Origin of the sequence: Anaeromicrobium sp. (genome assembly GCF_025210435.1) — a bacterium.
Taxonomy (GTDB): domain Bacteria; phylum Bacillota; class Clostridia; order Peptostreptococcales; family Thermotaleaceae; genus Anaeromicrobium.
The window spans coordinates 1-46,202 of sequence record NZ_JAOART010000042.1; the positions used below are offsets into that span (position 1 = coordinate 1).

The 46,202-nt window shown below is 32.3% G+C and carries 47 protein-coding genes, 1 tRNA gene, 1 rRNA gene and 1 other RNA gene; 38 read left to right on the forward strand and 12 right to left on the reverse strand.

What is annotated here, in order from left to right; all coding sequences use genetic code 11:
• Positions 1-250: 250 nt before the first annotated feature.
• Together N4A57_RS04805 and N4A57_RS04810 are read left to right on the forward strand one after the other, a co-directional pair.
• Entirely contained in the window at positions 251-1,258 is a 1,008-nt protein-coding gene (locus N4A57_RS04805; RefSeq protein WP_293656466.1) for a tyrosine-type recombinase/integrase, read from the forward strand.
• Positions 1,251-1,631 (forward strand): DUF6262 family protein, encoded by a 381-nt coding sequence (locus tag N4A57_RS04810; protein WP_293656467.1) that lies wholly within the window; start codon positions 1,251-1,253, stop codon positions 1,629-1,631. The genes N4A57_RS04805 and N4A57_RS04810 overlap by 8 nt, the downstream gene beginning before the upstream one ends.
• 269 nt (positions 1,632-1,900) lie before the next feature.
• Here N4A57_RS04810 and N4A57_RS04815 read toward each other — a convergent pair whose 3' ends face one another.
• Positions 1,901-3,691, reverse strand: a complete 1,791-nt coding sequence (locus N4A57_RS04815) for a DUF4365 domain-containing protein (protein WP_293656468.1) — start codon at positions 3,689-3,691, stop codon at positions 1,901-1,903.
• Between the two features lie 142 nt (positions 3,692-3,833).
• Positions 3,834-5,012 (reverse strand): YecA family protein, encoded by a 1,179-nt coding sequence (locus tag N4A57_RS04820; protein WP_293656470.1) that lies wholly within the window; start codon positions 5,010-5,012, stop codon positions 3,834-3,836.
• Between the two features lie 986 nt (positions 5,013-5,998).
• On the opposite strand from N4A57_RS04820, the gene N4A57_RS04825 reads away from it, so the two are divergent.
• The 22 genes from N4A57_RS04825 (at position 5,999) to N4A57_RS04930 (ending at position 20,929) form a co-directional block, all read left to right on the forward strand.
• Positions 5,999-6,505: a hypothetical protein gene (locus tag N4A57_RS04825; protein ID WP_293656472.1), complete on the forward strand. Its 507-nt coding sequence runs from the start codon at positions 5,999-6,001 to the stop codon at positions 6,503-6,505.
• A gap of 68 nt (positions 6,506-6,573) precedes the next feature.
• Positions 6,574-7,011, forward strand: coding sequence for a phage tail terminator family protein (locus N4A57_RS04830; RefSeq protein WP_293656473.1), 438 nt, complete (start codon positions 6,574-6,576; stop codon positions 7,009-7,011).
• Complete coding sequence (locus tag N4A57_RS04835; protein ID WP_293656474.1) at positions 7,012-8,121, forward strand: phage tail sheath C-terminal domain-containing protein; 1,110 nt, start codon at positions 7,012-7,014, stop codon at positions 8,119-8,121.
• Between the two features lie 13 nt (positions 8,122-8,134).
• Positions 8,135-8,578, forward strand: a complete 444-nt coding sequence (locus N4A57_RS04840; RefSeq protein WP_293656476.1) for a phage tail tube protein — start codon at positions 8,135-8,137, stop codon at positions 8,576-8,578.
• 19 nt (positions 8,579-8,597) lie between these two features.
• Positions 8,598-8,993, forward strand: coding sequence for a phage tail assembly chaperone (locus N4A57_RS04845; RefSeq protein ID WP_293656478.1), 396 nt, complete (start codon positions 8,598-8,600; stop codon positions 8,991-8,993).
• 222 nt (positions 8,994-9,215) lie between these two features.
• Positions 9,216-10,979, forward strand: coding sequence for a hypothetical protein (locus N4A57_RS04850; RefSeq protein WP_293656479.1), 1,764 nt, complete (start codon positions 9,216-9,218; stop codon positions 10,977-10,979).
• 13 nt (positions 10,980-10,992) lie between these two features.
• Positions 10,993-11,415 carry a hypothetical protein gene (locus N4A57_RS04855; RefSeq protein WP_293656481.1) on the forward strand — a complete coding sequence of 141 codons (423 nt, stop codon included), beginning with the start codon at positions 10,993-10,995 and terminating at the stop codon, positions 11,413-11,415.
• Between the two features lie 4 nt (positions 11,416-11,419).
• Positions 11,420-12,388 carry an XkdQ/YqbQ family protein gene (locus N4A57_RS04860; RefSeq protein ID WP_293656483.1) on the forward strand — a complete coding sequence of 323 codons (969 nt, stop codon included), beginning with the start codon at positions 11,420-11,422 and terminating at the stop codon, positions 12,386-12,388.
• On the forward strand, positions 12,388-12,780 hold the full coding sequence (locus tag N4A57_RS04865; RefSeq protein WP_293656484.1) for a DUF2577 family protein: 393 nt from the start codon (positions 12,388-12,390) through the stop codon (positions 12,778-12,780). The genes N4A57_RS04860 and N4A57_RS04865 overlap by 1 nt, the downstream gene beginning before the upstream one ends.
• Positions 12,780-13,223, forward strand: a complete 444-nt coding sequence (locus tag N4A57_RS04870) for a DUF2634 domain-containing protein (RefSeq protein WP_293656486.1) — start codon at positions 12,780-12,782, stop codon at positions 13,221-13,223. The genes N4A57_RS04865 and N4A57_RS04870 overlap by 1 nt, the downstream gene beginning before the upstream one ends.
• On the forward strand, positions 13,220-14,299 hold the full coding sequence (locus N4A57_RS04875; protein WP_293656488.1) for a baseplate J/gp47 family protein: 1,080 nt from the start codon (positions 13,220-13,222) through the stop codon (positions 14,297-14,299). The genes N4A57_RS04870 and N4A57_RS04875 overlap by 4 nt, the downstream gene beginning before the upstream one ends.
• On the forward strand, positions 14,271-14,834 hold the full coding sequence (locus tag N4A57_RS04880; protein WP_293656490.1) for a putative phage tail protein: 564 nt from the start codon (positions 14,271-14,273) through the stop codon (positions 14,832-14,834). Before N4A57_RS04875 ends, N4A57_RS04880 begins: the two co-directional genes overlap by 29 nt.
• Entirely contained in the window at positions 14,824-16,260 is a 1,437-nt protein-coding gene (locus N4A57_RS04885; protein WP_293656491.1) for a hypothetical protein, read from the forward strand. Before N4A57_RS04880 ends, N4A57_RS04885 begins: the two co-directional genes overlap by 11 nt.
• Positions 16,260-16,607 carry a hypothetical protein gene (locus N4A57_RS04890; protein ID WP_293656493.1) on the forward strand — a complete coding sequence of 116 codons (348 nt, stop codon included), beginning with the start codon at positions 16,260-16,262 and terminating at the stop codon, positions 16,605-16,607. The genes N4A57_RS04885 and N4A57_RS04890 overlap by 1 nt, the downstream gene beginning before the upstream one ends.
• A 3-nt stretch (positions 16,608-16,610) precedes the next feature.
• Complete coding sequence (locus N4A57_RS04895) at positions 16,611-16,754, forward strand: hypothetical protein (protein WP_293656495.1); 144 nt, start codon at positions 16,611-16,613, stop codon at positions 16,752-16,754.
• A complete protein-coding gene (locus tag N4A57_RS04900; protein WP_293656497.1) occupies positions 16,751-16,930 on the forward strand; it encodes a hypothetical protein in 180 nt (59 codons plus the stop codon). The genes N4A57_RS04895 and N4A57_RS04900 overlap by 4 nt, the downstream gene beginning before the upstream one ends.
• Before the next feature lie 59 nt (positions 16,931-16,989).
• A complete protein-coding gene (locus N4A57_RS04905; RefSeq protein ID WP_293656498.1) occupies positions 16,990-18,075 on the forward strand; it encodes a baseplate J/gp47 family protein in 1,086 nt (361 codons plus the stop codon).
• The gene (locus tag N4A57_RS04910; protein ID WP_293656500.1) at positions 18,068-18,622 is read left to right on the forward strand and encodes a putative phage tail protein; all 555 of its coding nucleotides are present in this window, start codon (positions 18,068-18,070) and stop codon (positions 18,620-18,622) included. Before N4A57_RS04905 ends, N4A57_RS04910 begins: the two co-directional genes overlap by 8 nt.
• A complete protein-coding gene (locus N4A57_RS04915) occupies positions 18,615-19,931 on the forward strand; it encodes a hypothetical protein (protein WP_293656501.1) in 1,317 nt (438 codons plus the stop codon). Before N4A57_RS04910 ends, N4A57_RS04915 begins: the two co-directional genes overlap by 8 nt.
• A 37-nt stretch (positions 19,932-19,968) precedes the next feature.
• Positions 19,969-20,364, forward strand: coding sequence for a YcbK family protein (locus tag N4A57_RS04920; protein WP_293656502.1), 396 nt, complete (start codon positions 19,969-19,971; stop codon positions 20,362-20,364).
• A 13-nt stretch (positions 20,365-20,377) separates the two neighbouring features.
• Positions 20,378-20,584, forward strand: coding sequence for a BhlA/UviB family holin-like peptide (locus N4A57_RS04925; protein ID WP_293656504.1), 207 nt, complete (start codon positions 20,378-20,380; stop codon positions 20,582-20,584).
• A 3-nt stretch (positions 20,585-20,587) separates the two neighbouring features.
• Positions 20,588-20,929 carry a hypothetical protein gene (locus N4A57_RS04930; protein WP_293656506.1) on the forward strand — a complete coding sequence of 114 codons (342 nt, stop codon included), beginning with the start codon at positions 20,588-20,590 and terminating at the stop codon, positions 20,927-20,929.
• Here N4A57_RS04930 and N4A57_RS04935 read toward each other — a convergent pair.
• A complete protein-coding gene (locus tag N4A57_RS04935; protein ID WP_293656508.1) occupies positions 20,926-23,298 on the reverse strand; it encodes an ATP-binding protein in 2,373 nt (790 codons plus the stop codon). The genes N4A57_RS04930 and N4A57_RS04935 overlap by 4 nt on opposite strands.
• 266 nt (positions 23,299-23,564) lie before the next feature.
• Between N4A57_RS04935 and N4A57_RS04940 the strand changes: the two genes are divergently transcribed.
• Positions 23,565-24,914, forward strand: a complete 1,350-nt coding sequence (locus N4A57_RS04940; RefSeq protein WP_293656510.1) for an MATE family efflux transporter — start codon at positions 23,565-23,567, stop codon at positions 24,912-24,914.
• 36 nt (positions 24,915-24,950) lie between these two features.
• Here the strand turns inward: N4A57_RS04940 and N4A57_RS04945 are convergent, their stop codons facing one another.
• The 5 genes from N4A57_RS04945 to N4A57_RS04965 all read right to left on the reverse strand — a co-directional run bounded on the left by N4A57_RS04945 (position 24,951) and on the right by N4A57_RS04965 (position 29,853).
• A complete protein-coding gene (locus N4A57_RS04945) occupies positions 24,951-25,229 on the reverse strand; it encodes a 2Fe-2S iron-sulfur cluster-binding protein (RefSeq protein WP_293656512.1) in 279 nt (92 codons plus the stop codon).
• Positions 25,230-25,329: 100 nt separating this feature from the next.
• Positions 25,330-27,078 (reverse strand): NADH-dependent [FeFe] hydrogenase, group A6, encoded by a 1,749-nt coding sequence (locus N4A57_RS04950; protein WP_293656513.1) that lies wholly within the window; start codon positions 27,076-27,078, stop codon positions 25,330-25,332.
• Between the two features lie 19 nt (positions 27,079-27,097).
• Positions 27,098-28,891 (reverse strand): NADH-quinone oxidoreductase subunit NuoF, encoded by a 1,794-nt coding sequence (gene nuoF / locus N4A57_RS04955; RefSeq protein ID WP_293656515.1) that lies wholly within the window; start codon positions 28,889-28,891, stop codon positions 27,098-27,100.
• A 48-nt stretch (positions 28,892-28,939) separates the two neighbouring features.
• Positions 28,940-29,332 carry a (2Fe-2S) ferredoxin domain-containing protein gene (locus N4A57_RS04960; RefSeq protein WP_293656516.1) on the reverse strand — a complete coding sequence of 131 codons (393 nt, stop codon included), beginning with the start codon at positions 29,330-29,332 and terminating at the stop codon, positions 28,940-28,942.
• Positions 29,333-29,334: 2 nt separating this feature from the next.
• The gene (locus N4A57_RS04965; protein WP_293656517.1) at positions 29,335-29,853 is read right to left on the reverse strand and encodes an NADH-quinone oxidoreductase subunit NuoE family protein; all 519 of its coding nucleotides are present in this window, start codon (positions 29,851-29,853) and stop codon (positions 29,335-29,337) included.
• Between the two features lie 273 nt (positions 29,854-30,126).
• On the opposite strand from N4A57_RS04965, the gene N4A57_RS04970 reads away from it, so the two are divergent.
• The 3 genes from N4A57_RS04970 (at position 30,127) to dnaX (ending at position 32,500) form a co-directional block, all read left to right on the forward strand.
• Positions 30,127-30,214: transfer RNA gene (locus N4A57_RS04970), tRNA-Ser, on the forward strand.
• A gap of 22 nt (positions 30,215-30,236) precedes the next feature.
• An RNA gene (gene ffs, locus N4A57_RS04975) (signal recognition particle sRNA large type) lies at positions 30,237-30,500 on the forward strand.
• A 365-nt stretch (positions 30,501-30,865) separates the two neighbouring features.
• Entirely contained in the window at positions 30,866-32,500 is a 1,635-nt protein-coding gene (gene dnaX, locus N4A57_RS04980) for a DNA polymerase III subunit gamma/tau (protein ID WP_293656518.1), read from the forward strand.
• Positions 32,501-32,508: 8 nt separating this feature from the next.
• Here the strand turns inward: dnaX and N4A57_RS04985 are convergent, their stop codons facing one another.
• The 3 genes from N4A57_RS04985 to N4A57_RS04995 form a co-directional block, all read right to left on the reverse strand.
• Entirely contained in the window at positions 32,509-34,323 is a 1,815-nt protein-coding gene (locus tag N4A57_RS04985; protein ID WP_293656519.1) for a sensor histidine kinase, read from the reverse strand.
• A 1-nt stretch (position 34,324) separates the two neighbouring features.
• Positions 34,325-35,002, reverse strand: coding sequence for a response regulator transcription factor (locus N4A57_RS04990; RefSeq protein WP_293656520.1), 678 nt, complete (start codon positions 35,000-35,002; stop codon positions 34,325-34,327).
• A gap of 108 nt (positions 35,003-35,110) precedes the next feature.
• Positions 35,111-35,920, reverse strand: coding sequence for a hypothetical protein (locus N4A57_RS04995; RefSeq protein ID WP_293656521.1), 810 nt, complete (start codon positions 35,918-35,920; stop codon positions 35,111-35,113).
• 220 nt (positions 35,921-36,140) lie between these two features.
• Here N4A57_RS04995 and N4A57_RS05000 point away from each other — a divergent pair, with 220 nt between their 5' ends.
• From N4A57_RS05000 to N4A57_RS05030, 7 genes are all read left to right on the forward strand, one after another.
• Positions 36,141-36,488, forward strand: coding sequence for a YbaB/EbfC family nucleoid-associated protein (locus tag N4A57_RS05000; protein WP_293656522.1), 348 nt, complete (start codon positions 36,141-36,143; stop codon positions 36,486-36,488).
• Between the two features lie 46 nt (positions 36,489-36,534).
• On the forward strand, positions 36,535-37,134 hold the full coding sequence (gene recR / locus N4A57_RS05005; protein ID WP_293656524.1) for a recombination mediator RecR: 600 nt from the start codon (positions 36,535-36,537) through the stop codon (positions 37,132-37,134).
• A 136-nt stretch (positions 37,135-37,270) separates the two neighbouring features.
• Complete coding sequence (locus N4A57_RS05010) at positions 37,271-37,576, forward strand: DUF2508 family protein (protein WP_293656525.1); 306 nt, start codon at positions 37,271-37,273, stop codon at positions 37,574-37,576.
• Between the two features lie 241 nt (positions 37,577-37,817).
• Entirely contained in the window at positions 37,818-38,084 is a 267-nt protein-coding gene (locus N4A57_RS05015) for a pro-sigmaK processing inhibitor BofA family protein (protein WP_293656526.1), read from the forward strand.
• 165 nt (positions 38,085-38,249) lie between these two features.
• Positions 38,250-41,783: a pyruvate:ferredoxin (flavodoxin) oxidoreductase gene (gene nifJ, locus N4A57_RS05020; protein ID WP_293656528.1), complete on the forward strand. Its 3,534-nt coding sequence runs from the start codon at positions 38,250-38,252 to the stop codon at positions 41,781-41,783.
• A 124-nt stretch (positions 41,784-41,907) separates the two neighbouring features.
• Positions 41,908-43,320, forward strand: a complete 1,413-nt coding sequence (locus N4A57_RS05025) for a phospholipase D family protein (protein WP_293656530.1) — start codon at positions 41,908-41,910, stop codon at positions 43,318-43,320.
• Between the two features lie 324 nt (positions 43,321-43,644).
• Entirely contained in the window at positions 43,645-44,004 is a 360-nt protein-coding gene (locus N4A57_RS05030; protein WP_293656532.1) for a methyl-accepting chemotaxis protein, read from the forward strand.
• 46 nt (positions 44,005-44,050) lie between these two features.
• On the opposite strand, the gene N4A57_RS05035 is transcribed toward N4A57_RS05030, so the two are convergent.
• A complete protein-coding gene (locus N4A57_RS05035) occupies positions 44,051-44,218 on the reverse strand; it encodes a (2Fe-2S)-binding protein (protein ID WP_293656533.1) in 168 nt (55 codons plus the stop codon).
• Positions 44,219-44,406: 188 nt separating this feature from the next.
• Between N4A57_RS05035 and N4A57_RS05040 the strand changes: the two genes are divergently transcribed.
• From N4A57_RS05040 to N4A57_RS05050, 3 genes are all read left to right on the forward strand, one after another.
• Positions 44,407-45,000 carry a 50S ribosomal protein L25 gene (locus N4A57_RS05040; RefSeq protein ID WP_293656535.1) on the forward strand — a complete coding sequence of 198 codons (594 nt, stop codon included), beginning with the start codon at positions 44,407-44,409 and terminating at the stop codon, positions 44,998-45,000.
• A 103-nt stretch (positions 45,001-45,103) separates the two neighbouring features.
• Entirely contained in the window at positions 45,104-45,727 is a 624-nt protein-coding gene (locus tag N4A57_RS05045) for a 50S ribosomal protein L25 (protein WP_293656536.1), read from the forward strand.
• 352 nt (positions 45,728-46,079) lie between these two features.
• A 16S ribosomal RNA gene (locus tag N4A57_RS05050) occupies positions 46,080-46,202 on the forward strand; the annotation flags it as partial.

Below are 46,202 nucleotides of genomic sequence, written 5' to 3' on the forward strand. Positions count from 1 at the left end.
ATAGGAGTTGTATAGATTTATGATATGCTGCCAATTAATTTTAGTTGATTCCTTTGCCATAACTAGGACCTCCTTACTTTCTCCTATAATTGTAACAAAGGAATCTTAATATATATATCCGTCAAATCTTTTACGCTTACAGAATGATATTGCTCCTATAAAAAATGTTAGGATTTTAATACTTCCAAGTGATAAACCTAAAGTTCCTAAAAAGTCTAATGACCAAATAGATTATGTTCCTGACCTTGTATTGGAACAACTATTTGAAAATATAAATAATTTACACAAAGAAGTTGTTCCAATAGTATATACTATGTTTAAAACTGGATTAAGAATTTCAGATGTTTTAGGCTTAAAACAAGATTGTTTAGTTAAGTTGAATAATAAATTTTGGATAGAAACAAACATAGCAAAGACTTATGTAGAAGGACATAGAATACCTATTGATGATGAACTTGCTAATATATTAGCAATATTAATTGATGACGCTAAAAAATATAGTAATCAAGACAATAATCCAGAGAATTATATATTTGTAAGATACAAAGGTTCTCGAAAAGGTAAACCTTATGGTCAATCATGGATTCAACGCAATCTCAATCTTTTAGCAATAGACAATAATATAACTGATGAATTAGGAAATAGGTATCATTTTAAAAATCATTCCTTTAGACATACTTATGCTATTAAAATGCTTAATGGTGGTGCTGATATACTTACAGTTCAAGAATTACTCGCTCACGCATCACCCGAAATGACTATGAGGTATGCTAAATTACTTGATAATACTAAAAGAAAAACTTTTGACAAAGTAGTAAAACAAGGTATATTTAGTTTTGCTGAAAGTGATAAATTAAAGGAAGAAAATGATGGAGAAATACCATCTGACATTATAGATATGTTATATACAAATCATAAGTTAAATGCTCTTGATACACCTTATGGTACTTGTATGCAAAGAAAAAATGGTAAGTGTAATTTTGCCAAACACCCACCTTGCTTAACTTGTAATGGTGGAAATCCTTGTAAGGATTTATGTGTAGGAGCATTTGAGGGAGATGTTAGCAAATACCAGATATTAATTAATTCAACTAAAACTATGATAGAAAATGCTAAAATGTATAATAGAACTGAAATGGTAAACGAAAATGAAGAATTACTTAAATTATACGAAGATATTTATTCTAAAATATCACAAGGAAGTATGATTTATAGTAGATTAGATAAGTTAAAGAAAATAGGTGATACAAATGAGTAATTACAACCGCAGTGAACAATTAAATGAGTTACATAGTAGGCGTAAGGCTATAACTCAAGAAAAGGTAGATAAAGCAATACAACGCTTAATAAAGGCACAAAAGCCAATTAATTTTAATAGTGTTGCTAATGAAAGTGGTGTTACGAAATCAACACTTTATAACAATCCAGATATAAAAGAAAGAATTCAAGGACTTAGACTACAACAATCTAAAGTTCCTACCCCATCACAAGTAAAAAGAGAAATGGATGAAAATAATAAAGATGCAATAATAGCAAGTCTTAAAAGGAAAATTAAGAAATTAGGGGAAGAAAATAAAAAATTAAAAGATCAACTTAAAATAAGTTATGCTGATATTTATAAAAAAATATAAGTTTATAAATTAGTGATCAACCTTATAATTCAATATGTATAACGATATCTATTAAAGAAACTATTATTAAGCATATGTAAATTGCAAAGATACTTATATCTATATTTCATGTTAATTTATTATAGGCAATAATCTAATTTAGTTTAGATTATTGCCTATTTATTTAGTTGTAAATATGATTCCACGCTATAACTAAAGATTCATATAATATGAATAATGGGAAGTTTGGTGCGTTCAGACTGCTTATATATCATGATAGATTACTTTACTTATTCAGCTTTACTTTTCCAAAATTTATAGATTGGATATTCTTTGAAGTTCTCTTGTTCCATAGGATCCAAACAATCAAAGTGCAACTCAGCTGCAACTTGATTATCAAGCAATAAGTAAGCTCCGACAAGCATCTCTTCTCGTGTTGCACTGTTTTCCGTGATTGCAAACAGAGCCTTTATTTCTTCAATATTAAATTTACGCTCTCTCTTGATAATTTGCAGTAAATTTAACTTTTTAATTTCATAGGTAAGCATTGTGTCATCAGTACTTATCAACCATTCAGCAAATGCTTTCGCAGTATTAAGTATTTCTTTTCTTCCGCTTTCATCATAAGCATACAATAAATTAAGCAAAACGAAATTAGCCCTTTCGGATATATGCTGATTATCCTTAATGCACTGATATGAGGGTAACAGCACATCAAACCTCATATTTGATACTTTAAGATAGTCTTCTTTTTTTAAGATTGCATATTGCGAAATTGGTTGCATATTTCCATTTCCGTCTTCATATTTAACATTGTAATTCGTTCTAAAAAAGTCAAGTATCTGATAGGTACCGGCTTCCTCACAAGGAAAAAAAGATAACATCAATGTTATATTTGAAATTTGTAGTTTCATCACATTCGGCAAATCCGGATTCAAGCCGCTAACAGGTTCTTTTTCAACAAATGCTTTAATTAAATCATCAAAGTTCCGTTTTTCCTTTGCAGTCATTTTTGCAAGAATCAAATCTTCTTTAACATTTAAGATATCAAGAACTTGTTGCATTTTCTCATAGTATTCAAGATTCTTTTTCTGTTGCTCGATATCAAAATTGACAAGTTCATCATAAGTTGGTGCTATAGGAAAAGTAGTATTTTCTACGACAAAGCACTTTGCTTCAAGGACATTCAGCATAAATCCTAAGTCGTTAATTATTGTTCTTAATGTGTCAGTGGTTTTATAGCTGATTTTACAACTTCTGTGTTCTTCCGATATTTCGAGGGTTAAACTCTTACCAAACTTAAAAGTATCTTTGCCTTTCGACCTTACCCTAAAATAACTGTTATAAAACAACTTGCCATTTGCGAACACTTGATTCTGAATTTCCTGTGTGGTGTTTAAATCATACGGCAGCATTTCAATCGGCTGTGGGATTGAACATCCTTTTATATTGGCATATATATACACATCGTTTTCAAAGAGTGCTTTTTGCGGATCATTTCTGTCATATCCATAACCCGAAACAGTCAGAGATATGCCTTTCAATACCCCTTGTTCCTGTAAATCATCCAGAGACAATAATTCTGCACTTTTAAAACTCGCTTGCTTTGAACTGTGTTCATAAAAGTTTAAAAATATTGTAGCTTTGTGATTATTATCTGTTGGAAACTCTTTAAGTTCAATAGTCTTAGTCTGTTGACTTTTTGCTTCTGCTAGAATAACTCTCAATTTTATCGGTAATAAATCCGCATAATAGATTTTATTTATCAAGCCATTATTACCTATGTATACAACAAAGAAAATCACTCCACCATCATAAAGGTAATTTTTTAAGTCAGCTACTTCAACTGGAAACGATATCTTATCTCGTGAAAAATCATTACTTTCTTTGCCTTTTACTTGAACAGCAACACGACCTTTCAACTCCCTCTTTTTCTTGCTTTTGTCATTATATATATATACATTACCGTCCCAAGTAGGTTCTTTGTCATTATCTGCAATAAATGGGGTGAGATAATCTGATATAGTAATGCTACTTTTTACCGCATTAACTGCCAATATCTCAATTGCGTTATTATCCATCTTATAACCTCCTTTGATACCTATCTGCTTTTGAGAATTCTACTATCAAAATCTTAATTATAATTGAATACTCCAATGTCCATAAACTTCCTTTTATTAGCCTAAATGGAAGTATATCCCTCTGCTTTTTATGCCTATACAGCTAAGGTTTAGGTGTGTAAGGAATAAAGAAATCAAATGGTATATTGGATGTATCTATTTTTATATCTTGTTTCTTGCTAGCTTTTGATATGTTTTGTAGGTGGAACTTAACTGCCATCAATAGTTTAATACTTTGTGGGTCTGCAACTGTAAACTGTACCCCATACTGTCCCATTTCAGACCAACTATCCCATAAAGCCGGACTTATTATCAGATTTTGCGAGTACAGGGGTATAAATACATTTATGTAATACTGAATAAGTCCTATCGGAAAGTTCCTTATCTGTTCAAGGTATTCACCATATACATTTAAATCTGATTTTAAAGCACTTACTAGAAAATATGATTTGTTTTCTACAGGAAAGGTCGTAAAAAAAACAAACCGCATTCTCTTGGTCTTACTATCAATTGATTTTATCTTTTTACCCATTAGATCAAACGGAGGCGCTACTGCCATATAATTTGCAAACTGTACTCTGAAGGGTAGTTCTATTGCTACTGTCTCTAATCCTGAATAGTCTTTCTGCGCTAGTGCTGTATCAAAGTAGTCTCGATAATACTGTAAATCTTCTAGTTTCAGATTAGTATTTCTATACTTTTTAACTGAAGACGGGTCTTTTGTTAACTGGGGAATACCTGCAAACATATGAGATTGAAACTTCTTTGACACTATTTCAGTATACAATTCAAAAGCGAAGGTCTTATAAGCAAAAAGAAAAAGTTGCTCTTCATCCAAAGTATCAAGTGTATACTGAAATTTTTCTATTTTGGCAAATATTGAATCATCATGTGTTTCACAAAAACAGGTAGCTACGGTGGCATCCTTTATCAATATTTTATCTAATAAATAGAAAGGTTCTCGTTTACCCTCTTTTATTTCCAGCATTTCAGGATTTTTAGTGAAGTCTTGCATATACACTTTCTTATTGACTTCTAATTTATTTAGGATTCTATTCTCCTGCATAGCATGTGCTTTTATTATATCTTTTCCCTTGGCTGTACACCCCTTAACTAAACATGTCCTTATTCGGCTCTTTCTCATAGCTTTCCCCATGTAGTTTAAAAGTTCACCCTCAGTATGAAACCCTCTAGGCTTTTTCGTTTTACAGCAATTTTTATATAGATAACCACTCCCACATGGGCATGGTTCTTTTCCATTAAAAATAAAGCTTTTGAACACTGATTTATCACCTCTCAATAATCCAAATTATTTGTTGATATTCTTACCTATTTTGGTACTACATTTGACTTTAAAGCTAGGACTCAATTTAATCATTCTCTTTTTTATAGATTTAGATTTCATTTGTAATCCTTTAAACTAATTATTAGCTATTAAAAAGATTAATTCCCACGATACTTTTAAAGATAAAGATTTTTACTGTATAAAAGCTATTATATTAAACTACCTATTATAGACATTATTAATAGCATTGATTTCAATAATATAGGTAAATTATACCATGAAAGTTAGTTAAAGGAGTAGTCAAGAGAAGTAGAACTTTTTGAAGTGATTTTAGGCTAGTTGCAACAAACCACAAATTTATTTAGATTAAAAATATGTTTGCGATTTGTTTATTTAGAAATAGATTGTATAATCGTAGTTTATACAAAAAAACAATGATAGCAACATATTATATATATACAATATGTTGCTATCATTGTTTTTTATGAATTTTTTAAAGTTTAGTCTTGATAAAATATAAATACTACCACCCTTATTATTTATTGTGAAAACTTGCCTATAAGGGAAAATATATTGAAAATTTTTGGAACCCTGGAACGTCACAACATCCTATGCTACTCAAACATGACTCATGAACCTATCTACGAAGATTCACACTTTTGCTTGTGACAAGGACTTGGGTGGAAAAAATTTTCAATATATTTTCCTGAAATAGGCTCACATAAAGCAAGTTTATACACCAGAAATCTATATTTGTTTTTTTATAAAATTTTTTCATGATAGGTTTACTTTTTAGAGGCTGATTACATCTTTATATAATAGAGAATAAAATAAATTCTTAATATATTTAAAGGTGTGAGCATAATGAAAATCATACAACAAAACAAATATAAAATAATTTTTTTAAATTCTTTTGTCCAAAAACATAACACTTTCATACCTATATGGTTGAAGACAAAAATTTTTAACCAGGGGGTATTGAGATGAGCAAAAAATTAAAAATCAAAAAGGAATATATATCATATACTACAAATCTATTAAAAATGTATTTACCACTAAAAAAATCTGTAGATCTAATGATAGAAGATATAAAATTACTAGAAGATGAGAGGGGAAGTATAAGCGGTATAGACTATAAAAACGATAGGTTATCCAAAACCTATAAAATAAATAGCATAGTAGAAAATGAAGCTATACATAGAATAGATAGGATTAATCTATTAAATGAGAAAATAGATTTGGCAAATCACAACATAGAAAAAACAGAAGAGGCATTAAAGGTTTTAGAAGATAAAGAAAAGGATTTAATAGAGGCTAAATATATGAAAAGCAATACTTTATCCTGGGAAGATGTATCTGACTTAGTAGGTTATAGTGTGGATTATTGCAAGGGTAAACTTAGAACTTCAGCTGTAGAAAAAATTGCTTTAGCCTTTTACGGAATAGATTCCTTACAAGAAAAACACTTTTTGTGCAATGAATTAAATTGAAATACAGGTTATTATGGTATTGTAGAAAAAATAAAAAAACATATGGCCATGTGAGAAAGGAGTTGAAAGTGACTCTAGTAAGAATCAAAGAATGTATCACAGAAAAGTTAAAGGATGCATTTCCACAAGTGAATATATATGAAAAGGGAACTAAGCAGGAAATCATAAAGCCTGCTTTTTTTATTGACTTTTTTCCTATCTTTGCAGAAAAAGAAAATATCTATGACCAAAGGAAATTAATCAATGGAACCATATCCTATGACCCAGATAATGATTCTATGGATGATAGATTAAATATGGCAGGTCAGCTTATGGAAACTTTCCATGACATTTTAATTGTGGATACAAGGAATATTTGCCCAACCATAATGAAGGCTCAACTAGATGGTGAAAAATTAAATTTTACCTATAAGCTCAAATTTATGGATAGGGTAGATGAAACTAAACTTCATGGATATGAAGAATATGAATTAATGGAAGATTTAAATTTAAAGGAGGAGTTTTAAATGGCAGGTATTAAATTAGGATTACCACAAATTATGATTGAATTCAAAACTAAGGGAGTAAGTGCAGTAGTGAGAAGTGCTAGGGGAATTGTAGCACTTATATTAAAGGATGATACGGGGGCCTTTGATACAAAGGTATATAAATCCATATCAGAAGTAGAAGATGGACATTGGACTGAAGATAATAGGGACTATATCTTAAAAACTTTCATGGGAACACCAAGTAAGGTAATAGTAGAAAGAATCCCAACTACAGATACAAACTACAATAAGGGGTTAGAAAGATTAAAGAATAAAAAATGGAACTATCTAGCTGTACCAGGAATCAAATCGGCAGATGTGACAACGGTGGCTAGCTGGATTGCAGGAGAAAGACAAAACAATAAAAAGACTTTCAAAGCCGTATTACCTAATTCACCATCAGATAATGAAGGAATTATAAACTTTACAACAGAGGGAATTAAGGTAGATAGAAAAACTATTAAGGATGGAAAGTCTGAAACTGTAGAACATACATATTCTGCTAGTGATTATACTTGTAGAATTGCAGGTATATTGGCAGGTATTCCTTTTACTAGAAGTTCTACATACTATGGCCTATCTGAAGTAAAGGCAATTACAGAATCTGCCACACCAAATGTAGATATAGACAAAGGAAAATTAATACTAGTTAATGATGGAACTAAAATTAAGATTGGTAGGGGAGTAAACTCATTAACTAGCCTAACTGCTAGTAAAGGAGCAGAATTCCAAAAGATTAAGATTGTAGATGCAGTAGATTTAATGAGAGATGACATTAGAGATACCTTTGATGGGTCTTATGTGGGTAAGATTATAAACTCTTATGATAATAAGATCCTATTCTTAGCAGCGGTTAATGCATACTTTGAGCAATTGGAGAAGGATGATGTATTAGATAATTCCTATGACAATAAAGCTCAGATAGATGTGGAGGCTCAAAGAATATATCTAATGCCAAAGGGTGTAGATGTGGACAATATGAAAGAACAAGAGATTAAAGAATACAACACAGGAAGTAAAGTATTTGTAAAAGCACAAGTAAAATTCTTAGATGCCATGGAAGATTTAGCCATGGAAATTAATATGTAGGGGGTAGAAGAATATGGCAAACAAATTAACAGGAAACAGAATTATAAACGGTACTTGGGGGGAAGTTTGGTTAGATGGAGACAAACTAAGTGAACTAACTGGATTAAATGCCAAGATAGAGCTTAAAAAAGAAGAAGTAAAAATGTGTGGAGTAATGGCCAAGGAAACTAAGATTGTAGGCTGGGAAGGAAAGGGAACTTTAAAGCTACATAAGGTAAATTCTAGAATGGCCATTAAAATGGGAGATATGATCAAAAAAGGTAAAGATGTTAGATTTACAATCATATCAAAACTAGCTGACCCAGACACTATAGATGCTCAATCAGAAAGAATTGTACTTAAAAATGTAAGTTTTGATAATTTAACACTGGCAGACTTTGAAATGAAGGCCCTAGGAAAGGTAGAGTGCCCATTTACATTTACTGACTATGACTTTGTGGATTTAATCCAAGGATAATATAGAGGAGGAATTTGATATGAACATTATGGATATGCTTCTTCAATTAGATGAAACGAAGCTAGTAAAACCTAAAAAACAAGTAGAAATGAAGAGATTATCAGAAATATTAGGAGACAAGGTAGTCTTCAATGTGGAGGCCATAACACCTGATAAAATGAGTGAAATTCAGGATATGTCCATAGACTACGAAAAGGAAAGTGTAAATTTAGAAGAGTTACAGGTCATGACTGTAATAGAAGGTACAAAGGAACCTAACTTCAAATCCAAAGAGCTTATGGACAAGTTTAAGGTATATACTCCAAAGGATCTAGTTAAAAAGCTTTTATTACCAGGAGAGATAATTAGCCTTTATAACATGATTGGAGAACTTAGTGGATTTAATGGAGAAACAGTTGAAGAAGTAAAAAACTAATAGACACAGATGGTTTCACATCCATGATGTACTACTTTTGGAAAACCAAAGGTATAAGACCCTCTGTGTTTTATAATATGCCAAAGGGAGAATTGGCAGTTCTTATAGCCTTCTATGAAAAGGAAATGGATGAGCTAAAGGAAGAACAAAATAGAATGCCAGCCTACTAGGCTGGCATTTATTTCTCTAGAGGGAAAATTAGAACAGGAAGAAGGTGATAATATGATATGCATGACAGAAGATAAATATCTGATTATGACTTATAAATCAACTGATAAAATATTAAAACAAATTAAGAAAAATCAAAAGCTATTAATAACTATGAAAAACATATGTCTACAGATGAATAACTTTTTTAAATATCCCATTAATTATGAAAATAAGAAAGAGATGAAGGATGATGAAGAATCAGTAGGCCTTAAAAAGATGATAGAAGTGAATATCACAAAAGCTGAGCCCATAACATTATGGAAAAATATTATAGCATGGACTGCTTTTGGAAGTAACATAGGGCAAATTACTAAAGATTTTAATACCTTAAAAACCATTAAAAATAGAAATATAATACAAGGAAGAAATACTTATAAGAATGTAAACCTATTTTCTAGAAATGGGAAAATAGATAAAAAAGTAATGGAACTTTCTTCACGAAGGAATAATTTGAAACTTTTAAGTAAAACAAATAAAGATAGTAAGACAGTAGCTAAATTAACTAAACAAATAGATAAACTAGATGAGCAGATAAAAATATTAAAGAACATTAAGTCATATAACTTAGACTCTATGAAAATCTTAAAAAATAATGGATTTAAGTTTGGCGCAAAAATAAAGACAATTCTAAAAGACACAGGAAAGAGAATAGCATCCAAGGCAGGTGATTTTAAGAAATTAGTCACATTAAAAGGTATTAGTAATGCGAAAACCTTTGCAGGTGCAATGCTAGGACCTGCTGCAATGGCTGTTAATCTGCACACAATGCTTGACGAAGGGGAAAGCTCATTTAAAAGAACCCTAGCTATGATTGATTTTATAGGAGACTTTACCCTATTAAGTCCTATTACATCAGTATTAAATGTTGTGGGGCCTTTAATGTATGATATGTTAGATCTTCAAACTCAAGGTAAAATAGATGAGGTTTTTAAAGCGATTGGAGAGGTACTTAACTATGCATATGAGGCTGTATATGTAGTTATAAAACCTTTGTTTGACTCCCTAAAGAGTCTTTTTGGTGTTATCTTTCATATTGTAGGAATATGTGCTAAAAAGTTATTTGGTCTCATGTCTGGACCACTAGCTTGTATTTTTAAATGGGTAGGTAAAGGAATGAGATTACTAGTGGATTTATGGTCAATGAGTATAGGAAAAATAATTGAAGACATAACCACAGTAATAGATGTAATATCTTATGTTTTAAAACAGGTATATGAGTTTATAGCTAATCCAATGAAATATATCAATTCCATGAAGGAAAACTTTAAAGGATTCATAGGTAAAGGCATTGATGGAGCAAAGAATTTATTTTCTAATACAATAGAGTACTTAAATCCAATGAAACAGATAAATGATATGGATGGAAAAAATAATATAAAAAGTGAATTAGAAAAATCACTTAAACATACTCCTGTATCAGAAACATTAGATAATGCATATGATCTAATGGGGAATAAAACGAAAAAGAAAGTGGATAATTTAACCAATACAGTTAAAAAGTCTGTAGATGATACAATAACTAAAGTTTTAAATAAAACTAAAGGTATTATGAGAGATATAGAACAAAATTTAAAAGTAAAACCTCTACCACAACCACGAAAAATTGAAAAAAGTGTTCCATTATATCATTCAACAGGAAAATCTACATATAACAATAATCAATCTAATTATAATTATAATAATTACAATGTAAGTGTAGATGTACTTGAAAAAATGGGAGTACAAATAATGGATAAAATTATGCCTGAGGTAAATAAAGCCATGGCAATAACCTAAAGGAGGATAGGAAATGATAGATATACATTTGTCTATAAATAACAGAGAACAAGTAATACAACTTCCAATCCTACCTTCTGAATTTAAAATTAAATCACAACATAAAAATGAGACTTATGACACCATAAGCCAAGGTGAAATAAAATTAATAGGAATGGAAGGATTAAAGAGTATAAGTATAGAATCCTTTTTCCCATCGAAAAAATACAATTTTAATAGGTCTAATGAATACTATGGTTGGGAATACGTGGAGATCATAGAAAAGTGGAAAGAGAGAAGAGTTCCCATAAGAATAGTCATCTCTAATACTCCAATAAATATGGCATGTACCATAGACTCCTTTGAATATGGAATAAAGGATGGAACAAAGGATATATACTATACCTTAGAACTTGGTGAATTTAAATTTATAAACCTCAACAAAAAGGAGGTTTAATTTTATGTACAAAATATTAAACATACTAAACAATGTTCAAACAGATATAACTCCCCTTATAGGGGACTTTTCATGGAGTAGTAATATAGATCAAATAAGTAGAAAGATGGACTTTCAAGTGGCCTTTAATGATGATAGATACTTCCCTCAAAATCCAATAGATATAGGCTCACAGATAATATTATCATCAAATGATGAAATATTTAGGGGCATAGTAGTAAGTGAAGAGAGAAAGGGAAGGGGAAGTATATCCTATACGGCCTTTGATTATGGCTTTTATTTAAACAAAAGTAATGCCACCTATCAATTTAACAATATATCAGGAAAGGCTGCCATAGAAACCATATTAAAAGATTTTAATATACAAATAGGATCTATAGAAAACATAACCACAGTAGTCAATAAGATATATAGAAATAAAGTGGTAGCAGAAATAATAAAAGATATATTAGATATGGCTAAAAAGGAAACTTCCGTAAAATATTTTATGGAATTTCATGAGGGGAAAATCTTCATAAAGAAAGAAGAAAATTTCATAATAAAGGGTCAATTTCAATTAGCATCAAATATAGGACCTAATGATATAAGTTCTAGTATAGGTAATCCTGTAAGGAAAAGAACTATAGAAGATATGAAAAATGCCGTGTTAATAGTAGAGAATGATAAAATCATATATACCCTAACAAATAATGAACTAATGAATAAATACGGTAAATTGCAAACTATAGAAGAAGTAAGTAAAAAAGATAAGGTACAGGCTAAAAACATAGCACAAAAGGTATTAAAGGATTTAGGAAAAATATTTGAAGAAAACTCATTAGAAATCCTAGGGGATGATAGAGTAAGGGCAGGTAGGTTAATAGAAATAGATGAACCTGTTACAGGTATGAAGGGTACATATAAGATGAAAAATGTAACCCATACTGTAAAAAATAATATTCATAAAATGAACATAGGATTGGGGGTCGTGTGATGAATGGTATTGTAGAATTAGCTAAATTACTAAAGGAGAGGGAAAATAGAGACTATATGGGTCCTCAAGTGGGAAACGTAATAAGTCCACTTCCAGAAATTAAAATAAGATTAGATGAAAATATAATACTAGATAAAAATCACCTCCTAATCTGTGAACATTTAATAACAAAGGTAGGTAAGTTTAAGTTAAATGGAGCTTCTAATATTGGTTCTACCACATTAAAAGTAAGTACTAGTCAAAACTATGACATAGTAGATATAAACATAGGTGATGAAAACAAAACCCATATGGAAAATTTCTATGAGCTAAAGGTAGGAGATAAAGTATTAGTAATCCCAACTACAGATGAACAAACCTATTATGTAGTAGATAAGGTGGTGAGAGTATAATGCTTCCACAAGTTGCACAACTAGAAATAAAAGTAGATAAAAATGATGATTTACCTAAGATAGGTAAGTCTTTTTTATTTGACTTTAAAACGGGAGAATTTAAGTTAGCAGATGGAAAACCTGTAGAAGTAGAGGGTATAGATGGACTTAAGATCTGGATAGAAAAAATACTTAGAACTGAAAAATATAGATACAAAATCTATGAAAGAGCTGATAAGGATGAATATGGAGTAGTATTAGAAGACCTAATCGTAGGAAATAACTTTCCCACATCCTTTGTAGAAGCAGAAATAAAGAGAGAAATATCTCAGGCACTACTTAGGAATCCTGTTATAGATGCATTAACCAATTGGAAGTTAAGTAGAGAAAGGGAGAGGCTAAACATAAGCTTCAAAGTAAATACAGTCTATGGAGATTCCTTTAATCAGGAGGTGAACTTATGACAAGTGAACATATAGTTAATAGAATACTAAAAAATATAGAAGGAGATTATGATAAATCAGAGGGTGGCTTTTTATATGATCTAGTAAAAGCCGTATCCTTAGAGTTATCTTCCTCCTATGAAAAGCAAGATAGGATATTAGATAATGGATTTGCCCTTACTGCCTCTGATAATAGCCTAGATAAAAAGGTTGCTGAACAGGGAATCAGAAGAAAAGCCAGTAAACAGGCAACTACTACAGTAGTTTTTCATGGAGAAGAAGGTGCTAAAATCCCTAAAGGAACTAAAGTATCTACAGATGTGGTAAGCTTCATAACCTTAGAAGAAAAAACTATAGGACAAAATAAAACAATAGAAGTTTCAGTAGAGTGTGAAATACCAGGAACTATAGGAAATGTAAAAGCAGGCAGGATAAAACATATTCCAGTGACCATAACAGGAGTAAGTAAAGTGAATAATCCTAATAATGTGGAAAATGGATATGATGAAGAAGTGGATGAGGAACTAAGACAAAGATACCTACAAAAGGTAAGAACTCCGGGAACCAGTGGCAATAAATATCATTACATAAATTGGGCCAAAGAAGTACCTGGAGTAAAAGAAGTTCAAGTAGAATCACCAAGCCCTGGCCAAGTCCTAGTAACTATTATAGACACTGACATGAGAGGAACAGGATCTAAATTAGAAAATGATGATTCAAAACTAACTGTTAATGTAAAAAATCATATAGATGAAAAAAGACCCATAGGAGCCACCGTACAAGTGAATCTAGCAGCAGAAGTTACTATTAATATAAATGTAAAAATAGTAATAAACACGGGCCTAGATTCTGTAGAAAACATAAAGGCTAACATATTTAAAAATATAGAAAAATATATAAAGGATAAAGCCTACTATGAAGGATATGTGAGTAAATCTAAGATAGGAAGTGCCATATTAGACACTTACGGAGTAGTAAACTACTCTAATCTTCTAATCCCAGGATTAAATGAAGATGAAATGATAGTGATACAACCAAAAACAGTGCCCATACTAGGAGGGATAACCTATGACCAAGTTAAAGAACAATCTTCCTAGTTATTATAGAAAAAGTGATTTAATAAACTCTTTAGCCAAGGCTATCCAAAAGGAACTAGATGAACTAGACAAAAGTATTATTAATAGGGGAAATCAATTTTATGTAGATTCTAGTGATACTTCCTTAGACAGATATGAAAAGGATTTAAAAATAAATATAGATATAAATAAGGATTTAAATGAAAGAAGAAGTGTTATAAAGTCAAAATTGAGAGGTATTGGAACTGTCAATGTAGATATGATTAAAAATGTAGCTGAGAGCTACGATAAAGGAACCATAGAAGTTAGGGAAGATAACCCTAACTTAACTTTCATAGTAAAGTTTATAGATACTCTAGGTATCCCACTAAATATATGGGATCTAAAAAGAGCTATAGAAGAAATAAAACCAGCTCATTTGAGAGTTAAATATGAATTAAAGTATCTTACTGTAGGTGAGGTACAAAAGATGACCTTAGGACAAATACAAAACAGAAAGCTAGGAGATTTTTCTCCGTTTAAGCCAATACTAGGAGGTGGTATTATTGGCAAATAATACGAAAAATTTAGGATTATACAAGAAAGATCCAGTTAGTGATAGTAATGATTATTTTGATGTAAAGACTATGCTTAATGATAACTGGGATAAGGTAGATGAGAAGTGTAAGGATACAGATGATAGGTTAACTGGTATAGAGAATGAAGTTGTGACGCATAAGGCTGAAACTGGGGATATAATTAAAAATATTACAGGAAAAAATGACTGGAAAACAAATCCAAGAACAACTTTGGAAAATGCAGTAAAGCGTGATGGCGATACCCTGTCGGGAAACTTAGAAATTAAGAAGAGTGATAATCAAGATTCCCACATTGGACTGTACGAAAGTAATGGTCTACATGGTGTTACTATAAAATATGAAGCTTCTTCTGAAGGGACTAGTGATGGTATTCATATTTTAGGTAAAGATAATGGTGTAGAAAGAGAAGGTATTTACTTTCCTAGAATACCAACTGTTGAGGGACTAACATACATGGGTCATAAAGTTTGGCATCAAGGTAATGATGGTTCTGGAAGTTCCTTAGATGCAGATTGCATAGATGGAATTCAAGGGGTTGAGCTTGCAAGAAGGGTTGACTTCGACGGACAAATTACTACTAGCTACCGAAAGGTTGTTATTGCTCTTTGTAGAGTAGACAACGATTATATTAATAGAAATTCGTATTCGTTGGGGACTCTTTATTTTCATAGAACAAATGGATTGTATGGTTCAATTTCAATAGATGTTTTAGCAGAAAAACGTTATAATACTGAACAAATGCACATTACCTTAACTGTTAAAGGTTCCCGTCCTAATATAGTAAAACCTTGCACTTTCAAGTATAATGGGATTACTTATGGTGGAATCGAATACTATCCTCAGCCTGCAGAAACTCGTAAAGCATTTTTTGTAGGTGAAACTAGTGGGGATATATTTATCAAAGAATTTTATAACACTAATGATGATTCAGTGTTGAACTCAGAAATCTATAATTCTTTAAATTACGACAATGCAATTCTTGTAAACTATCTTAACTTTTGTGAAGGGAAAGTTTGGACTGAATTAAATAGTTTTCCAATAGTAGAGCAAGGTTCAAATTCCAATGGCACTTATGTTAAGTTTGCAGATGGAACTTTGATTTGCTATACATCCATTCATTGGACGACTTGGGGTTCATACAGTACTATTTTTCCTAGTGGGATTCTACAAAGACGTACAAAAACACATTCTAAAAGTTTTCCGGCAACTTTCAGTAATACTCCTCACATAATAACTAGCCTGAAAAATCTTGTGAAAAGTGATGGGTATAATGGAGAGCTATCTTTTTCAGGTTGTACCATATTTAGCTCCACTAAAACTAGCCTGGAGGCACAAGCTTGGTGTATTTCTGATGATATCGTAGAGGGATATCAAGATATAATTGCAATTGGGAGGTGGAAATAGTGCGGGTAAAACTTACTCCCCAAAGGAATGACAACATTCTAGAATATCAATATAAGACTGACAAAGTAGTAGTCATCTATCATAAAAGAGAAGTTAGGACTGTACTTAAAGAAATAGAAGAAAGTCCTGTACAACTAGAAGAACTACAAACCATAGAAACTTTTACAGATACTTTCGATTTTTTGGAACTACCTGATGGTATTGTAACAGATATAGAAACAAACCTGCCTGTAAACCCAATAGTTTCAGCAGAAAGAAAAGATGGATTGTTATCTATTGTTTTACTTAACTTTATAGGTGCAGATGCTACAGTGGAAGATAGGTTTCCAATATGGAAGGAGGTGTAGGGCATGGCAAAAATCACATGGAAAACGGACGAAGATATAAAAGATGAGAAGTTATTAGAAAAAGTAATTCCGACTTGTGAAGAAGTGAATGAAGCTAAAATAGAAATACAAGTATTAAATTTATTAGAGGAGGTTGGAGTGATATGACAAAGGTACAAAAAAGATTAATAAATGCGTATGCAATATTGTTATTAGCCAATAGAATAGAATTAGAGAATATTCCTGCTATAGGAATGACTCTAGAAAATGGGACAAAGTCTACTATTAGACAAGAAACAGAAGTGAGAAAAGCAGAAATTGAAATAGAAAGATTAACACAATAGGTAAATATTGCGACATGAATAATTTTTTTAATCTGTTTATGAAAGGGAAGGAGGAAGTTATGAACAATATAGTAAAAAGAATGATTGATAGTGTGAAAAATACCTTTGACAAATCAGAAGGTAGTTTTTTTTATGACTTTTTTAAGCCTGTTGCCATGGAAATAGAAGAACTAGACAACAAAATAGAAGTTGTAAAATCAAAACTAAGCATAGAAAATCTCTCTGGTGATGAACTAGAGGAGCGAGTGTATGAAAAAACAGGAATAAAAAGAAAACAAGCTACCAAAGCTACTGGTCAAGTGATTACAAAAGGTAAAGCTGGTACTACTATAAACGAGGGATATATGGTAGCTAGTGAAAATGTGAACTTTATTATTAAAGAAACAAAAGAAATAGACCAAAATGGTCAAGTGGTTATTTTAGTAGAATGTGAGGAAGCTGGAACTATAGGAAATGTACCAGAGAATAGTATAACAAAGTTCCCTATACAATTAACAGATATAAACTCCGTTACTAACCCTAAAACCTTTGAAAATGGATATAGGGCAGAAAATGATGAAGAACTACTAGAAAGATACTATGAATATATAAAAACTCCAGCTACTAGTGGCAATAAGTATCATTACATGAAGTGGGCGAAGGAAATTGATGGAGTAGGTGATGCAAAAGTATTTCCTTTAGCTAATGGAGACAATACAGTAAAAGTATTAATAATAGGTAATGATAGAGAACCAGCCAGTGATAAATTGGTGAATAGTGTTCAAGACCATATAGATCCATATACAGGTGTAGATGAAAAAGGAAAAAAGATTGGCAATGGTGCTGGAAATGGAAAAGCTCCTATAGGAGCTTTTTGTACTGTGAAAAGTGTTGAAGGTGTGAAGATTAATATATCATTAAATCCACAAAAAGAAAACAATGTAGATCATGAAGAAATGTTAAAGGATATAAAGGCTAATGTAAGAACTTATTTTAGAGAAATAGCTTTTAATAATAATAAAGTTAGTTATAACAAAATAGCCAGTATCATACTAGATTCAAAGGGCATAGTAGACTTTACAAATCTAATAGTGAATAATTCCAAAGGAAATATTCTATTAAAAGAGGAGCAAGTTCCTGTGTTAGGGGATGTTACTATTGATTAAAACAAAATTAATAAATAGAATGCCTACCTATGAAAGAAAATCACAGTTAGTTAATGAAATATTTACTCCCGTATCCATAGAACTAGAAAATGAAGAAATAAAAATAGATGATTTAAAAGATCAACTATGGATAGATAGAGCTACTTGGGCATTAGATATATATGAAAAGGAATTAGGATTAAATTCTCAAGATGAAAACATTGAAAATAGAAGAAGTATAATAAAATCCAAATATAGGGGAGTAGGTAAGGTAGGTAGTGATCTAATTAAAAAAGTATGTGATTCCTATACTAATGGAGATGTGGAAGTAACCTTTGATGGAAAGATAAAAATAAAGTTTACAAGTGTATATGGTATCCCATCTAATATGGATAGTGTTAAGCAGGCTATAGATCATATAAAACCTGCTCATTTAGATTTTGATTTTATATACATCTATACTACGTGGGACGAATTAGATAAATACAATAATAGTTGGCAACAGTGGGACGATCTAAACCTTACATGGGATGAATTTGAGAAATATAGGGGGGATAAACATGCCTAGTAAAGATAAAACTAAACATCTAAAATTAAACAAATGGGTAGGAAATGAATATGTTAAGAGGCAAGACTTTGTAGATGACAATGAGAAGATAGATGAAGCTATTAAAGACTTAGATAATTCCAAAGTAGATAAAGTGTCCGGTAAAGGTCTGAGTACCAATGATTACACAAATGGAGAAAAAAGTAAGCTATCAGGAATTGAAAATGGGGCAAACAGATACACTCATCCATCAAACCATCCAGCAAGTATGATTACAGGTCTACATAATGTGGCTAAAAGTGGAGACTATAGGCAACTTAAAAACAAGCCCACATCATTACCTGCAAATGGAGGCAATGCTGATAAAGTAGATGGACTACATGCTAGTAGTTTTTTGAGAAGTGATGCAGATGATACTATAAATGGGAATTTAACACTTGCTAAAGGAAAAAGAATTAAATTACATGATAGTAATGCTATAGGATCTGCTATAGGTATGGATGGAGAGAACTTTGTTATTTGGGAAGAAGAAGATGGAGATAGGAAAATGCTTGAAATAAGAGATGATGAGCATGCATATGTTTATGGTAATAAAGTTTGGAGTAGTAGGAATGATGGACATGGTAGCGGATTGGATGCAGATACGGTAGATGGTATTCATAGTAACAATTTACAAAAGATTGTAAATCAAACATTTGAAGTAGGAGGGGATAAAGATACATTCTATCCAGTTATAATATCAAAATTTGATACATCTGAGATGAAGGATTTAATCATTTGTAGAAAATATCATGAACCAGCTCCTGATACGTGGAATACAGATACTCATAGAGGTGGGTTGAGAATGGATTTTACAAATGTTGCATTAGGAGGATGGGGCGGTCATTATGTAACTTATGATGTAAGAATATCTCAAATATATTCAAATCAAGTTGCTGATTATGGCGTATTATCTCCAGATACTAGTAAATTTGTTGTATGGTTAAGAGGTGGTGGAGCAAGGTACCATCTGGTTCAAAGGAGTTGTTTTAATATATCACAGGTTAAGGTTTATCTTTCTACCTATACGTACAACCCATCATCTGAAAAAGAGTCAGAATACAATTGTGTATTGAAGCCCAAATCAATTAATGAAATAAATCCTATACTTCAGCCTAAAGGAAGTGTTCATATTAAACATGGACAGTATCAACGGGGTGTTTATGTTGCAAATGAAAGTAGGCCAGGAGCTTCTTCTTATAAAATTTGGGATGAAAGGACATTAAAGATAGAAGAAGGCAAATTAAAGTATTATGCAAATGGAAAATGGGTGGAAGTTAATACTGTATGATAGCTTATGGAAGATATAATAAAAGAGAGGTATTTGTATGTATAAAGTAGTTAAGAATATAAAATTAAGTAAAAATTTTTCTATTTCCGAATTCGTATGCAAAGAGGGAAAAAAAGAAGTGCTATGCGATTACAAACTAATAGAAAAACTACAAAAACTAAGAGATAAAATAAATAAACCTATAACCATAAATAGTGGGTATAGATCAAAAACCTACAATAAAAAAGTAGGAGGAAGCCCTAAGAGTCAGCATTTATTAGGTAAAGCAGCAGATATAGTTACAAAAGGGATAGATAAAGAGAAAATAAAAGAAATAGCCATAGAACTAGGATTCACAGGAATAGGGCTATATGACATATTTGTCCACCTAGATGTACGCAACAATCCCCATCCTAGAGGTTATTCATTTTGGGATAATAGAACTAAGAGATAAAGCAGGTGATAAATTGACAATAGATATAATACAAAAGTTAGCAACGCAATATGGCCTATTTGTAGCATTAGTTGTATATGTTATATGGGATAGTAGGCTGAGGGAAGTTAAGTATATTAGGATAATAGATGATCTGTCTAGGAAATTTGGTGTTATTACAGATATAAAGAAGGAAGTTTACTATATTAAAAGGAGTATTGAAAAAATAAATAGGGGGTAGAAGATGATTGGTTTTATGAAGAATCATTACCTGGATTTAATCACTGTAATAGGGACTATTGCAGTTTTATTATTTTTATACAAAAAAGAGAAAATAGAATTAGTAAAAAAAATCGTATTATCCCTAGTAATTCAAGCAGAAAAGGCATTTGGTAGGGGTATGGGGGACATAAAATATTTTTATGTGGTGGAAAAGACCTATGAGGTACTGCCTACTGTGGTAAAGGTACTTATTACTAAAAAAGATTTGGACAACTTAATAGAAGAAGGAGTTACCTATATGAAATCCTATCTATCTAAAGAGGGTAGGCATATGGATGACATACTAAATGAAGCGGAGGCCTAGGCCTCCGCTTTTTTTAATCTTTCTGCTTCTGCTAATTCGGATAGTTTTTCATTGACTAAATAATGGATAGAACCTTCAGGGTATTCGCCTAAATCGTTCTTTTCTCCAGCTTCCACACCTGTTAGGATTTGGATACCTTCATTGATGGTTTTAACTGAATAAATGTGGAACATGCCATTTTTCACGGCCCCAATTACTTCATCGGAAAGCATTAGATTTTTCACATTTTGGTGAGGAATCATAACTCCCTGTTCTCCCGTTAATCCTTTTAATTTACATATCTTGTAAAATCCTTCAATTTTTTCGTTTACTCCACCTATAGGTTGGATCTCACCCCTTTGATTTACTGATCCTGTTACGGCTATAGATTGTTTGATAGGTACTTCTGATATGCTAGATAATATGGCATATAGTTCCGTGGAGGATGCACTGTCTCCATCTACTCCAGAGTATAGTTGTTCAAATACTATACTGGCAGATATGGCTAGGGGTTTATCTTGGGCATATTTATGTCCAAGGTATCCACTTATTATCATGACGCCCTTATCGTGAATACGGCCACTAGATTCTACTTCCCTTTCAATATTGATTATTCCAGCACGGCCACGATAGGTAGATACGGTGATTTTGCTAGGTTTACCAAAGGAATAGTCACCTACTCCCACAACGGCTAGTCCATTTATTTCTCCCACTCTTTTCCCATCCACATTTAATAAAATATCTTCTGATTCAAACATTTCAAATATTTTTTCTTCATATATGCCATTTCTGTACATCTTTTGTTCAATGGCCTTTTTAACATGGGATTTTTCAACTATAGGGCTATTGTCAAATTCTGCCCAAGTATTTGCTTCATAAAGGATTTCAACTATGGAATTAAATCTAGCACTTAGCTTTTGTTTATGGTCTGCAAGTCGAGAGCTGTGTTCTATGATCTTTTCTACAGCCTCTTTAGTAAAATGACGTAGATTCTTTTTTTCACAATGGGAAGCAATGAAACGAGCCATTTTAATTGAATTATTTTTATTTCTTACCATTTGAGTGTCATAGTCAGCCATTATCTTAAATAATTTTCTAAAGTCTTCATCGTGGGAATATAAGGCATTATAGGCATAGTGGCTTCCTATTATGATGACTTTTAAATTTAAAGGAATAGATTCAGGTTTCAAAGTTCCTGAGATAATATAATTTAGGGGTCTATTTAAATCGTCTATCAGGGATTTATTATTAGTTAACATTCTCTTAAGGCTAGTCCAAGTTGCAGAATTAGATAATATATCCTTAGCTTGAAGAACTAAATATCCTCCATTAGCTTCATGGATAGATCCGGGTTTTATTTGGGTAAAGTCTGTTTTCATAATCCCCATTTCATTTTTGTATTCAATACGCCCTAACAAATTATGATAAGCAGCATTAGATTCAAATATGACAGGGGCCTTATCTAAGGAAGAATTATCAATAAATAGGTTTACCTTGTATCTAAGGAAAAATTCTTCGTATCCTTCCTGTTCCTTATTTCCTTTGAAAACGGCTATGTTTTTTAATATATCTTGGGATACCATATTAAAATATTCTGTAGTTTTTGGAGAAGATGAGTATTTTTCCTTTAAAGGATCTATATAAAAGTCAATTAAATTAATAACCGTCTCCTCATCTAGTTCTTTGAATTTTAATTTTATATAAGCATCCTTGTTTTTTAAATCACTAAATATATCTGTAGTTTCTATGGTTAGTTTATCAGATTGAATTCTTATACTTTCGATTTCATCATCGGAAAGTTTATTTATATCCTCTTCTGTCATAGGTTCACTATCTTTAAGGGGGAGACTTAATATACCCTGTTCCGTATTAGTAAAGATAAATCCATAGTTTGGTCCTATCACATTTAATTCTTCAATTAAATTATTTATATAGTTTTCATATTCTTGGGATATACTAGTTTTTGCTCTTTGATATTCTTTAGAATGAAATATCTTTTTAATATCTTTTTTTAGTAATTTTATAGTGTTTTCCATGTCCTTTGAAAACTCTTTTCCAAGACCTGCCTTTAAGTTAATACTCATTGGAGTGTATGGATTTTTAAAGTTGTATATATAAATCCAATCATCGGGGATTGAAAGATTTCTTGAAAAATACTTGGCAATATGTTTCACATAACTATTTCGACCAGTACCACTGGCACCTGCCACAAAAATATTATAGCCTTTATTTTTCACTGAAAGACCAAATTGTATGGCTTCAGAAGCTCTCTTTTGGCCTATGATTTCAGGTCCTAATGGAATTAAGTCTTTTGTAGTACTAAAATTTACAGATTCTAAACTACATGTATTTTTTAAATTTTCTATAGATACTTTAGATTTATTGAGCATAAGAATACCCCCCTTTTATGAATATATACCCTAATAAAAGGTAAAGTATCATGTGAATTGTTGGTAAATAATAAAAATTCAAATATATTTTCCTGAAGTAGGGCCATATAAAGCTAGTTTATAAATAATAAATCTATAGTTGAGTATAAGGGTAATTTGTGATAACATATAAAAAAATATTTATTAATGGTGATTGAGAAGCACTGTAAAACTTTCGGGTTTTAGGGTGTTTTTTTTGTTAGGAAAAATTGAGAGTAGGTGATAATATGAGTGATTCAAAATCCTTTTATAAGTTACTATTTAAAGTGGCTTTTCCAATTATGATTCAGTACTTTATAACTTCTTCTGTAAATATGATGGATAGCTTCATGATCGGGAAATTAGGAGAGGAAGCCGTGGCTGCATTAGGTATCTCAAATCAATACTTTTTCATGTTTAATTTACTTATGATGGGTATATGTTCTGGATGTAATGTTTTAATAGCCCAATTTTGGGGAAAGGAAGATGTTAATAGTATAAGAAGGGTATTGGGTGTATCTTTGGTATTAGGTATAAGTACTAGCATTGTATTTTTAATAGGAGGAACTTTCTTTAATGAAAATATAATATATTTATTTAATAAAAGTAATGTAGTCATATCCTTAGGTAAAGATTATTTAACCATTGTGAGCATGAGTTATGTGTTTACAGCCATATCCTTATCCTATGGAATTGGAAGTAGGGGAGTGCAACAAACGGTTGTGCCTATGGTATGTAGTAGTGTGGCCTTTGTATTAAATGTAGTATTTAATTATGGTCTTATATTTGGGAATTTAGGTATGCCTGCCTTGGGTATAAAGGGAGCAGCCATGGCTACTTTAATAGCTAGAGTTGTGGAAATGGTTTTAATTATATGTTTAATATACGGAAAAGGTCATGTGTTAAAAGCTTCTTTTAAGACCTTAATAGACTTTGATAGGGGATTTTTTAAGAGAGTTATGGATGTTACTATACCTGTTATAATAAATGAAATTTGTTGGGGGTTAGGTATAGTCATATATGCTATCATATATGGAAATATGGGAACAAGATCAATGGCAGCAGTTCAGATATGTACATCCATACAAAATATGTTTTTAATCGTATTATTTGCCATGGCCAATGGAGCCTGCGCCATTGTGGGAACGGAAGTAGGTAGAGGAGATTATGATAAAAGTAAATATTATTCTAAAAAATTACTTGAAACTACTTTGGTCTTATCTGTGATAATAGGAATAATTTTAGTAATATCATCTAAATATGTACTGAAAATTTATAATGTATCTGATGAAGTTTATATGAACGCCTATTATATGATTGTAATAACATCAATAGTTCTTCCAGCCCGTTTCATAGGTGGAATATTAATCGTTGGGATACTAAGGGGTGGAGGAGATACTAAGTATGTTTTAAGGGTAGAGTTTATGACCATGTGGTTTATAGGAGTGCCCCTTTGTTTAATAGGAGCCATCTTATTTAAATTAAGAATATATGAAGTATATATGTTAGTAACTCTAGAGGAAGTGGTAAAGTGTGTAGTATCCTTTACGAGATATAAATCGGGGAAGTGGATAAAAAATTTAACAGTGGCAGAATAATCTAAAAAGGCTAATATGAACTAGGTATTAGCCTTTCTAAATTTCAACTATTATATCTTCCTTAGGAATATAACTACAGGATAATCGGAAGTTTCTTTTTATTTCTTCGTCGGATAATTTATCATATTCTTCTGCACTAATATCCATTAAATCATTTCCCTTTGTTATTTTAACTCTACACCCTCCACAAAGGGCGTTGCCACCACAGGGGGAAGGAATGAATATATTATTATGTCTTAAGATTTGAAGTAATGTACTACCAGGTATTGTGTCTATGATTTTATTAGATTTGGAAAAGGTGATTTTTATGTACATATTATTCACATCCTTATGTTAAATATAAGAATCATATTAATAGTATATACAATAATATTAATAATAAAAGGAAGGTGAAAATAAATCACCTTCCTTAAAATTATATTCTATCTCTCTTTTCATAGTGAGTGTGTAATAAATCATGAGATTTATGGCCAAGGGGTTTTCCTAGGAACTCTTCATATAGTTTGATGATCTCAGGGTTTTCGTGGGATTTTCTCAATGTCTTACCAGCATCCTCTTCGTATATTGCCTTGTGACGTGCTTCAATTATAGATGCATCTCCATGGTGATATGGTTGGCCACCTCCACCAACACATCCACCAGGGCAGGCCATGATTTCTATGGCGTGGTAGTGAGATTTTCCATCCCTAATATCTTCTAATAATCTTCTGGCATTTCCAAGTCCATGGGCAATACCTATTTTAAGTTCTTTTCCCTTTAAGTCAACGGTAGCTTCCCTAATGCCATCAAGACCACGTAGTTGTTTAAAGTCAACCTTTTCTAAAGTTTCCCCAGTAGCCCACTCATAGGCAGTACGAAGGGCAGCTTCAATAACTCCACCAGTTGTACCAAATATTACAGATGCTCCAGTACTTTCTCCCATTAATTTATCAAATTCTCCATCTGGTAATTTAGTGAAGTCCATACCAGCTTCTTTAATCATAGTGGCAAATTCTCTTGTAGTAACTACTAAATCCACATCATTAGCATTATCTTTAGTAAGTTCTGGTCTTTCAGCTTCAGCTTTTTTGGCTACACATGGCATAACAGATACTACTACAATCTTATTTGGATCTATTCCCATTTTCTCAGCATAATAAGTTTTAGCAATGGCACCAAACATAATATGTGGTGATTTACATGTGGATGGTATATCTAACAACTCTGGGAATTGATGCTCAATGAATTTAACCCAAGCTGGACAACAGCTAGTTAACATTGGAAGGGTTCCGTTGTTTTCTAATCTATGGATTAATTCAGATGCTTCTTCCATAATAGTTAAGTCAGCAGCGAAGTCCGTATCAAATACTCCATCAAATCCTAGCCTCTTTAAGGCTGTAGCTATTTTTCCAGTTACTATAGTTCCTGGTGCCATTCCAAATTCTTCACCTAAGGCAACACGAATTGCTGGTGCTATTTGGGCAATAACATATTTATCCTTATGTTCAATAGCACTCCATACCTTATCTATAGAGTTAACTTCCGTTAAAGCTGCCGTAGGACATACGGCAACACATTGTCCGCAGTAAGTACATGAAGTATCTTTCATTGGAAGATTAAATGCAGGTCCAACAATAGCATCAAAACCCCTGTCTAACCCAGATAATATTCCACAGGTTTGAACGTCATTACACATGGTTTCACAACGTCTACACATGATACATTTACTTGGATCTTTTACTATTGAAGCACTTGAAGTATCCTTTGCATATTCTTTCTTTTCACCCTCAAATTTGATTCTAGTGATACCTAAATCCTTAGCTAGGGCTTGTAAGTCACAGTCTAAGTTTCTAGGGCAGGTAAAACACTCATTTGGATGATTTGATAATAATAACTCTACAGCCATCCTTCTTGCTTTAATAGCCCTAATAGAGTCTGTCTTTATATCCATTCCCTCTGATACTTTAGTAACACAGGCTGGAGCTAAATTATTTTTTCCTGCTACTTCTACCATACAAACACGGCAAGAAGCGGCCTTGTTAACGGCTTTTAAGTTGTGTAAATCTAAGTGACACAATGTAGGAATATTAATGCCTGCATCCTTAGCCACGTCTAATATGGTGCTATCCTTAGGTACTTGATAATCTTCACCATTTATAATAATTGAAACTGTTTCTTTAGACATATTATCACCTCGCTCTTTACTATGGTTTAACTATTGCACTAAATTTACATGTGTTAAAACATGCTCCACACTTAATACATCTGCTTTCATCTATAACGTGTTCTTTTTTAACTTCACCTTCAATACAATCTACAGGACAAACTCTAGCACAGGCAGTACATCCAACGCATTTTTCAGGAATGATCTTATACTTGGCAAGGCCAGAACATTCTCCTGTAGGACAGTGTTTGTCTTTAACGTGGGCCAGGTATTCATCCCAAAAGAAGTTCATAGTACTAAGTACTGGGTTAGGAGCCGTTTGTCCTAGACCACACAAGGAACTTCCCTTAATCATATGGGATAATTCTTTTAAGTTTTGTAAATCATCCATACTTCCTTCACCATCAGTGATCTTTTGTAATATTTCATACATTCTCTTAGTACCTACACGACAAGGAGTACATCTACCGCAAGATTCTTCCATAGTGAACTCTAAGTAGAATTTGGCAATATTTACCATGCAATTGTCTTCGTCCATTACGATCATACCACCAGAACCCATCATAGATCCGATACCCATTAAACTTTCATAATCAATTGGAGTATCTAAGTCCTTCTCTGTGATTACACCACCAGATGGTCCTCCCGTTTGAACAGCCTTAAATTTCTTTCCGTGTTGTATTCCACCGCCAATATCATATATTATTTCCCTTAAGGTAATACCCATAGGAACTTCAACTAGGCCTACGTTGTTTACTTTTCCAGCTAGGGCGAAAACCTTAGTTCCTTTGGATTTTTCACTTCCAATGGAGCTAAACCATTTGGCACCCTTTAAAATGATAGGTGGAATATTAGCAAAAGTCTCCACGTTGTTAACGGATGTGGGCATTCCTTTATATCCACTTTCTGCCGGATATGGAGGTTTATAAGTAGGCTCTCCACGTTTACCTTCTAAGGAGTGGATAAGTGCAGTTTCTTCACCACATACGAAGGCTCCAGCTCCGTATTTAATATCTATATCAAAGTTAAATCCTGTACCGAATATATCTTTTCCTAATAATCCAGTTTCACGAGCTTGCTTAATAGCCACGTTTAATCTCTCAATTGCTAGTGGGTATTCAGCACGAATATAGATATATCCAAAATCAGCTCCTATGGCATATCCAGCTATGGCCATGGCTTCTAATACAGAATGGGGATCACCCTCTAGGATACTTCTATCCATGAATGCTCCTGGATCTCCTTCATCAGCATTACATATGATATACTTTTGATCAGATTCTGATTGTCTAGTGAATTTCCATTTAAGTCCTGTGGGGAATCCACCACCTCCACGACCACGAAGTCCTGATTCTTGAATTTCTTCAATAACTTCATCTGGAGTCATTTTAGTCAATACTTTTCCAAGGGCTGCATATCCATCAAATGCTATGTATTCATGAATATCCTCTGGATTAACTAAACCACAATTCCTTAAAGCTATACGTAATTGCTTTTGATAAAAGGGCATATTTTCGTGTTCTTGGATTTTCTTTTTCATGTTTGGTTCTTCATAAAGAAGTCTTTCAACTTTTCTTCCCTTGATAATGTGTTCATCAATGATTTCCTTAGCATCCTGGGGTTTAACTTTTACGTAAAATACATTATCTGGATGGATTTTTATTATGGGACCTTGTTCGCAAAATCCAAAACATCCAGTTTTAACAACCTGTACCTCTTTGTCATAGCCACGATCCTTTAGGATGAGTTCTAGGTTTTTAATTACCTTGTCACCTTCTGATGCAAGGCACCCAGTACCTCCACAGACCATTATATTTATGCGATAATTGTTCATTATTTACCTCCTAACCTAATATGAAATTTTTCATTTGGAAATCCTAATTTATGGACGAACAAAGTCAACATCAATTACATATTGGTCCAATACTTTTCCGTTTATAATATGCTCTTTAATGATTTCACGACCCTTTGATGGATCTATTTTTCCATATACTACAGGTTTTTCGTTAGGACGATTTACCTGGATTATTGGTTCTGAATGGCAAAGTCCTATGCAACCTACTTGGATAACTTTAACATCCATTAGGTTATTATTATTAACTTCTTCAACTAAGGCATTTAATGTCTCTCTAGCACCAGATGCTATACCACATGTGGACATTCCCACAAGGATTTCCGTATGGGGTGAATCGGATTCACCAGTTTGTCTTAAATTCACCTTTTTAAGGGAGTTTTCTCTTATCTTTTTCAATTCATCTAAAGATTTAATTTGCATACTTATGCCTCCTCACCTGTATAGGAATCTAAAATTTCATCCATTTCTTCTACAGTAACTCTGCCGTATACCTTTTCACCGATAGTTACTACTGGTGCAAGGCCACAGGCTCCTATGCAGCGAACGCTTTTTAATGTGAACAAGCCATCACCTGTAGTTTCTTCAGGTTTAATATTTAATCTTTGGCTGATCCTTTCTATTACTTTGTCAGCACCCCTTACAAAGCATGCGGTGCCCATACATACGCTTATTGTGTATTTGCCAACAGGTTCAGTTGTGAAATATGAGTAAAAACTTACGACACCATAAACTTCAGCAGCTGGAAGATTTAATGTTCTAGCTACAAATAATTGAACTTCCTTTGGTAAATAACCAAAAATAGTTTGAGCCTTATGTAATATACTGATTAAAGCACCATCGATTGTATCCAAGTTTTCTATATATTTTCTTAGGTCATGGAATTTTTCTTTTCCTAGATTTGCAGTTTCTGGAATTTGTACATTTAAATTTAAATGACTCACAATTTTCACCTTCCTTTCGTGTGATAAAAAGACTTTTACTTATATAATTTACCCTTTTCAAAGGGAAAATAATCCTTTTCTTATATAAAAGTTGTAATTACAATAATTTTCTCAAAATTCACAAGATAAGTCAATGATAAATTATTAACAATCTTAGAGAAAGAATTACAATTATTTGAATAAACTTACAGTTCATAATCTATTGCAAAATATTTTTACATGTGTTAAGATAGTATATGTCGTGATTGAAGAGAAAATCTTTAATCTCTATATGGAGAGATGACCGAGTGGCTAAGGAGCACGCCTGGAAAGCGTGTAAGGCTTAACGGCCCCGCGGGTTCGAGTCCCGCTCTCTCCGCCATTTAAAAAGTTTATAAAGTTTGCTGTGCTAGATGGGAAGTTGGCGGTGTCCTGTAACCTGCAATCCGCCTTAGCAGGGTCGAACGCCTATTAGAGGCCTGTCGTTGTGAGGTCTGCCCCGTACAAGTGGCGATGAGATTTGGGTCTTGTGCAATGAAAGCCTATGAACCTCGTCAGATCCGGAAGGAAGCAGCGATAAGTAGTCCCTTTCATGTGCCACAAGGGTGCCTGAGTTGAGTTAACTATACGGGTCACGCTTGTAACGGCTTGTCGATATAGGTGCACAGCTTTTATATAAAGTATAATAGCATGTAGATTCATATGAATTCTACATGTTTTTTTATTGTTAATAAAAATTTAAGGAATTTTCAAAATATTTATAAAGTATACTATGCTTATTGAAATTGATTAAATGTGAGAAAATGTATAAGAAATTAACTAATTTTATGAAGACAATACTTTATAGATTTATAATAATAATTTACATATACTAATTAGTATTTTAAAATAAGAGTAAGTATAGATTTCTTATTTATAAACCAGCTTTATGTGTGCCTATTTCAGGGAACTATTGAAAATTTTTTCCTGAAATAGACTCAAGTAAAGCTATAGACGAGTATTAATAGAATATACAAAAGAAAGGTAATGTGTTATGGCATATATAGCGTTATATAGAAAGTATAGACCAAATAAATTTGAAGATGTGGTAGGACAAAGTCATATTACAAGGACACTTAAAAATCAAATAGAGAATAATAATATTGCCCATGCATACTTGTTTTGTGGAACTAGGGGTACGGGGAAAACTTCTACGGCTAAAATATTTGCCCGTGCAGTGAATTGTTTAAATCCTATAGATAATAATCCTTGTAATGAGTGTGAAATTTGTTTGGGAATTTTAAATGAAAGTATAATGGATGTAATTGAGATAGATGCAGCATCTAATAATGGTGTGGATGATGTGAGGGAAATTAGGGAAAATGTAAAATATCCACCTACTAAGGGAAAGTATAAGGTCTATATAGTAGATGAGGTTCACATGTTATCTACAGGTGCCTTTAATGCCCTTTTAAAAACCTTAGAAGAACCTCCCCATTATGTAATCTTCATATTAGCCACGACGGAACCTCATAAAATACCCGCAACCATATTATCTAGATGTCAAAGGTTTGATTTAAAGAGAATTAAGGAAGATGATATATCAGGTACTATGGAATCTATTTGTGGTAGCATGAATATCCATGTGGATAGGCAAGCCCTAGAGCTTATAGCTAGAAATTCAGATGGAGCCTTAAGGGATGCCCTTAGTATATTAGACCAATGCGTTTCGATTAATGAAAATAATATAACCTATGATAATGTGATAGACATACTAGGAACCGTAAATGATTCATATTTATTGGATTTAGTAGATAATATAAAAGATGAAAATACTAAGGAATGTATGAAACTCATAGAAAACTTAGTGGATTCAGGCAAGGATATACATCAGTTTATTAAGGTTTTAATAACCCATTATAGGAATCTCATGATGAGTAAAATATCAGATGATTTAGGGGGAATAATAAATTTATCTAAGGAAAATATACAAAGGCTTTGTAAGCAAAGTGAAAGTTTATCTATGAACTCTATTAGTAGGAGTATAAACCTATTATCTAAATTATCTGCCGATGCAAAATGGGCATCTCAGCCAAGGGTATTGTTAGAACTTACAATCATAAAGTTATCTTCTCCCCAAGTGGATAATTCTGTAGAAGGGTTGTTAGATAGGATAGAATCCCTAGAGAGAAGAATAAAAACAGGTCAGATAAATGTGGTTTCTAATCCTGTCCCTATGGAAGAGGTTAATGAAAAACCAAAGGAAGATGCAAAAGAAGAAGTAAAAAAAGAAATTAAACCTGCCACAGTAGTTTCTAGGGGAGATAGATTTAATAGTATTAAAAATAATTGGGAGGGCATATTAAAGGTCATTAAGAAAAAGAAAATATCATTACATGCTGTACTAATAGAAGGAAGTCTAGTGGGATTTAAAAACAATAAATTAGTCATATCCTTTGGTGACGCCTTTTCTTTTCATAAAGAAATGGCATCTCAAGGAAGTGACTTTATACAAAGTGTAATGAAAGAAATGTATGGTGAAAGTATAGGTCTAGATTTTGTTATGGAGTCGCATATAAAGAACTTATCTGTTAAAAAGGAAGATGAACCAGAAGAACCCCAAAATGAGGAAGCAGAAGTTGAAAAGATAAAAGAAAAGTTTGGAGAATTTAATTTGGAAATACTATAAGGGTGATATTAATCACCCTTGTTTAAACTGAAGAAAAACTCTACTCCTTTAGTAGTATTTTTCACTCCAAAGGAACTGTTATGAAGTTCTAATATATTTTTAACTATGAGTAAACCAAGTCCCGTGCCTCCTGATGCTTTACTTCTAGATTTTTCAACCCTATAGAATCTATCCCATATCTTATGGATTTCATCCTCGGGTATGTGGGTTCCTGTGTTTTCCATATAAAAATAGATCTCACCGTCCCTTTCATCTATGGATATATTTATTTTTTCATTTTGGGGACTATACCTTATGGCGTTGGAAAATAAATTGTTTATAACCTGTTCTATCTTAGACTTATGAGCGTATACTGTGGATTTTTTTATATTTAAGTTTACTTTCAGGTTTTTATTTTCAACCATACCCTTAAATTTATCCTTTGAGTAAAGGATTAATTTATCTAAGGAAAAATAGTTCTTATTTAGTTTGAAACCTTTAGACTCTAACTTGGATAATTGGAGCATATCTAAAATGAGTTTGTCCATTTGCTCTACTTCGTCAATTATCACATCTAAATAATAATCCTTCTTCTTTTCATATATACCATCCTTTATGCCCTCGGAAAAACTTTTGATTATACCTAATGGAGTTTTTAATTCATGGGATATATTTGCCACAAATTCTCGCCTAATATTTTCTTGCTGGCGTTCCTTTTCCATGTCATCTACTAATTTTTCATTGGCTATTTTTAATTGGTTTAAATTATGTTCTAAGTTTTTAGATAGTATGTTTAAATTCTTCCCCAGACTTCCTAATTCATCATTACTATTTACTTCACAATAATTACTAAAGTCTAAGGTAGCCATTTTTTTAGCCACCCTATTAATATTTATAAGGGGTTTTGATATGATTTTGGAATAAAAGAATGATAAAATACCTATTAAAAATAATGCAACTATGAAAAAATATATATAGTATTTTTCTATTACAGTTAAAGCCTCACTAACGGGTTGAAGGGAAGTGGAAGAAAATACATATTTAGTTTCTAATCCTACTTTAAAGGATTTTATAAAAATAACATGGTTTATGTTAGTCATTTCATCTATATAATCATAGCTTATAAAGTCACCCTGTGGAGGGGCAAATAAACTTGGATCTGCAAAAAAGTTATTGATCTGTCCTAACAAAATATCATCATAAAAAAAGGTGAAATCCTTAGAATAATCTGCACGACTTAAGTTTACGATAGTTCCTTTAATGGATGATTCTTTTAAATAATTATCTAAGGTTAAAATATTTTCAGTAGTGGTATCCTCTATTTCCAGATAGTATTCTGTGTTTTTATTTGGTACATATTCTTTTCCCTTATATTTTATAGAATAAATATCTATAAATTCATTAAAGTTTTCATCTATCAAACCATCTAAGTATATTTCATCATTTAAATTAAATTTTACACTCTGAAAGTCCTCATCATATAATTGGATATCTAAATATACTTTATAAAGTTTGTTATATTCTCCTTTAATTACCATGGCCTCTGGAATGGGATTTATCATAGAAGACAATTCTATGTTACCAGAACTATCTGTTATGGCCAGATAAGAATTATTTTCTTCTATAAACTTATTTATTTCCTTATATGAAGCATTAAAGTTTTCTTCTGTGGAAGGATATTTTTTGATAAATTCATTTATACTGTCTTTTGTGTTCTTAATTTTTTCATTGTAGTATACCCGTTCTAAAAAAAGACGTTGAAAAATCATTTGAAATAATAAAAAGGTTAGAAAAGTGCAGGAGGTGATTAAGAATAATTTAAATACTATGCTTTGTCTTTTCATTTTAAAGGACCTCAAACTTATATCCTACCCTTATGAGGGTATGAATATAGGATGACTTGTCACCGAGTTTTTTTCTCAACTTTTTTATATGGGTATCTACAACCCTTAAATCACCAAAAAAATCATATGCCCATACATTGTTCAAAATAGTTTCCCTAGATAATACTAAGCCTTTGTTTTCTATAAGGTAAACTAATAGGGAAAATTCCTTAGGAGCCAAATCTAATTGTTTTCCATCCATGGTTATAATATGGGAACTTTTGTCTATTTTAATACCTCCTACTTCTAATGTATTAATTGAAGAATTAATGGAACCAGATGCCCTTTTTAGAAGGTTTTTTGCCCTTGCCACTAGTACTTTAGGGCTAAAGGGTTTTGTGACGTATTCGTCAGCACCTAATTCAAATCCCATTAATTTATCATCTTCATCGGAGCGGGCTGTGATTATTATGATAGGTACATCTGAGTTTTTCCTAATCCTCCTACATACAGACCAGCCGTCTAATTTGGGCATCATTATATCTAATACTACTAAATCTATTTTATTAGAGTTAAACAAATCTAAGGCCTCTTGACCATCTACTGCTTCAAATACATTAAAATCATTTGCCTTAAAGTAATCGGAAGTGATTTCTAATATTCTAGCTTCATCTTCCACTATAAGTACATTTTTATTCAAAAAAATACCTCCTTTTTATTTCTTTTAATAATTTATAATATAGCATAAAAATAAGGGAGGACAAAAGCTATTAAACTTTATGTACTCCCTTTTTTTGGGATAAACTACTTAATTTATAGTCTCACATTCTTCCCAATCTATATTTTCGTCTAATTTATGAAAGAGCTTATTCCATAGTTCATTTGCCTCGTCATACTTACCTTTTTTATCTAACTCTAAGGCCTGATTATAAAGGTTTTCTAATTCTTTTAGTTCACCTTCCTTTAAATCCTTAGAGAAATCCTTTATAAAATCTTTGAAGTCTAAATCTTCTATGTTCACAACTACATCATCTTCCAATAATTCAAAAAGATCATTCCATAATTCATTTGCCTCGTCGTATTTATTACTTTTTTCTAAATCTAATATTTTATTGTAGATTTTTTCTATTTTAGCTAAGTCATTCTTATCATAAGCTCCATCTAGATCTTTAATGAAATCTTTAAAAGAAAGAGGTTCTCCATTAAAAAATTCATATTTATCAGTGATAGAAAAAATTTCATCCCATAATTTATTTGCTTGATCAAATTTTTCTTTTTTGTCTAACTTTATGGCATCCTCGTGTAACTTTTTTAATTTTTTTATTTCATCTTTACTTAAATTATCTTTTATAGGTTCTATGAAATCATTAAAATCTATATTATCTACTATTTTAATCATTTGTGATACACATGTTGTTGCTTGATTCTTCATATTTATTGTATCATCTTTCGTAGGTTCTATGAAATCATTAAAGTCCATATTATCTACTGTTTCAATGATTTGTGATTCACATGTTGTTACTGGACTCTTCATATTTGTTCCTGCAAATACGGGACCAATACATGATGCTAAAATGATTCCACTTAGTATTAATGTTAATATGCTTGATTTTTTCATTTTAAAATCCTCCTTATAATTGTGTGCTGCGATTTGACTTAATTTAAGTTTAATGAATTGGTGTGTTCTCTTTGTGTCCTTCCTATGTTTTCTTAAAGTTTTATGGAAGAATTCATATGGTCTATTAAAAAAATATTATATATATTTGCATATATGGTATAATATTAAAAGTATAATAGTATATAAATTGAAAATTTAATATAAATGGAGGAGAGTTTAAATGGCTAAAGGTAGAGGTAAATTTTCAGGAGGAATGCCTGGAAATATGAATAATATGATGAAGCAAGTTCAAAAGATGCAAAAGGAAATGGAAAAAATGCAAAGTCAACTTGAAGAAAAGGAAGTAGAAGCTAGTGCAGGTGGAAGTGCAGTTACTGTAAAGGTAAATGGTAAGAAGGAACTACTAGATGTGGTTATAAAACCAGAAGTAGTAGACCCAGATGATATAGAAATGTTACAAGATTTAATTTTAGCTGCTACAAATGAGGCTTTAAGAAAAGCTGATGAAATGATGAATAGTGAAATGGGTAAAGTAACAGGTGGACTTAATATACCAGGATTATTCTAATAAAAGACCGAGCTTAAGCTCGGTTTAATTTTTGGAGGTGAATAGGATGGAATATTATGCAGGTCCTGTGGCTAGATTAATAGAAGAGTTTTCTAAATTACCTGGTATTGGGAAAAAGACAGCTCAAAGACTAGCCTTTCATGTTTTAAATATTAGTATGGAAGAGGCTAAGTCCTTATCAGAGGCTATAGTATATGCTAAAGAAAAGACAAGATACTGTTCTGTTTGTGCAAATATAACAGATGTGGATCCTTGTAATATATGTAGAAATGAAAGCAGACAAAAGAATCTTATTTGTGTAGTAGAGAGTCCAAGGGATGTAATAGCCATGGAAAAAACTCGAGAATTTAGAGGTCATTATCATGTATTACATGGAGCCATATCTCCCATGGAAGGTATAGGCCCTGAGAGTATAAAGATAAAGGAACTGATAGTGAGATTACAACAAAATCCTGTAGAAGAAGTTATAATCGCTACTAATCCTACCATAGAGGGAGAAGCTACAGCTATGTATATTTCTAAGCTAATAAAACCAGCTGGAATAAAGGTTACTAGAATAGCCCATGGAGTTCCTGTAGGTGGAGATTTAGAGTATGCAGATGAGGTGACTTTATCTAAGGCATTAGAAGGTAGACGTGAAATATAAGAATGGTTGTTAAAGGGCCATTCTTTTTTGTTATTATAAAATCTTTTTAAAAATCCCTAAAAAAAGGTATACCTGCCTAAAAATGTGGAGAAGTTATATATAAGAAGGTTAGAAGATTTTTTTAGGGGGGTTATGTATGCAAGAGGCAGTCAAAAATATTAAAAGAAGTGAACACTCAAAAAAGAATAGTTTTTTAGATGGAATAAGTAATATATATTCACAACTATTAACGGGCCAAGAGATAAAAAGTGAAGCGGATAAAATGGTAGATCATATAAGATTGGCCCATGAAGAATGGCAATATGCAGAGAACTTTTTTCAAAATGCCACGGATCCAGACTTGATAGATCATGCCATATTTAGAATGGAAGCGGCTAGAACAAAATATATATATCTTATGAGGTTAGCAAGAGAAATGGGAATACATATTAAATTGCAATGAGGTTGGGTTAAAAGGTGACCCTACTTCATTGTGTTTTTTGTATACGGGTGCAATTATAGAAATATACAATTTCAAAGGCGTCATTGTATACTTTATACTATATACAAAAATCGTGAGATCTCATGTTTGATTCATAAAAAGAATAATAAATATTCCAATTAGGGTAATATTTTTTATACAACCCTTAATATAATAAATATAGAAATATTTTTTATAAATGAACCATGGAGGGTGGTTATGGATGGCAGTAGAATTACAAGTAATATTAGCCTATGCCTTTGGATTAATACTTTTATACATATTAGGATATGTTCTTTTAATACCCATTAAAATAACTTTAAAATTAATTTGGAATGGAGTATTAGGGGGCGTATTATTAATAGTAGTAAATTTTTTGGGGAAATTTATAGGACTTAAAATAGGTATAAACATAATAACTGCATTAGTGGCAGGTCTATTGGGAATTCCTGGTGTGATTTTATTGATGTTGCTTCAGAAGATTCTGTAAACAGATAAGGGGAAATGGGCTTAGTTTCATAAGAAATAAAAAAATACAAAAAATTACTTTAAATTCTGGTGAAAACTACTAGAATTTTTTTTTATTATATAATAGAATTGATAGTAGGGACATATATTGTTAAAGAAAGTATATTGTATACAAGGGGGTCTACAAATGGCTAGACAAATGAAGACAATGGATGGAAATACGGCTGCAGCTTATGTTTCATACGCATTTACAGATGTGGCAGCTATATATCCAATTACACCATCATCAAACATGGCAGAGTTTGTTGATGAGTGGGCAGCAAATGGGCAAAAAAATATTTTTGGTCAAACTGTACAAGTTACAGAAATGCAATCAGAGGCAGGAGCAGCAGGAGCTGTTCATGGATCATTACAAGCAGGAGCATTAACTACTACTTTTACTGCTTCTCAAGGATTATTATTAATGATTCCTAATATGTATAAGATTGCTGGAGAGTTATTACCTGGAGTATTCCATGTAAGTGCTCGTGCTGTAGCAAGTCATGCATTATCAATTTTCGGAGATCATTCAGATGTTATGGCAACTAGACAAACTGGATTTGCTATGCTTGCGTCTGGATCTGTTCAAGAGGTTATGGATTTAGGTGGGATTGCTCACTTAACTGCTATTAAGAGTAGAGTTCCATTCCTACATTTCTTTGATGGATTTAGAACATCTCACGAAATTCAAAAGATTGAAACTATCGACTACAATGAGTTTGCTAAATTAGTTGACTACGATGCAGTTAAAGAGTTTAGAGCAAGAGCTTTAAATCCAGAGCATCCAGTAACTAGAGGATCAGCTCAAAACCCAGATATTTTCTTCCAAGCTAGGGAAGCCTGTAACAAATTCTATGATGATGTTCCAGATATGGTTAACACATACATGGAGGAAATTAGCAAGGTTACAGGAAGATCATATAAACCTTTTGACTATGTGGGAGCACCAGATGCTGAAAATGTAGTTATAGCTATGGGTTCTGTAGTTGAAACTATAGAAGAAACTATTGATAGCTTAGTAGCTCAAGGAGAAAAAATCGGTTTAATTAAGGTAAGATTATATAGACCATTTAGTGAAAAGTACTTCTTAAATGTATTACCTGAGACTACTAAGAAGATTGCTGTTTTAGATAGAACAAAGGAACCAGGATCATTAGGAGAACCATTATATCAAGATGTTAGAACATTATTCTATGAAAAAGAAAATGCTCCTATAGTTATTGGTGGTAGATATGGATTAGGATCAAAAGACACTACTCCATCTCAAATTAAAGCTATATTTGATAACTTAAAGGCAGATGAGCCTAAGAATGGATTTACTGTAGGTATCCTTGATGATGTGACTAATACATCTATCCAAGTTGGAGAACCTATTGTAACGGCTCCAGAAGGAACTATTAGATGTAAGTTCTGGGGACTTGGTTCTGACGGAACTGTTGGAGCTAATAAAAATGCTATTAAGATCATAGGAGACAAGACTGATCTTTATGCACAAGGATACTTCTCTTATGACTCTAAGAAGTCTGGTGGAGTAACAGTATCTCACTTAAGATTTGGTAAAACTCCTATTAAATCTACATACTTAATCAGTACTGCTGACTTCGTATCTTGTTCAACTCCTGCATACGTAAATCAGTATGATGTATTAGATGGATTAAAGGAAGGTGGAACATTCTTACTTAACTGTAAATGGTCACCTGAAGAATTAGAAGAAAAATTACCTGCTTCAATGAAGAAGTATATAGCAGATAATGAAATTAGCTTATATACAATCAATGCTACTGATATAGCAGCAGAAATCGGACTTGGAAATAGAACTAACATGATTATGCAATCTGCATTTTTCAAGTTAGCTAAGGTTATAGACGAAGATAAGGCTGTTGAATACTTAAAAGAAGCTGTTGTTAAGTCCTATGGCAAAAAAGGTGAAAAGATTGTTAATATGAACAAAGATGCTGTAGAAAGAGGAATCAGTGCGTTAGTTAAGATAGAAGTACCTGCTTCTTGGTCAGCTCTAGTTGAAGAAGCTGCTGCAACTCAAGAAGTATGTGAACCAGAATTTATTACAAACGTATTAAAGCCAGTAAATGGACAAAAGGGAGATGACTTACCTGTAAGTACATTCGCTGGAAGAGAAGATGGAACATTACCTATGGGAACTTCTGCATACGAGAAGAGAGGTATTGCAGTTAATGTACCAGAGTGGAATATAGATAAGTGTATTCAGTGTAATCAATGTTCTTTCGTTTGTCCACATGCTGCAATTAGACCAGTATTAGCAGACGAAGCAGAATGTAAGAATTCACCAGAAGCATTTAAGACTAAGAAAGCTATGGGTAAAGGATTCGAAGGATTAGAGTACAGAATTCAAGTAAGTCCATTAGACTGTACAGGTTGTGGAAACTGTGCTGATATTTGTCCAGCTAAGGAAACTGCTCTTGAAATGAAGCCAATTGAATCTCAAGAAGTAGAAGTAGCTAACTGGGAGTATGCTATGACTGTAGAACCTAAGAAAAACCCAATGAACAATAAAACAGTTAAGGGAAGTCAGTTTGAGCATCCATACTTAGAGTTCTCTGGAGCTTGTGCTGGTTGTGGAGAAACTCCATACGCTAAGGTTATTACTCAATTATACGGAGACAGAATGATGATAGCTAATGCTACTGGATGTTCTTCTATTTGGGGAGCTTCAGCACCAGCTACACCATATTGCACAGATAAGAATGGAAGAGGTCCAGCTTGGGCTAACTCATTATTCGAAGATAATGCTGAATATGGATTTGGTATGCACTTAGGAATTCAACAAATTAGAAATAAATTAGCAGATTTAATGGCTGAATTAGTAGCTACAGATGCTTCTGAGGATGTTAAAGCTCCATTTGCTAAGTGGTTAGAAGGAAAAGAAGATGCTGAAGTAACTAAAGAAGCTTATGCTGAAATGTTACCAGTATTTGAAGGTAAGTCAGATGATGCAAAAGCTACTGAACTATTAGCTGAAATAGAAGAAAGAAAAGACTATGTAATCAAGAAGTCTGTATGGATCATCGGTGGAGACGGATGGGCTAATGACATTGGTTATGGTGGACTTGACCACGTACTTGCTTCTGGAGAAGATGTAAATGTATTAGTATTTGATACGGAAGTTTACTCAAATACTGGTGGACAGTCTTCTAAAGCAACTCCAACTGCTGCTGTAGCTAAGTTTGCTGCTTCTGGTAAGAAGGTTAAGAAGAAGGACTTAGGATTAATGGCTGCAAGCTATGGATACGTATATGTGGCACAAGTTGGTATGGGTGCTGACAAGAATCAATTCATGAAGGCTATAACTGAAGCTGAAAAGTATGATGGACCATCAATTATCATCGCATACGCTCCTTGTATCAACCATGGTATAAAAGAAGGTATGGGAAGATCACAAGCTAACATTAAGCAAGCTGTAGATTGTGGATACTGGAACTTATACAGATTCAACCCAGAACTTAAGAAAGAAGGAAAGAATCCATTTGTACTTGATTCTAAAGAACCAGACTTTACTAAGTTTAGAAGTTTCTTAGAAGGACAAGTGAGATATACTTCATTACAAAAGCAATTCCCAGAAATAGCGAAGGAATTATTCGTTAAGGCTGAGGGAGAAGCCCAAGATAAGTATACTACTTACAAGACAATGTCTCAATTAGGATAGTATATTAAAGGATGCAGATTAATCTGCATCCTTTTTCTATGGAGAGGTTCTTGAGAACTTGAATTATATGATGATTTAGATTATTATAACTATTATATAGGATTTTATTTAAGAAGGTGGTTGGGTGAAAGGGTATAAATGGAAAATAATATTGTGGTCGGTAGTACTTATTACGATTATGAATGGTTTTTTGAGAAGTGTGCCTGATGGGGTGTCTTATAGAAGTGAAGAAAAGGATGGCCATATAGAATTTTTATATGATTTAACCTATATGAAGGATAATGAGTATATTAAGGAACAAAAAATATTTAGTGAACAGCTAAAGTTAATAGATGAAGCTAAAGACTTCATATTATTAGATATGTTTTTGTTTAATGATGATTATAATAGGAGTACTAAGGTTGTGTACCCTAAAATATCTAAAAGATTAACAGAAGCCCTTATTAATAAGAAGAGACAAAACCCTAATGTGAAAATACTATTTATAACGGATGAGATTAATAATTTTTATGGAGTATATGAATCGGAATATATAAAGGAACTAAAAGATAATAATATACCAGTCATAATTACTAATATGGAAAAAATGAGGGATTCAAATCCTATGTATTCAGGGGTTTGGAGGACTTTTATAAAGTGGTTTGGAGTGGGAAGTAAGGGCATGTTACCAAATCCATTTAGGCCAGATTCGTCTAAGGTAACTTTAAGGGGGTATTTAAAACTTATAAATTTTAAAGCAAATCACAGGAAGGTCATAATAAGTGATAAGGGTGCCATAGTAAGTTCTATGAATCCCCATGATGCCAGTGGAAATCACTCTAATATGGCATTTAAAGTAACAGGGCCCATAATAGAAGATTTGATTAAGTCAGAACTAAATGTCCTTAAGATTTCTGGATTTGAAGAAGATGTATCTATTGAGTATAAAGGAGATAATATTGTTTCTAATGGGACGGTCACTTTAATAACAGAAGGGAAAATAAAGGATAGTCTAATAAAAGAAATCAAAGACGCTAAAAGGGGTTATGAAATAAAAATAGCCATGTTTTATTTATCTGAAAGGGACGTTATAGAGGAACTCATAAATGCTTCTAGGAGAGGGGTAGATGTGAAAATAGTATTAGATTCTAATAAGGATGCCTTTGGAGTTAAGAAAAATGGTATTCCCAATAGGCAAGTTGCTTTGGAACTTAAAGATAAGAGTGACAATAACATAGAAATAAAATGGTATGATACCCACGGAGAACAATTTCACACCAAACTAATAATTGTAAAGAAAGAGGAAGAAACTATAGTAATAGGTGGTTCTGCCAACCTAACTAGAAGAAATATAGGAGACTATAATTTAGAAACGGATTTGATGGTAAGACTTAAAAGAGATGATAGAATAGAAAAAAGTGTATTAAACTACTTTAATAGGATTTGGAGTAATGAAGATGGGTTGTATACGGTGGATTATGCTGAATATGAGGACGAATCCATATTAAGGACTATGATTTATCGCCTCCAAGAGTGGAGTGGATTTAGTACATTTTAAGGGGAAAAACAGGCAAAGAGCAATACTTTTGTCTGTTTTTGTTTTAAAATTGAAAAAATTATTTGAATAGGTAATTGGATTTATATACCAGATTAAATTCCTATAAAATTCAGAAAAACACGTTGGAAAAACTCGAAAAATATGGATAACATAAATGAGGATTATGAATAAGTGCATACCCGTATACGATACTGCTAATGGAAATGAATTTGTAGGAGTCATAGGTGCTGACATATCTCTGGACAAATTAGCAAATAGGATGGATCTTATTATATAGGAAGTATTTTAGATACAATTGCTGCCATATCTGAGCAAACTAACCTATTGGCCTTAAATGTTTCTATTGAAGCGGCCAGAGCAGGGGAATATGGAAGAGGATTTGCCGTTGTTGCTGATGAAATAAGAAATTCCTTTGATACTATCTACAAATCTATAGACAGTATTGCAGGAAAAATTGAAGCTATGGGTGAATTTGTTAAAGTGCTAAACGGGAATAAGGATAATATTGTAGCATCAATAGAGAATATATCTGCCGTGTCAGAAGAAACGGCAGCGGCTTCGGAAGAGGTAAGTGCTTCTATGCAACAGCAATCTATGGCTGTAGAAGAGGTGGCAACAGCAGCTGATAAATTAAATGAATTGGCTGTGAAAATGAATGAAGAAATAAAGAGATTTAGAATATAAAAAGTAAGGCATAAGCTTCATAAAAGAATTGAGCTTATGCCTTTTCTTATTTTTTTTCTTCATTAATAATTTCCTCTATTCTTGATTGACAACCTCCACATCCAGTACCTGCTTGAGTTACATCTCCTACTGCCTCTACTGTAGTAGCTCCATTTCTTATTGCTTCTCGAATTGTTTCTTCTGTTACTTGAAAACATTCACATACAATTGACATGATCATTCACCTCTCCCTCTAGAAATTAGAATAAGCGTATAATATATATTTATTTTAGATAAGGTTGCTGAAAAATATACATTTCTAAAAATTAAATTATAATGCTAATGAATATTTGTAATATTTATAGAATTAATACAATACATATATATAGGACATGTATACTTTTTAAAAGGGGGATAAAGATTATGGCTATACCAGTGTTAAAAGTGGGAATTAGAAAAAGGAAGGAAAAAAATCAATTAAAATCTTTAAGAAAAGAAGGATTAGTTCCTGCAATTCTATATTCGTGTGGAGAGAAAACCATAAGTATTAAACTTAGTAAGCTAGAGTTGGAAAAAATATTAAATAGATATGGAGTTGGATCTACCATCCAATTAGATTTTGGCAAAGAAATTAAATCGGCAATCATTAAAGAAATACAAAGGCATATTACTAAGGATTATGTACTTCACATGGATCTACAAGAGCTGGATGAAAATAAAGAAATAAGAGTTAGGATTCCTTTGTATATATTAAATAAATCTGTAGTTGAATCAAGTGTATCTGTAATACAACAACAAAAGATAGAAATAGAAATTCAAACATATCCTAGATATTTACCTCAATCTATAGAATTTGATGCAACTAATATGAAGTTTGGAGAACCTATATTGGTTAAGGATTTAAATGTATTTGAAAATGAAAACATAGAGGTACTAGATGATGGAGAGTCTATTGTAGCCTTACTTGCTTCTACTAGTAAAGTGGAGGATCCTGTGGAAGAACCTAGTTTATATTAAGTCATGAGGAGTTAGCTTTTTGCTAACTCTTTTTAAGTTCTATAAGTATATAAACTAAAACTTTGGAAATACTGACTAGTAGATAAATACTAGGAGGGATAAGATGCTTAAATCTGATGCACATGCCAACGTAAGAAACCAAATAGGATCAAATGCTTGCCATAGGATGAGAATGGAAGGCCGTATTCCAGGAGTCGTTTATGGACATGATATTGAAAATTCTGTTGTTGAATTGGATAAAAGGGATTTAGATACTTTGATAAAATCCTATGGATCTAATGCTTTAATTGATCTACACACAGAAGGAAGTCAAAACCTTGTGATGATAAAGGAAGTTCAAAGGGATATTGTCAGTAATCATATAATTCATATAGACTTTCAAAAAATATCTTATGATACGCCTATACATACTATGGTGCCAATAAGATTAGTAGGAAAAGGAAAGGTCGAATCTAGTGAAGGGGTAGTTCAACAGCAAATATCACAAGTGGAAGTGGAGTGTTTACCGCAAAATATTCCAGATAGTATTGATGTGGATGTGTCAATACTTAAACTGGGAAATCCACTAAAAATTGCAGATGTGGAGTTGGCTCAGGAAATAAGTATAATGAATAATGGAGAAGATGTTATAGCAGCTCTTATAAAAGCGGATAAAAAGATGGAAGAATCTGAAGTGGAACAATTAGACATAGCAGCAGAAGTTCTTTTTGGAGAGAAGGAGGAGTGATATTCGTGTGTAATATAATATTACACATGAATATGAATTAGAATTTAAAGGAATCATACACAAAGGGAAATGGAATGAAATTCAATAAAGATTAATGTTGACTTTAGAAGAGATAAGTGTTAGTATATTACATGTTGTCAACAAGGACAGAAAAATAAAATTTGAAAACATGTTGACAAAGGAAAACAAAAATGATATGATTTAATAGTCGTCGCAATGAAGCGACAAAACAAATTGAACTTTGAAAACTAAACAGTATAAGAATTTAAGCCAGCTTGAATATAACCTTTTTAAAAAGGTAACGTTGATTTACAATAGAGCAGTCACAATAGTGACAAACAAATTTTTGATTTTATTTGAGAGTTTGATCCTGGCTCAGGATGAACGCTGGCGGCGTGCCTAACACATGCAAGTCGAGCGAGAATTCTTTAGTTGATTCTTCGGATGATTCTAAAGAAGGACAGCGGCGGACGGG

What these genes read in the sequence shown, in the direction of transcription:
- N4A57_RS04810 (WP_293656467.1), top strand. Translation starts at nt 1,251, where the DNA reads ATGAGTAATTACAACCGCAGTGAACAATTAAATGAGTTACATAGTAGG.
- N4A57_RS04815 (WP_293656468.1), bottom strand. Translation starts at nt 3,691, where the DNA reads ATGGATAATAACGCAATTGAGATATTGGCAGTTAATGCGGTAAAAAGT.
- N4A57_RS04825 (WP_293656472.1), top strand. Translation starts at nt 5,999, where the DNA reads ATGAGCAAAAAATTAAAAATCAAAAAGGAATATATATCATATACTACA.
- N4A57_RS04835 (WP_293656474.1), top strand. Translation starts at nt 7,012, where the DNA reads ATGGCAGGTATTAAATTAGGATTACCACAAATTATGATTGAATTCAAA.
- N4A57_RS04840 (WP_293656476.1), top strand. Translation starts at nt 8,135, where the DNA reads ATGGCAAACAAATTAACAGGAAACAGAATTATAAACGGTACTTGGGGG.
- N4A57_RS04845 (WP_293656478.1), top strand. Translation starts at nt 8,598, where the DNA reads ATGAACATTATGGATATGCTTCTTCAATTAGATGAAACGAAGCTAGTA.
- N4A57_RS04850 (WP_293656479.1), top strand. Translation starts at nt 9,216, where the DNA reads ATGATATGCATGACAGAAGATAAATATCTGATTATGACTTATAAATCA.
- N4A57_RS04855 (WP_293656481.1), top strand. Translation starts at nt 10,993, where the DNA reads ATGATAGATATACATTTGTCTATAAATAACAGAGAACAAGTAATACAA.
- N4A57_RS04860 (WP_293656483.1), top strand. Translation starts at nt 11,420, where the DNA reads ATGTACAAAATATTAAACATACTAAACAATGTTCAAACAGATATAACT.
- N4A57_RS04865 (WP_293656484.1), top strand. Translation starts at nt 12,388, where the DNA reads ATGAATGGTATTGTAGAATTAGCTAAATTACTAAAGGAGAGGGAAAAT.
- N4A57_RS04870 (WP_293656486.1), top strand. Translation starts at nt 12,780, where the DNA reads ATGCTTCCACAAGTTGCACAACTAGAAATAAAAGTAGATAAAAATGAT.
- N4A57_RS04875 (WP_293656488.1), top strand. Translation starts at nt 13,220, where the DNA reads ATGACAAGTGAACATATAGTTAATAGAATACTAAAAAATATAGAAGGA.
- N4A57_RS04880 (WP_293656490.1), top strand. Translation starts at nt 14,271, where the DNA reads ATGACCAAGTTAAAGAACAATCTTCCTAGTTATTATAGAAAAAGTGAT.
- N4A57_RS04895 (WP_293656495.1), top strand. Translation starts at nt 16,611, where the DNA reads ATGGCAAAAATCACATGGAAAACGGACGAAGATATAAAAGATGAGAAG.
- N4A57_RS04900 (WP_293656497.1), top strand. Translation starts at nt 16,751, where the DNA reads ATGACAAAGGTACAAAAAAGATTAATAAATGCGTATGCAATATTGTTA.
- N4A57_RS04905 (WP_293656498.1), top strand. Translation starts at nt 16,990, where the DNA reads ATGAACAATATAGTAAAAAGAATGATTGATAGTGTGAAAAATACCTTT.
- N4A57_RS04915 (WP_293656501.1), top strand. Translation starts at nt 18,615, where the DNA reads ATGCCTAGTAAAGATAAAACTAAACATCTAAAATTAAACAAATGGGTA.
- N4A57_RS04920 (WP_293656502.1), top strand. Translation starts at nt 19,969, where the DNA reads ATGTATAAAGTAGTTAAGAATATAAAATTAAGTAAAAATTTTTCTATT.
- N4A57_RS04930 (WP_293656506.1), top strand. Translation starts at nt 20,588, where the DNA reads ATGATTGGTTTTATGAAGAATCATTACCTGGATTTAATCACTGTAATA.
- N4A57_RS04935 (WP_293656508.1), bottom strand. Translation starts at nt 23,298, where the DNA reads ATGCTCAATAAATCTAAAGTATCTATAGAAAATTTAAAAAATACATGT.
- N4A57_RS04940 (WP_293656510.1), top strand. Translation starts at nt 23,565, where the DNA reads ATGAGTGATTCAAAATCCTTTTATAAGTTACTATTTAAAGTGGCTTTT.
- N4A57_RS04945 (WP_293656512.1), bottom strand. Translation starts at nt 25,229, where the DNA reads ATGTACATAAAAATCACCTTTTCCAAATCTAATAAAATCATAGACACA.
- N4A57_RS04950 (WP_293656513.1), bottom strand. Translation starts at nt 27,078, where the DNA reads ATGTCTAAAGAAACAGTTTCAATTATTATAAATGGTGAAGATTATCAA.
- nuoF (WP_293656515.1), bottom strand. Translation starts at nt 28,891, where the DNA reads ATGAACAATTATCGCATAAATATAATGGTCTGTGGAGGTACTGGGTGC.
- N4A57_RS04960 (WP_293656516.1), bottom strand. Translation starts at nt 29,332, where the DNA reads ATGCAAATTAAATCTTTAGATGAATTGAAAAAGATAAGAGAAAACTCC.
- dnaX (WP_293656518.1), top strand. Translation starts at nt 30,866, where the DNA reads ATGGCATATATAGCGTTATATAGAAAGTATAGACCAAATAAATTTGAA.
- N4A57_RS04985 (WP_293656519.1), bottom strand. Translation starts at nt 34,323, where the DNA reads ATGAAAAGACAAAGCATAGTATTTAAATTATTCTTAATCACCTCCTGC.
- N4A57_RS04995 (WP_293656521.1), bottom strand. Translation starts at nt 35,920, where the DNA reads ATGAAAAAATCAAGCATATTAACATTAATACTAAGTGGAATCATTTTA.
- N4A57_RS05000 (WP_293656522.1), top strand. Translation starts at nt 36,141, where the DNA reads ATGGCTAAAGGTAGAGGTAAATTTTCAGGAGGAATGCCTGGAAATATG.
- recR (WP_293656524.1), top strand. Translation starts at nt 36,535, where the DNA reads ATGGAATATTATGCAGGTCCTGTGGCTAGATTAATAGAAGAGTTTTCT.
- N4A57_RS05010 (WP_293656525.1), top strand. Translation starts at nt 37,271, where the DNA reads ATGCAAGAGGCAGTCAAAAATATTAAAAGAAGTGAACACTCAAAAAAG.
- N4A57_RS05015 (WP_293656526.1), top strand. Translation starts at nt 37,818, where the DNA reads ATGGCAGTAGAATTACAAGTAATATTAGCCTATGCCTTTGGATTAATA.
- nifJ (WP_293656528.1), top strand. Translation starts at nt 38,250, where the DNA reads ATGGCTAGACAAATGAAGACAATGGATGGAAATACGGCTGCAGCTTAT.
- N4A57_RS05035 (WP_293656533.1), bottom strand. Translation starts at nt 44,218, where the DNA reads ATGTCAATTGTATGTGAATGTTTTCAAGTAACAGAAGAAACAATTCGA.
- N4A57_RS05040 (WP_293656535.1), top strand. Translation starts at nt 44,407, where the DNA reads ATGGCTATACCAGTGTTAAAAGTGGGAATTAGAAAAAGGAAGGAAAAA.
- N4A57_RS05045 (WP_293656536.1), top strand. Translation starts at nt 45,104, where the DNA reads ATGCTTAAATCTGATGCACATGCCAACGTAAGAAACCAAATAGGATCA.